At 62.2% G+C, this 57,671-nt stretch carries 50 protein-coding genes, 4 pseudogenes and 1 riboswitch (1 of these 55 running past the window's edge); of the genes and pseudogenes, 39 read left to right on the forward strand and 15 right to left on the reverse strand.

Going from position 1 to position 57,671, the window contains the following annotated elements:
- Nucleotides 1-956: pseudogene (locus CO667_RS14370) on the forward strand (hypothetical protein); the annotation flags it as partial.
- 251 nt (nt 957-1,207) lie between these two features.
- Here the strand turns inward: CO667_RS14370 and CO667_RS35385 are convergent.
- Entirely contained in the window at nt 1,208-1,381 is a 174-nt protein-coding gene (locus tag CO667_RS35385; RefSeq protein ID WP_097619204.1) for a hypothetical protein, read from the reverse strand.
- 156 nt (nt 1,382-1,537) lie between these two features.
- Between CO667_RS35385 and CO667_RS14380 the strand changes: the two genes are divergently transcribed.
- Nucleotides 1,538-1,738, forward strand: a complete 201-nt coding sequence (locus CO667_RS14380; protein WP_097619011.1) for a hypothetical protein — start codon at nt 1,538-1,540, stop codon at nt 1,736-1,738.
- A gap of 1 nt (nt 1,739) precedes the next feature.
- Nucleotides 1,740-1,943 carry a hypothetical protein gene (locus CO667_RS14385; protein WP_097619012.1) on the forward strand — a complete coding sequence of 68 codons (204 nt, stop codon included), beginning with the start codon at nt 1,740-1,742 and terminating at the stop codon, nt 1,941-1,943.
- A gap of 100 nt (nt 1,944-2,043) precedes the next feature.
- On the opposite strand, the gene CO667_RS14390 is transcribed toward CO667_RS14385, so the two are convergent.
- A complete protein-coding gene (locus tag CO667_RS14390) occupies nt 2,044-2,931 on the reverse strand; it encodes an SDR family oxidoreductase (RefSeq protein ID WP_097619013.1) in 888 nt (295 codons plus the stop codon).
- 92 nt (nt 2,932-3,023) lie between these two features.
- Here CO667_RS14390 and CO667_RS14395 point away from each other — a divergent pair, with 92 nt between their 5' ends.
- A complete protein-coding gene (locus CO667_RS14395; protein ID WP_097619014.1) occupies nt 3,024-3,848 on the forward strand; it encodes a helix-turn-helix transcriptional regulator in 825 nt (274 codons plus the stop codon).
- 332 nt (nt 3,849-4,180) lie between these two features.
- Nucleotides 4,181-5,722 (forward strand): Ig-like domain-containing protein, encoded by a 1,542-nt coding sequence (locus tag CO667_RS14400; protein ID WP_097619015.1) that lies wholly within the window; start codon nt 4,181-4,183, stop codon nt 5,720-5,722.
- Between the two features lie 106 nt (nt 5,723-5,828).
- Here CO667_RS14400 and ftsZ read toward each other — a convergent pair whose 3' ends face one another.
- Entirely contained in the window at nt 5,829-6,851 is a 1,023-nt protein-coding gene (ftsZ, locus tag CO667_RS14405) for a cell division protein FtsZ (RefSeq protein WP_085737635.1), read from the reverse strand.
- A 234-nt stretch (nt 6,852-7,085) separates the two neighbouring features.
- Here ftsZ and CO667_RS14410 point away from each other — a divergent pair, with 234 nt between their 5' ends.
- Both CO667_RS14410 and CO667_RS14420 read left to right on the forward strand, forming a co-directional pair.
- Nucleotides 7,086-7,484 (forward strand): hypothetical protein, encoded by a 399-nt coding sequence (locus CO667_RS14410; RefSeq protein WP_097619016.1) that lies wholly within the window; start codon nt 7,086-7,088, stop codon nt 7,482-7,484.
- Nucleotides 7,485-7,853: 369 nt separating this feature from the next.
- On the forward strand, nt 7,854-9,554 hold the full coding sequence (locus tag CO667_RS14420; protein ID WP_097619205.1) for an acetolactate synthase 3 large subunit: 1,701 nt from the start codon (nt 7,854-7,856) through the stop codon (nt 9,552-9,554).
- 508 nt (nt 9,555-10,062) lie between these two features.
- Here the strand turns inward: CO667_RS14420 and CO667_RS14425 are convergent.
- Nucleotides 10,063-11,061, reverse strand: coding sequence for an AraC family transcriptional regulator (locus tag CO667_RS14425; protein WP_097619017.1), 999 nt, complete (start codon nt 11,059-11,061; stop codon nt 10,063-10,065).
- Between the two features lie 65 nt (nt 11,062-11,126).
- On the opposite strand from CO667_RS14425, the gene CO667_RS14430 reads away from it, so the two are divergent.
- Together CO667_RS14430 and blh are read left to right on the forward strand one after the other, a co-directional pair.
- Nucleotides 11,127-11,495, forward strand: a complete 369-nt coding sequence (locus CO667_RS14430; protein WP_097619018.1) for a DsrE family protein — start codon at nt 11,127-11,129, stop codon at nt 11,493-11,495.
- 126 nt (nt 11,496-11,621) lie between these two features.
- A complete protein-coding gene (gene blh, locus CO667_RS14435) occupies nt 11,622-12,902 on the forward strand; it encodes a bifunctional sulfur transferase/dioxygenase Blh (protein ID WP_097619206.1) in 1,281 nt (426 codons plus the stop codon).
- A 38-nt stretch (nt 12,903-12,940) separates the two neighbouring features.
- Here the strand turns inward: blh and CO667_RS35880 are convergent.
- Together CO667_RS35880 and CO667_RS14445 are read right to left on the reverse strand one after the other, a co-directional pair.
- Nucleotides 12,941-13,033 (reverse strand): annotated as a pseudogene (locus tag CO667_RS35880) (type II toxin-antitoxin system VapC family toxin); the annotation flags it as partial.
- A complete protein-coding gene (locus CO667_RS14445) occupies nt 13,030-13,287 on the reverse strand; it encodes a type II toxin-antitoxin system prevent-host-death family antitoxin (RefSeq protein ID WP_097619019.1) in 258 nt (85 codons plus the stop codon). The gene CO667_RS14445 and the pseudogene CO667_RS35880, both read right to left, overlap by 4 nt.
- Before the next feature lie 197 nt (nt 13,288-13,484).
- Nucleotides 13,485-13,741, forward strand: a riboswitch (cobalamin riboswitch).
- Between the two features lie 193 nt (nt 13,742-13,934).
- On the opposite strand from CO667_RS14445, the gene CO667_RS14450 reads away from it, so the two are divergent.
- The 4 genes from CO667_RS14450 (at nt 13,935) to CO667_RS14465 (ending at nt 17,430) form a co-directional block, all read left to right on the forward strand.
- Nucleotides 13,935-14,951: an ABC transporter substrate-binding protein gene (locus tag CO667_RS14450; RefSeq protein WP_097619020.1), complete on the forward strand. Its 1,017-nt coding sequence runs from the start codon at nt 13,935-13,937 to the stop codon at nt 14,949-14,951.
- A 5-nt stretch (nt 14,952-14,956) separates the two neighbouring features.
- The gene (locus CO667_RS14455) at nt 14,957-15,988 is read left to right on the forward strand and encodes an iron ABC transporter permease (RefSeq protein ID WP_179874142.1); all 1,032 of its coding nucleotides are present in this window, start codon (nt 14,957-14,959) and stop codon (nt 15,986-15,988) included.
- On the forward strand, nt 15,985-16,749 hold the full coding sequence (locus tag CO667_RS14460) for an ABC transporter ATP-binding protein (RefSeq protein ID WP_097619022.1): 765 nt from the start codon (nt 15,985-15,987) through the stop codon (nt 16,747-16,749). Before CO667_RS14455 ends, CO667_RS14460 begins: the two co-directional genes overlap by 4 nt.
- 111 nt (nt 16,750-16,860) lie before the next feature.
- Complete coding sequence (locus CO667_RS14465; protein WP_097619023.1) at nt 16,861-17,430, forward strand: hypothetical protein; 570 nt, start codon at nt 16,861-16,863, stop codon at nt 17,428-17,430.
- Here CO667_RS14465 and CO667_RS14470 read toward each other — a convergent pair.
- Nucleotides 17,421-17,909 carry an HIT family protein gene (locus CO667_RS14470; protein ID WP_097619207.1) on the reverse strand — a complete coding sequence of 163 codons (489 nt, stop codon included), beginning with the start codon at nt 17,907-17,909 and terminating at the stop codon, nt 17,421-17,423. The two genes, CO667_RS14465 and CO667_RS14470, sit on opposite strands and share 10 nt — an antisense overlap.
- Nucleotides 17,910-18,117: 208 nt before the next feature.
- Here CO667_RS14470 and CO667_RS14475 point away from each other — a divergent pair, with 208 nt between their 5' ends.
- The 18 genes from CO667_RS14475 to CO667_RS14560 all read left to right on the forward strand — a co-directional run bounded on the left by CO667_RS14475 (nt 18,118) and on the right by CO667_RS14560 (nt 36,670).
- Nucleotides 18,118-19,041 (forward strand): MYG1 family protein, encoded by a 924-nt coding sequence (locus tag CO667_RS14475; RefSeq protein WP_097619024.1) that lies wholly within the window; start codon nt 18,118-18,120, stop codon nt 19,039-19,041.
- Between the two features lie 199 nt (nt 19,042-19,240).
- A complete protein-coding gene (locus tag CO667_RS14480; protein WP_179874143.1) occupies nt 19,241-19,630 on the forward strand; it encodes a cytochrome c family protein in 390 nt (129 codons plus the stop codon).
- Between the two features lie 147 nt (nt 19,631-19,777).
- Complete coding sequence (locus CO667_RS14485) at nt 19,778-20,596, forward strand: cytochrome c oxidase subunit II (RefSeq protein WP_097619026.1); 819 nt, start codon at nt 19,778-19,780, stop codon at nt 20,594-20,596.
- Between the two features lie 93 nt (nt 20,597-20,689).
- Nucleotides 20,690-22,459: a cytochrome c oxidase subunit I gene (gene ctaD, locus CO667_RS14490; protein ID WP_097619027.1), complete on the forward strand. Its 1,770-nt coding sequence runs from the start codon at nt 20,690-20,692 to the stop codon at nt 22,457-22,459.
- A complete protein-coding gene (locus CO667_RS14495) occupies nt 22,456-23,169 on the forward strand; it encodes a cytochrome c oxidase subunit 3 (RefSeq protein ID WP_097619028.1) in 714 nt (237 codons plus the stop codon). Before ctaD ends, CO667_RS14495 begins: the two co-directional genes overlap by 4 nt.
- Nucleotides 23,170-23,178: 9 nt before the next feature.
- Nucleotides 23,179-23,898, forward strand: a complete 720-nt coding sequence (locus CO667_RS14500; RefSeq protein WP_097619029.1) for a heme-copper oxidase subunit III family protein — start codon at nt 23,179-23,181, stop codon at nt 23,896-23,898.
- A 7-nt stretch (nt 23,899-23,905) separates the two neighbouring features.
- Entirely contained in the window at nt 23,906-24,271 is a 366-nt protein-coding gene (locus CO667_RS14505; protein ID WP_097619030.1) for a cytochrome C oxidase subunit IV family protein, read from the forward strand.
- A gap of 27 nt (nt 24,272-24,298) precedes the next feature.
- Nucleotides 24,299-24,895 carry a dienelactone hydrolase family protein gene (locus CO667_RS14510; RefSeq protein WP_097619031.1) on the forward strand — a complete coding sequence of 199 codons (597 nt, stop codon included), beginning with the start codon at nt 24,299-24,301 and terminating at the stop codon, nt 24,893-24,895.
- 266 nt (nt 24,896-25,161) lie between these two features.
- Complete coding sequence (locus CO667_RS14515) at nt 25,162-25,899, forward strand: SDR family oxidoreductase (protein WP_097619032.1); 738 nt, start codon at nt 25,162-25,164, stop codon at nt 25,897-25,899.
- Between the two features lie 147 nt (nt 25,900-26,046).
- Nucleotides 26,047-27,120 (forward strand): AraC family transcriptional regulator, encoded by a 1,074-nt coding sequence (locus CO667_RS14520; protein ID WP_097619033.1) that lies wholly within the window; start codon nt 26,047-26,049, stop codon nt 27,118-27,120.
- Nucleotides 27,121-27,256: 136 nt separating this feature from the next.
- On the forward strand, nt 27,257-28,531 hold the full coding sequence (locus CO667_RS14525) for an efflux RND transporter periplasmic adaptor subunit (RefSeq protein WP_097619034.1): 1,275 nt from the start codon (nt 27,257-27,259) through the stop codon (nt 28,529-28,531).
- A 175-nt stretch (nt 28,532-28,706) separates the two neighbouring features.
- Nucleotides 28,707-29,411: an ABC transporter ATP-binding protein gene (locus tag CO667_RS14530; RefSeq protein WP_097619035.1), complete on the forward strand. Its 705-nt coding sequence runs from the start codon at nt 28,707-28,709 to the stop codon at nt 29,409-29,411.
- Entirely contained in the window at nt 29,408-30,547 is a 1,140-nt protein-coding gene (locus CO667_RS14535; protein WP_097619036.1) for an FtsX-like permease family protein, read from the forward strand. The genes CO667_RS14530 and CO667_RS14535 overlap by 4 nt, the downstream gene beginning before the upstream one ends.
- Nucleotides 30,548-30,551: 4 nt before the next feature.
- Complete coding sequence (locus CO667_RS14540) at nt 30,552-31,766, forward strand: ABC transporter permease (RefSeq protein WP_097619037.1); 1,215 nt, start codon at nt 30,552-30,554, stop codon at nt 31,764-31,766.
- A gap of 548 nt (nt 31,767-32,314) precedes the next feature.
- On the forward strand, nt 32,315-33,802 hold the full coding sequence (locus tag CO667_RS14545; protein WP_097619038.1) for a right-handed parallel beta-helix repeat-containing protein: 1,488 nt from the start codon (nt 32,315-32,317) through the stop codon (nt 33,800-33,802).
- A gap of 227 nt (nt 33,803-34,029) precedes the next feature.
- Entirely contained in the window at nt 34,030-34,455 is a 426-nt protein-coding gene (locus tag CO667_RS14550) for an enolase C-terminal domain-like protein (RefSeq protein WP_280953219.1), read from the forward strand.
- Between the two features lie 11 nt (nt 34,456-34,466).
- Nucleotides 34,467-34,805 carry a hypothetical protein gene (locus tag CO667_RS14555; protein WP_097619039.1) on the forward strand — a complete coding sequence of 113 codons (339 nt, stop codon included), beginning with the start codon at nt 34,467-34,469 and terminating at the stop codon, nt 34,803-34,805.
- A 380-nt stretch (nt 34,806-35,185) separates the two neighbouring features.
- Nucleotides 35,186-36,670 carry a right-handed parallel beta-helix repeat-containing protein gene (locus CO667_RS14560; RefSeq protein ID WP_097619040.1) on the forward strand — a complete coding sequence of 495 codons (1,485 nt, stop codon included), beginning with the start codon at nt 35,186-35,188 and terminating at the stop codon, nt 36,668-36,670.
- Nucleotides 36,671-36,735: 65 nt separating this feature from the next.
- Here CO667_RS14560 and CO667_RS14565 read toward each other — a convergent pair whose 3' ends face one another.
- Both CO667_RS14565 and CO667_RS14570 read right to left on the reverse strand, forming a co-directional pair.
- Complete coding sequence (locus tag CO667_RS14565; RefSeq protein WP_097619041.1) at nt 36,736-37,017, reverse strand: nodulation protein; 282 nt, start codon at nt 37,015-37,017, stop codon at nt 36,736-36,738.
- Nucleotides 37,018-37,194: 177 nt separating this feature from the next.
- Nucleotides 37,195-37,971 (reverse strand): protocatechuate 3,4-dioxygenase, encoded by a 777-nt coding sequence (locus tag CO667_RS14570; protein WP_097619042.1) that lies wholly within the window; start codon nt 37,969-37,971, stop codon nt 37,195-37,197.
- Between the two features lie 315 nt (nt 37,972-38,286).
- On the opposite strand from CO667_RS14570, the gene CO667_RS14575 reads away from it, so the two are divergent.
- Nucleotides 38,287-39,867: a Na+/H+ antiporter gene (locus CO667_RS14575; protein ID WP_097619043.1), complete on the forward strand. Its 1,581-nt coding sequence runs from the start codon at nt 38,287-38,289 to the stop codon at nt 39,865-39,867.
- A 19-nt stretch (nt 39,868-39,886) separates the two neighbouring features.
- Here the strand turns inward: CO667_RS14575 and CO667_RS14580 are convergent, their stop codons facing one another.
- The gene (locus CO667_RS14580; RefSeq protein WP_097619044.1) at nt 39,887-41,788 is read right to left on the reverse strand and encodes a potassium transporter Kup; all 1,902 of its coding nucleotides are present in this window, start codon (nt 41,786-41,788) and stop codon (nt 39,887-39,889) included.
- A gap of 120 nt (nt 41,789-41,908) precedes the next feature.
- Here CO667_RS14580 and CO667_RS14585 point away from each other — a divergent pair.
- The 3 genes and pseudogenes from CO667_RS14585 to CO667_RS14595 all read left to right on the forward strand — a co-directional run.
- Nucleotides 41,909-42,067: pseudogene (locus CO667_RS14585) on the forward strand (tyrosine--tRNA ligase); the annotation flags it as partial.
- 136 nt (nt 42,068-42,203) lie between these two features.
- Nucleotides 42,204-43,379 (forward strand): MFS transporter, encoded by a 1,176-nt coding sequence (locus tag CO667_RS14590; protein WP_097619045.1) that lies wholly within the window; start codon nt 42,204-42,206, stop codon nt 43,377-43,379.
- A gap of 494 nt (nt 43,380-43,873) precedes the next feature.
- A complete protein-coding gene (locus tag CO667_RS14595; RefSeq protein WP_097619046.1) occupies nt 43,874-44,296 on the forward strand; it encodes a TIGR02594 family protein in 423 nt (140 codons plus the stop codon).
- Nucleotides 44,297-44,333: 37 nt separating this feature from the next.
- Here the strand turns inward: CO667_RS14595 and CO667_RS14600 are convergent.
- The 4 genes and pseudogenes from CO667_RS14600 to CO667_RS14620 all read right to left on the reverse strand — a co-directional run bounded on the left by CO667_RS14600 (nt 44,334) and on the right by CO667_RS14620 (nt 47,387).
- Nucleotides 44,334-45,120, reverse strand: a pseudogene (locus tag CO667_RS14600) (class I SAM-dependent methyltransferase).
- A gap of 120 nt (nt 45,121-45,240) precedes the next feature.
- Nucleotides 45,241-45,813, reverse strand: a complete 573-nt coding sequence (locus CO667_RS14605; RefSeq protein WP_245433133.1) for a hypothetical protein — start codon at nt 45,811-45,813, stop codon at nt 45,241-45,243.
- 351 nt (nt 45,814-46,164) lie between these two features.
- On the reverse strand, nt 46,165-46,725 hold the full coding sequence (locus CO667_RS14615) for a hypothetical protein (RefSeq protein ID WP_097619048.1): 561 nt from the start codon (nt 46,723-46,725) through the stop codon (nt 46,165-46,167).
- Between the two features lie 71 nt (nt 46,726-46,796).
- Entirely contained in the window at nt 46,797-47,387 is a 591-nt protein-coding gene (locus tag CO667_RS14620) for a hypothetical protein (protein WP_097619049.1), read from the reverse strand.
- 852 nt (nt 47,388-48,239) lie between these two features.
- Here CO667_RS14620 and CO667_RS14625 point away from each other — a divergent pair.
- The 4 genes from CO667_RS14625 to CO667_RS14640 all read left to right on the forward strand — a co-directional run bounded on the left by CO667_RS14625 (nt 48,240) and on the right by CO667_RS14640 (nt 56,322).
- Nucleotides 48,240-51,842: a S8 family serine peptidase gene (locus CO667_RS14625; protein WP_097619050.1), complete on the forward strand. Its 3,603-nt coding sequence runs from the start codon at nt 48,240-48,242 to the stop codon at nt 51,840-51,842.
- Between the two features lie 13 nt (nt 51,843-51,855).
- Nucleotides 51,856-53,487 (forward strand): hypothetical protein, encoded by a 1,632-nt coding sequence (locus CO667_RS14630; protein WP_097619051.1) that lies wholly within the window; start codon nt 51,856-51,858, stop codon nt 53,485-53,487.
- A 125-nt stretch (nt 53,488-53,612) separates the two neighbouring features.
- Entirely contained in the window at nt 53,613-55,388 is a 1,776-nt protein-coding gene (locus tag CO667_RS14635) for a peptidoglycan-binding domain-containing protein (protein ID WP_097619052.1), read from the forward strand.
- Between the two features lie 166 nt (nt 55,389-55,554).
- The gene (locus CO667_RS14640) at nt 55,555-56,322 is read left to right on the forward strand and encodes a hypothetical protein (RefSeq protein ID WP_097619053.1); all 768 of its coding nucleotides are present in this window, start codon (nt 55,555-55,557) and stop codon (nt 56,320-56,322) included.
- A 63-nt stretch (nt 56,323-56,385) separates the two neighbouring features.
- On the opposite strand, the gene CO667_RS14645 is transcribed toward CO667_RS14640, so the two are convergent.
- Nucleotides 56,386-57,671, reverse strand: partial view of an aspartate aminotransferase family protein gene (locus tag CO667_RS14645; RefSeq protein ID WP_097619054.1) — the 3' portion only. It continues 118 nt past the right edge of the window; the window shows 1,286 of its 1,404 coding nt (coding positions 119-1,404); the start codon falls outside the window, past its right edge — the gene reads right to left on this strand; its stop codon occupies nt 56,386-56,388.

Below are 57,671 nucleotides of genomic sequence, written 5' to 3' on the forward strand. Positions count from 1 at the left end.
TCGTCGTCGCCATCACCGGCGCAGATGATGGTCCAGCTAGACAGGCGCCGACCGACATTAAGCTGACGCCAGTCGTTCCGGCGGATAGCGTCAACTTCAATAGTTTTGAGTTCAGTGGGCTGCTGACGGCGACTGATCCCGACGCAGGTGGATTCAGCTTCAGCATTGCCTCGCAGTCGAATCCGGGCTTATTTTCGATTACCGGCAATACGCTTCATTCGGATGCGCTATCGACGAACGGTACATTTTCAGTGACGGTAACGGCAACGCAGACCGGTGATCCTATAGGCCCGGCCTTCGAAAAGACCGAGACGTTCACGATTATCACCGGTGGCAATGGCAACTCAGTGGACAATCCGACCGGTGGAACGGGCGACGATATGCTCTACGGCGGTGGCGGTAACGATATGATGTTCGGGCTCGGAGGTGACGACACTCTTTTCGGCCAAGACGGCAACGACACCCTAAACGGTGGTGCTGGCAACAACACCCTGACCGGCGGCGTGGGAAATGATACCTTCTTTTTGCAAAAGTTCGCCACCACCACGAACCATATGACTGACTTCAACGCTGGGACGAATAGCACAACCGTGGACAGGTTCCAGTTGGACGTCGGAGGCGGCACGTTCGAGTTTGCCGTCGGCAACAACAATACAAGCGTGGACAATGTGAAGGTGGGAAACAACGGCACGATCAATGTTGCCGGAACGGAGGTTGCCGTCAAAACGGACGTGAGCGTCACGAACGCAACCGTCCAGAGCACCATCAATGGTTACAGCAACATAACCACAGGGGCATTGTTCGTGTTCCACAATACGGATCTCGGCCATGCGGCGGTCTACTACGATCAGAACCCAAGTTCAGCCGGCGGCGCGGTGCTGGTTGCTGAATTCGACAACATCACCACCCTCGGCGGGCTTTCAAACTTCAACTCGGGCGACTTCTTGTTTGGCTGAGGCGGTCTGTGATCACGACCAGCATTCACCGCAAACGCAGCCCAATGGAGACCTCGCCTGCGGCGTCAATGACAGGATCCATAGGCGGCGCAGGCAGGTGTCTTCCGACAGCAGCGAGATTCTGTGCCCATTCCCGTACTCGGGCCTGACGGGGAGGTTCCGGACGTTTGTGCGCCCAGCGCGCTGGGCGCGACGGATTCATCGGGTGGTGGATAGCATCAGGTCACACGCGTTGCGGCAGCCTGCCGACCTCAATTGCTGCCGTTGTTGGGCCGTGCCTTGGCGCTGTCATTGCTGCTGTCCGAGGCGGTTTTTCCGTCTGGCTGTTGGCCGAAATAGGTGCCACCAAGGTGGCCGCCGGCGCTGGTATTTCTGACCTGTTGCTCGGCGCGTTTCTGAAGGTCACGAACGTTGGTCTTGCTCATCTTCGGCTCCATGTTTCCGGTTGCGACCTCACACCAACCGATGGGCGGCGACACTGTTCCATATTTTCTGTGCCAACTGCCCGCCGTGATCTCGCAAAAGCGTGGAACAGTTCCGGCTCTTTGCGGTTTTCCTTACTCAAACCAAGGAGAACGAAGATGGGCATGACGACACCGAGGGATGGCGCTCCCGGCACCACCGACCAGTCCCCCCGCTGGGAGGGTCCGAAGGGCAATAGGCCGCGCGGCTACCTGAAAGCCAAGGATGATCCGGATCGCGATCGCGACGCGAAGGGCGAAAACAACCGCGATCCCGAGACCAAAAATCTCGGCGACGCGATGAAGCAGAAGGGCGATTGAGATGGCCAATCCCGAGAAGGACGCAGCCGGCCAGTTCGCAAAATCCCGTGCCGACCGGAAAAGCAGCGGCGTTGCCAGCGCCAAGCCGACCGTCATCACCGGCTCGGAAGATGCCACGGTGCACAAGAACCCGCCCGGCAAGACGAAGCCCGAGAAGGATTGGGATATCAACTACGATCCGGCCGACAGGAACGAGAGCCGTTAGCACTAGCTCCACTGTCGCCTCCTCGCGAGCCAAGCCGCGAGGCATTTCCGTTTTTTCCAGTCACGGAAATTGCTCCAATTTCATATCTGGACACCCTTTCTTACCCACCGAAATAGGTGGGATGGTCGATATCGGCGAGGAGGCCGGACTGTTGCGGCTGCCAGCCGAGCAGCGCGCGGGTATGCTCGCTCGAGGTCGGGATGTCGAAGCCGGCGAACATCCCGAACCAGCCAAAATGCTCGGCCGCTTCTTCCCGTGAAAGCGAGATAGCGGGCACATCGAGCCGCCGGCCGATGACCTCGGCGATCTGCCTGAAGGGAACTTCTTCCGCGACTGCCAGGAACGGGCCGCCGATGGCGCCGCGCTCCAGCGCCAGCCGATAAACCCGGGCGGCATCGAGCCGGTGCACGGCCGGCCACCGGTTCTGCCCTTCGCCGATATAGGCCGAGACGCCCTTGCGCCGGGCCAAATCGATCAGGATCGGCACGAAGCCGTGGTCCCCATGGCCATGCACCGAGGGCGGCAGCCGGACGGTGGAGGCGCGCACGCCACGGGCGACCAGCGATACCGCGGTGATTTCGGAGGCGCGAGGGTATGTCTCCGACGTCGGCATGGGCGGATCCTTCTCGGTGCCGACGCGGCCGGGGGCAAAGCCAAGGCCGGCCGTGACCAGCAGCGGACGATCGGAGCCTTGGAGGGCTTCGCCGAGCGCCTCGATGGCGCGCCGGTCGGCGGTGCAGTTCTCGGCGAATTTCGAGAAATCATGGTTGAAGGCCGTGTGGATCACGGCGTCCGCCTCGGCGCCGCCGCTCTTCAGGCTTTCCAGGTCATCGAGCGTGCCGCGATGGACCGCAGCACCGGCGGTCGCCAGTTGATCCGCTCCCTTGTCGGAGCGGGTGAGGCCGAGCACCTGATGGCCGGCGGCGATCAATTCATTGACGACGGCCGAGCCGACCCAGCCGGTGGCTCCAGTGACGAATACGCGCATCTGATATCTCCAGGTTTTTGCCGGAGACACATATCGGCTCTGCCTGTATCATGGTAAAGTAGTGACATTATCATGGTATAAAGGCTAACAGGATGGGTGAATTCGTCACCTCGGATAACCGGCTCGGCGCCTATCTGAAGGGGCGCCGCGTCAGGCTCGATCCCGCGGCCCTCGGTTTTGCGGGGGAGCGGCGGCGCACGCCGGGTCTGCGGCGCGAGGAGGTGGCGAGCCGTGCCAATATCAGCCCGACCTGGTACACCTGGCTGGAGCAGGGGCGCGGTGGTGCGCCATCTGCCGACGTGCTCGACCGGATCTCTCGCGCGCTGATGCTGACGGATGTCGAGCGCGAGCATCTCTTCCTCATCGGCCTCGGCCGGCCGCCCGAGGTGCGCTACCACAGGCAAGAGGGCGTGACGCCGAGGTTGCAAGGCGTGCTCGATGCTCTGGACCCGAGCCCGGCGCTGATCCGCAACGCCATCTGGGACGTGATTGCCTGGAACAGGGCGGCGACTGTGCTTCTAACCGATTACGGCGCGCTGCCTCCGGAAGAGCGCAACGTGCTGCGCTTCATCTTCCTTGACCCGCGCGTGCGCGCCGCCCAGTACGACTGGGAAAGTGTCGCCCGCTTCGTCGTCGCCGCTTTCCGCGTGGATGCGGCCCGCGCGGGTGCTGCGGCCGAGGTCGAGCCCCTCGTCGACGAACTCTGCCGCAAGAGCCCCGAATTCCTGGCGATGTGGCGCGACAACGACGTGCGTAGCCACGGCGAGGGCGCCAAGCACATCAAACACCCCATCCTCGGCCCTCTCGCTTTCGAATATTCCGCCTTCCAGGTGGATGGCCGGCCGGATCTCAGCATGGTGGTGTACAACCCGGCGACGGCCGCGGATGCGGCGAAGATCAGGGGCTTGGTGGGCTGAGACGAGGGCAATTGGTTGATCGATGATATAGCGGTCATCATCGCCTCAAGCCGGACAAATCTGCCGTCATCCTGTGCATCGACGCGCGCAAGATTGATGCTGCGCGGGTTGGGGGATTTCAATGAATTCATATCGTGCCGCGGTCTTGGTCGCCGCGTCGGTCTTGATGGTGCTGTCTGCGTCGGCGGCATCCGCCTGGGGCGAACCCCCAAGGCATGACAAAGCTGTGAAAAGCTAAAATACTACTCCTGCTAGAAAATTCATTGACCGTGCCGGTGTCAGCTGCTTTCCTCCCGATAGACCAAGGCGAATGGATCTTGAAGGAGATATCCATGACAGTTCTTACAAAACCTGTGGCGGTCGATGATGTCAGCAGCGCTTCCGAGAATGACGTGATCTCGGGCAATCTGCTGCATAATGATCTGGCCGGGGGCTCCGGCAACATGTTCCTCAACTTTTTCGATGGCGAGCGGGTTCTCGCCAAGGCGGCCGGGCAGATCACCGATATCGAGGGTGAATACGGCACGTTTCACGTCAAGGCCGACGGCTCTTATACCTATACGCTGAACGAGGCCGCCAAGGCGGGCTTCGTTGACGGAATGACGTTGACGGAGACGATCGGCTACAAGATCTCCGACGGCGCCGGCAACACCGATGTCGGCCATTTCACGCTCGACATTCACGGGGTCACGAGCCCGCCGGTCGCGGTCGACGACGCCTTGTCCTTCCGCGAAGGAAGCGAGATGGCCCGCAACGTGCTCGCCAATGATCACGCGGGAGAGGCGGGCACGCTCTTCCTGCGCTCGGTCGAGGGCACCAGCATTCCTGCCGGTCAGGGGCAAGGGCAGACGACCGACGTGGCGGGTGAATTCGGCACCTTCCATTTCGCAAGCGATGGAAGCTTCACCTACGATCTCGATCCGGCCGTCAAGGCGGGCCTCGATGACGGCGAGCATGTCACCGAGAAACTCCAATACTACAAGGTCTCCGACGGCGCGGGTCACGCGGACGCCGGCGTGATCACCCTGACCGTCGACGGCGCGACGGACGGGAAGTCGTTGAACACCAATCATGTCGAGGCCCAGGCTGATGTCGTGCGCCCCTTCGATGACCACTACGAACTCCAGGGGGTGGCGATCGATCCGCTGACGGGCAAGTATTACGTCAGCTCCGGCCATGGTTTCCCGGATGATTCCATGGTGAGCATTTACGACAACGCCGCCGCATTCGAGGCCGGCAAGGCCAGCGGCGCCATCTCCCTCGGCGACTATGACAAGGGCGAATATGACATCGGCGGAACCTATTTTTCGGTCCGCGGCGGCGAGATCATCGGAAGAACCAACGAGGCGAGGGGCGAGGAAGACCCTTTCCCCGATCAGACCTATCTCGCAAAGTGGGATGCCGCCGACGGATCGCTCGATCAGAAGGGGGCTTCGATTCCCGGGCTCGTCGGTCAGAACGGGGCGGGTACATTCGACTGGGGTGGATTCACGGCCGTCAATACGATGCAGGATTCGACCGGCATTTACGTCGTCGGCCGCATCAACGATTCCACCTGGCAGGTCTCCAAAATCGATCCCGACACGCTGAGCCCGATCGAATCCAAGACCTTTTCGGCCGGCGGGCTCGGATACGGCTTTGCCGTCAACGGCACGTTCTTCTTCGGCGATTCCTTCGGCAGCGAGCATATCGGCACGGCATTCGACTTTGCGACCGGGGTCAAGACAACGGTCGATGTCAACATCGCCATATCAGGAGACGACTCCACCACCAACGTGGTCTATGATTCAGCGGCGGATAATCTCTACATCACCAACAGCATGACCGACGAAATCTCCGTGGTGCACAACGTCTCGGACATACTCTTCGCCTGACGGTCTTTACTGGCCGAATAGTGACGCCGCCCGCCCATTTTCCACAGGGTGGGGCGGCGTTTATCGCTCAGTGCCATGGTGAGCAGACCAATATGACAGTGGCCGCTTACTGCAGCGTGCGCGTCTGGATCTGTTCGGCCGGGGCGTGAGAAGCGGATGCGGGCAGGGAGCTGCCTTCCAGGCCGGTCGCCACGACCGAGACGCGGAACTTGCCGTCAAGGCTGCGGTCGAAGATGGCGCCGACGACGATATCGGCGTCGTCCTGCACCTCGTCGCGAATGCGGCTTGCCGCTTCGTCCACTTCGAACAGCGTCATATCCGAGCCGCCCGATATCGAGATCAGCACGCCTTTGGCGCCTCTCATCGAGATATCGTCGAGAAGCGGGTTGGCGATTGCCGCTTCCGCCGCCTTCATCGCGCGGCTCTCGCCGGAGGCTTCGCCAGTGCCCATCATGGCGCGTCCCATGCCTTGCATGACCGACTTCACGTCGGCAAAATCGAGATTGATCAGGCCTTCCTTGACGATGAGATCGGTGATGCAGCCGACGCCGGCATAGAGCACGCGGTCGGCCGTCATGAAGGCATCGGCGAAAGTCGTTTTCGCATCGGCGATGCGGAAAAGATTCTGATTGGGAATGACGATGACGGTATCGGCTGCCTGGCGGAGTGCCTCGATGCCGACTTCCGCCGTCCGCATGCGGCGATTGCCCTCAAAGGTAAAGGGCTTGGTGACGACGCCGACCGTCAGGATGCCGGCGGCACGCGCGGCGCGCGCGATGACAGGTGCAGCACCCGTGCCCGTCCCGCCGCCCATGCCGGCGGTGACAAAGCACATGTGCGATCCTGCCAGGTGATCCATGATCTCATCGATCGACTCCTCGGCAGCCGCATGGCCGATCTCAGGCAGCGAACCGGCGCCGAGACCCTCCGTTACGTTCGCGCCGAGTTGAATGCGCCGCGTCGCCTTGGACGTGGCGAGGACCTGGGCGTCCGTATTTGCGGCGATGAATTCAACGCCTGCCAGCTTTTCCGCAATCATATTGTTGATCGCATTGCCGCCACCGCCGCCGACGCCGATGACTGTAATATGCGGCCGCAGTCCCGAAATGCCGCTCTTGGCGTCCGTCATCGCACTCTCCTTTGATGCTTCGTTCACGCCACGCCCTCGTCGTGGCCAGCGAATCGGCGCTTAGGATAGCCGCCCAAGAAGGCAGAGGCGAGGCGAAAGAAGTCTTAGGGCCGCAGCCGAAGGCCCGCTGCACAAATGCGCTGCGGATTTCGACAAAAGCCCCGAGGGCGCGTGAACCAATGCCGCGCCGGGGTGTTTACTGACATGCCTCATATCTCCGAAAGGACGGTTCCCATGCAAAGACTTCTTCTATCGGGCCTTGCCCTTGCTGCACTTGCCGGCGCTGCCTTCGCGCAGGAGCCGCCCGCCCCGCCATCCGCGGGGACACCGCCCGCCGCGGCCGAGCCAAGCTCACCGCCTCCGCCTGCATCCGGCGATGAGGGGGCGATGCGGAGCGGGCCGGATGGGCCGCCGAGAGACCGTCCCGATTACCGATGGCACGGTTCGAGAGGCGACATGGGCTTTCGTGGTTTCCGGGGCCATCGCCCGCCACCGCCGCTGTCCAAGGCAGCGCATTTCCGGATCGAGGACGGGAACACCCGGATCGATCTGCAATGCGCCGAGGACGAACCAATGAAGGCCTGCGCCGATCTGCTGCTGCAGGTAATGGACCGCTTGCAGGGCCGGGACTAACCTTGCTTCTCCGCGCATGAAGCGGGATGCCGGCGGCGACGCGACCAACCGCGCCCTGGGTCGCTTCCCGATCGGCTACCCGCCGCCCGAAGTGCAATTTCTCCGGGAGCATTGACGACGCTCCAATTTGGATTTAGCTATGCTGCCATGAAAATCGCAATGGTTCTGGCAGTGGTGATAGGGCGCATGGGCAGGGTGGTGTAACCATCCGGCGAAGGCACCCATGCGCGGTAAGCAGGCTCCTGACGGGGCCTTTTTTTATGCCCTGAATCCGGGCGTGCGCCTCGTCGGACTTTCCACACATCATCACACTGATCAAGGAACGGAACCATGAGATCCCGTCATTCCATCGACACCCCGCGCGCGCAGATGACCGGCGCGGAAATTGTTCTCCAGGCGCTGAGAGACAACGGCGTCCAGCATATTTTCGGCTATCCCGGCGCTGCCGTGCTGCCGATCTACGACGAGCTTTTCCAGCAGGAAGACATCAGGCACATTCTGGTTCGTCATGAGCAGGGCGCCGGCCATGCCGCCGAGGGCTATGCCCGCTCGACGGGCAAGGTCGGCGTCATGCTGGTCACATCGGGCCCCGGCGTCACCAACGCCATCACGCCCCTCCAGGATGCCTTGATGGATTCCGTCCCGCTCGTCTGCCTGTCCGGCCAGGTACCGACGACGCTGATCGGGTCCGATGCGTTCCAGGAATGCGATACCGTCGGCATCACCCGAGCCTGCACAAAACACAATCGGCTGGTCGGCGACGTCAATGATCTTGCGGCGACCATCCACGAGGCCTTTCGCATCGCCAGATCCGGCCGGCCCGGCCCCGTTCTGGTCGACATGCCCAAGGACGTGCTGTTTGCGAGCGGCAGCTACACGCCGCCGGAGGCCGTCGGCCGGCGAATAAGCTACCAGCCGGACCGTCGTGGCGACATCGGGAAGATCGAGGCTGCCGTCGCTCTGATGGCGACGGCGCGCCGACCGGTCATCTGCGTGGGCGGCGGCGTGATCAATTCCGGCCCTGAAGCGGTAAAGCTGTTGCGCGAGCTGGTCGATCTCTCCGGCTTTCCCGTCACGTCGACGCTGATGGGGCTCGGCGCCTATCCGGCTTCCAGCCCGAACTGGCTGAAGATGGCCGGGCTTCACGGCTCCTATGAGGCCAACATGGCGATGCACGACTGCGACCTCATGCTCTGCATCGGGGCGCGCTTCGACGGTGGGGTCACCTCCAGCATCGATAGCTTCTCGCCGAATTCCCGGAAGATTCATATCGATATCGATGCTTCCTCGCTCAACAAGACTGTGCGCGCCGATATCGGCATCCGGGGCGATGCCGCCCACGTGCTCGCCGACCTCGTTCGTCTGTGGCGGGCGCTGCCGCAGGCGCCGGACCGGGCGGGACTGACCGAGTGGTGGGGCACGATTGCGGGCTGGCGGGCGCGGCGATCGTTTTCCTACGCGATGCGCGACGACGTCATCATGCCGCAATATGCCATCGAGCGGCTCCATCAGCTGACGAAGGATCGGGATACTTACATCACGACGGAGGTCGGCCAGCATCGGATCTGGGCGGCGCAATATTACGACTTCGAGCGGCCGAACCGCTGGATGGCATCAGGCGGCCTGGGGACCATGGGATACGCGCTGCCCGCGGCCCTCGGCGTGCAGATCGCGAATCCCAACAGCCTCGTCATCGACATAGCGGGCGATGCCTGCGTGCAGCTGACGATGAAGGAAATGTCGGCTGCCGTGCAGCACGAGGCGCCGATCAAGATCTTCATTCTCAACAACGGCTATTCGGGAACGGTTCGGCAGCGGCAGCACGGAAACCCGGATTTCGTGAAACTTGCGGAAGCCTATGGCGGACACGGCATTCGCTGCGAGAAACCCGCCGAACTCGACGATGCAATCCTGGAGATGATTGAGGTCGACATGCCTGTTCTGTTTGACTGCCGCGTCGCAGAACTCGCCAATTGCCTGCCGATGATCCGCACCGGCCGGGCACACAATGACATGCTGCTGCCCGGCGGGCTCGACGGCGCGCCATTTGGCGTCAGCAGGCCTTGGTAGAAAGGGGCAGCTCTGAAACAGTGCATCACGGCGGCGACGTCAAGGGCGTGATGCTCGATGCGCCGCCGCCGCAGGGGTGAATACCGCCGGCCATCCTTTCAGGAAATGCGGCAACGCTGCTCCTTGCTTGCGTTGGACGCTGGCGCACCCGCCTCGTCCTTCGAGGCCCCTTCGGGACACCTCAGGATGAGGCTCTCTTGGGCGCTGGCGCAATAGGAGCTGGAAGCAAATCGCGGCATCCTCAAACGCTTCTGATTGGGCGGCATCCTCCGCGCTCCCTCATCTGCTGAGGCGCGCAGCCCATAGGGCGGAGCCTCGAAGGACACGCCGCAGCGCCGCTCATTGCATGCATCGGACGCCGAGGGCCCGCCTCGTCCTTCGAGGTCCCTTCGGGGTACCTTAGGATGAGGCTCTCTTGGACGTTGGCGCGGGCTGCCGCAAAGGCCAGTAAGTGGAACGTTTGCCGACCAAATAGTGCTGTCGACCCGATGTCTGACGCCCTCACGCTCTACGCCTGTGCCATCACCCGCCACGCCGCCGGCGGGGTGCCGAATGCCCGCGAAAAGGCGCGGTTGAAGGCGGCTTCCGTGGCGTAGCCGGTGTCGTCGGCGATCGCCGCGATCGGCCGGCCTGAGGTGGCGAGCGCAACACTTGCGAGGTAAAGCCGCCAGTCCCTGATATAGCGGATCGGCGAGGTCGAGAGCATTGCCTGGAAGCGGTCGGCGAGTGCGCTGCGCGACAGGCCGGAGGCTGCGGCCAGGTCCCCCAGCGACCGGTCGCGTCTGGGATCGTCGTGAATGAGGGAGAGACAGCGCGACAGCGCCGGGTCGCTGAGCGCCGCCAGCCAGCCGACCGAGCGCGGTTCGGCCATCATGATCTGGTGGCGCAGGATTTCGATGAAGATGATTTCCGTCAGCCGCGGCAGCATCGAGACGCCCCCGGCGCGCGGTCGATCGACCTCTTCGACCATCTGGCGGATGGTGGCGCGCAGCCAGTCGCCGTCATTGGCGGCCCGTGTCCTGACATGGATCAGCCTGGGCAGCGCCTGGCGCAGCGGCGCGAAGTTCAGCCCATCCCATTGCAGATAGCCGCAGAGCAGCCGAACCCCCTGCGTCGCCTCGCCATAGCGAAGCACGGGAATCTCACGCCACGGCTTCTGCGGCAGGTCGCGGGTCGGCAGCACCAGCATGCCGTCTCTTCCTGCCCCGAGTTGATGCCCGGTGCCGAAGGGAAAGATCAGCACGTCGCCGGCCTCCAGCTCGGTTTCTTCGCCTTCGGTTTTCAGCCAGCAGTTGCCGGCGACGACGATGTGAAACGGCATCGTGCCCGAGGACTTCGCCGAAAGGCTCGCCAAGGCCGGCGCGGCATCGGTCTGCCAGTCGCCGGTCGGCATGAAGCAGAACTGCAGCGATCCCGAAAGACGGATCGTCGACAGCAGCGCCGACAACACGTCGTCGCGCACGACGCCGCCCATAGCGTCTGGATTTTCGGACAAGGCTTCACGCATTCCGGCCAAATACGCGCCCCGCGCACCCTCCTATGGTGAACACGTCATTTCAACAGGAGAATACTATGCAAAGCCGAAGCGATAAACTGGTCGTGCTCATCACAAAGGGCATCGAATCCGAACTCTCCTCCGTCGCCTTCACCATTGCCAATGGCGGCATCACCGCCGGGCTGCAGGTTTCGGTGTTCCTCACCAGCACCGGGATCGATCTGGTGCGCAAGGGCGGCCAGCGCATGACGCATGTGCCGCCGCTCGATCCGCTGTCGAGCCTGATCGAGAATTTCCGGCAGCGCGGCGGCACGATCTGGGCATGCCCGCCCTGCGTGACCTCGCGCGGTTACACGCAGGAGGACATGCTCGACGGCGTCGTCATCGTCGGCGCCAGCGCCATGCATGCCGAGATCAAGGAGGGTGCTGCGACGCTGTCGTTTTGACCGGGGAGCCGGGGCCGGGCGGCGCGTGGGAGTGCCGAGCGTCTATTCTTGCGCTCGGCAATATACTTGTGAGATTGTATCGATATACATGCGATAATGCCTGATCAGGGCAGCGCGGGGGCTTCGATGATATCCGTGAGGGTCAATGAGCTGATATCGGTGGCGGGACAGCCCGATGCGGCGGGCTTTGCCGCTTTTGCGGCAGACGGCTTTGCCGGCGTCATCAATGCCCGGCCGGATGGCGAGGAGCCGGGGCAGCCCGGCAATGCGGCCGAAAAGGCTTCCGCTTCCGCTGCCGGGCTTTCCTACAGCTTCATACCGGTGAAGGGACAGGAGATCACCGAGGCCGATATCCGCGCCTTCCAGGCAGCGATGGCCGAGGCAAAGGGGCCGGTCGTTGCCCATTGCAAGAGCGGCACACGGGCGCTGACGCTCTATGCTCTGGGCGAGGTGCTGGACGGGCGGATGAAACCCGGGGATGTCGAGACTCTCGGTCAAAACCTCGGCTTCGATCTCATCGGCGCGCGCCGCTGGCTGGAGAAGCGGGCAGGGCAGGTGCCTCATGTGAAGGCCTTCTTCGAGCCCCGCACCTGCAGTGTGCAATATGTCGTTGCCGATCCGGCGACGAGGCGCTGCGCCATCATCGACCCGGTGCTCGATTTCGACGAAATGTCAGGGGCGACGGGCACAGCCAATGCCGACGCCATCCTCGCCCATATCGAACGCGAGGGGCTGATGGTCGAGTGGATACTCGACACGCATCCGCATGCCGACCATTTCTCCGCCGTGCATTACCTCAAAGGAAAGACTGGTGCACTGAGCGCAATCGGCGCCCATGTCGTCGACGTGCAGAAGCTCTGGAAGGAGATCTACAACTGGCCGGCACTCGCAACCGACGGCTCGCAATGGGACCGGCTGTTTGCCGACGGCGACATGTTCGAGATCGGCGCGCTGAAGGCCCGCGTGATGTTCTCGCCTGGCCATACGCTGGCGTCGATCACCTATGTGATCGGCGACGCCGCTTTCGTGCACGATACGGTGTTCACGCCGGATTCCGGTACGGCGCGCACGGATTTCCCAGGCGGCAGTGCCAGCGCCCTCTGGCACTCGATCCAGGCGATCCTGTCGCTGCCCGAAGAGACGCGGCTGTTTTCCGGCCACGACTACCAGCCGGGCGGCCGCCACCCACGCTGGGAAAGCACGGTGGCCGCCCAGAAACGCGCCAATCCGCATATCGCAGGCATCGACGAGGCCGGCTTCGTGGCGCTGCGCCAGGCGCGCGACCGCACGCTGCCGAAGCCGAAGCTGATGCTGCACGCGCTGCAGGTCAATATCCGCGGCGGGCGGCTGCCCGAGCCGGAGGGGAACGGCCGGCGGTATCTGAAGATTCCGCTGGATGCGTTGTGAGGGTGGATTTCCTCACGCATCCACGATCGGAAATCAGCATCGTTTTCGGCTTCAAGGACGGCCATCAGGGCATCGGCTTCCGGCTCGCCGAGCAGGATCGCCATCAGCGCAGAGGTATCGACGGCGATCATTGCGGCAGGCCGTCGTCACCATAGAGAAAATCCTGGCTGCGTGCGGCATCTGTGTCGTCTGCGGCCTTTGCGGCGGCAGACGCCTGCATCGCCTGCATCAGCGCCCGGCGTGTTTTTCCGTCTCGCGCGGCTGTGATCGGAACCAGCCTTACAGCGGCATGGCCATGGCGGGTGAGGATCACCTCGTCGCCGGCTTCGGCACGGCGCACCAGTTCGGTCAATTGCCCCTTCGCATCGGTCACGGATACCCGCATCTCACACGCCGGTCGGGACCATGCTGCGGTCCGATTTCGCTTGAAGTTTAGACCACTCGCTGGACCATATCCACGGAAAATTGGCAAACAGTCGCGGACTGGGCGTCAGCTGCGGGGTTGATGCCTTGGGGCTCAGGCCTATTTCCGGCAAAGCCGCCGCGCTTCCTGTAATAGTGATTGACGTCGTGCGGGCAGGCGACGTAACTGGGGGCGACGGTTCCCTGAAGATGACTCCAAGGGGATTAATAGGGAACACGGTGAGGACGACCCAGTAGGGACCGAGACCGTGGCTGCCCCCGCAACTGTAAGCGGATTGTCGATCATCCGAGGGTGAGCGCATTAGCGATCATCCCCAGGGGCTTTTGGCCCAGCCACTGCGCATGCCGCGCGGGAAGGTGGATGAAACGGCGCATATCCGCAAGCCAGGAGACCTGCCGTCAATCGCGATCCAATCAACCGGGCGGGGATGCCCGGACAAGGAACAGACATGATTGACCTGCTGAACCTTCGCCTGACACCGGCATGCATCCGTCTCGATTGGGCCTCCTGCGGCTAGTCCTCGCGGTCTGCCCGGGTCCGCGTCCGCGCGCCCCGGTCGCCTGCGCGGCATGACCGTATTCATATTTCCCCCCCATATCGAGGTTTTCATGCGTCAAATTCTCGCCATCATGACATTTGCCTTCGGGCTCGCCGGCCTCACGGCACCAAGCCTTGCCGCGACCCGGTATCCACTGACCATCAGCAATTGCGGCCAGCCGGTGACATTCCAGAAGGCGCCCGCCAGGATCGTTTCGATCGGCCAGGGCATGACCGAAATTCTGTTCTCGCTCGGTCTTGCCGACAAGATCACCGGGACGGCCGTCTGGGTCGGTCCCGTCCTGCCGCAATATGCGGCGGCCAACAGCAAGATCAAGCGGCTGGCCGACAACGATCCGAGCTTCGAAGCCGTCGTCGGGCAGGAGCCCGATCTGGTGGCGGCCGAGTTCGAATGGCATGTCGGCCCGCAGGGCTCCGTCGGCAAGCGCGAGCAGTTCGCCGACCTCGGGATCAATACCTACCTTGCGCCGGCCGATTGCGTCGCCAAGGTCAATACCGACGGCGGCGACGGCGTGCGTGGGGAGCTGTTCACGATGGACCTGATCTACCAGGAAATCGCCGAACTCTCCGAGATCTTCGACGTCAAGGAGCGCGGCGATGCCTTGATCGCCCAGCTGAAGAAGCGCGAGGCCGATGCGGTGGCATCGATTTCAGGCGCATCTGCCAAGAACCTGCCCGTGGTCTTCTGGTTCTCCAGCAAGCAAGTCAACGGCGACGCCTTCATCGCCGGCAAGAACAGCGCGCCAGCCTATATTCTGAAGACAATCGGTGCCAGGAACGTCGTGACGACGGAAGAGGAATGGCCGCTGGTCGGCTGGGAAACCATCGCTCAGGCAAATCCCGCCGTCATCGTTCTCGCCACCATGGATCGCCGCCGTTACCCGGCCGACGATCCCAAGGTCAAGGTCGATTTCCTCGAGAACGACCCGGTCACCAGGGAATTGGATGCCGTCAGGAACAAGCACTTCGTGATGATGGACGCGCAATCGATGAACCCGACGATCCGGACGATCGACGGCATCGAGACGCTGGCGAACGGCATCAAGTCCTTCGGTCTTTCGCAGTGAGCATAATGTCGGCGAGGAAACAGGGATGGGGGGCGCTGGCAGCGCTCACCATTTCAGCGTTTCTGCTTCTCGGGCTGATGGTCAGCCTTGCCGTTTCCATCGGTGAGATCGCCATCCCGCTTGCGACGACGGCCGAGGCGGTGTCGAACCGGCTGTTCGGAACGGATTTCGAACTCAGCCGCATCCACCAGGGCATCGTCTGGGATTATCGTCTGAGCCGGGCGTTCGTTGCCGCCAGCGCCGGTGCGTCGCTGTCGCTTTGCGGGGCGATCCTGCAGGCGCTGCTGCGCAATCCATTGGCCGAACCCTATGCGCTCGGCATCTCCGCCGGCGCCTCGACCGGCGCTGTCTGCGTGATGATCCTCGGCTTCGGCTCTGGTGTTCTTGGTCTCTCGAGCGGCGCCTTCATCGGCGCGGTCATCGCCTTCCTGCTGGTCGGTTTCCTGGCGACCGGGGTCGGGGGAAGCGGCGAGCGCATCATTCTCTGCGGCGTCGCCGGCTCGCAGCTCTTCAATGCGCTGACCTCCTACGTGGTGACGACATCGGCGAATGCCGAGCAGGCGCGCAGCATCCTGTTCTGGCTTCTCGGGTCGCTGAGCGGCGTGCGCTGGCCGGATGTCTATCTCTCCGTGCCGATCGCGCTCATCGGCTTCGTCGTCTGCATGGCCCATGTCAGGGCGCTCGATGCCTTCGCCTTCGGCACGGATGCCGCCGCCTCGCTCGGCATTTCCGTGCGCCGCGTCCAGATCGTGCTCTTCGGCACGACCGCGGCGATGACGGCAAGCGTCGTCAGCATGGTGGGCTCGATCGGTTTTGTCGGCCTTGTCATTCCCCATGCCGCCCGCTTCCTTGTCGGGCCGGCGCATGGGCGGCTGCTGCCGGCAACGGCGCTCGGCGGCGCGATCTTCATGGTCGGCGCCGATATCGTTTCGCGCATCATCATACCGCAGCAGATCCTGCCGATCGGCGTCGTCACCGCGCTGTTCGGCGCACCGGCCTTTGCCGTCATCCTCTATCGCGTCAGGAGGCAGGCATGAGCATCAGCATCGACAAGGTGAGCTTTGCCGCCGGCGACACCGTCATCGTCAACGGCGTCAGCCTGGAGGTGAAAAAGGGCAAGGTGCTTGGCCTGCTCGGGCCAAACGGTTCCGGTAAATCGAGCCTGCTCAGATTGATCTGCCGGCTGCGCAAGGTTCGCAGCGGCGTCATCCGGCTCGGAGAGGACGATATTGCCTCGCTGTCGCGCACAGCCCTTGCGCGCCGCGTCGCCTTCGTCGAGCAGCAGTCGACCACCGACACGCAATTGACCGTGCGTGATGTGGTGCGGCTCGGCCGCACGCCGCATCGCGGGCTGCTGTCGTCCTGGGGCGCCGAGGACGATGCCGCCGTCGACCAAGCCCTGTTACGGGTGGGAATGCGGGAGAGGGCGGGCCAGCTCTGGCAGACGCTGTCGGGCGGCGAGCGGCAGCGCGTCCATATCGCGCGATCCCTGGCGCAGGCACCGAGCGAACTGCTGCTCGACGAGCCGACCAACCATCTCGATATCCAGCACCAGCTCGACATTCTCTCGCTGATCTCGAAACTCGGCATCACCTCTATCGTCGCGCTGCATGATCTCAATTTGGCGGCGATGTTCTGCGACAGTCTGGCGGTGCTTGAGAAGGGCGAGGTCGTCGCCTTCGGCGCGCCTGAGGATGTGCTGACGGAGGAGATGATCGGCCGGGTCTTCGGCGTTCGCGCCCATGTCCAGAAATCGGCCGTGCATGGCCGCCATCATATCCAATACGTCATGGATTGAGGAATGGCCGGGAATTCGACCTCAAGGCGGCGGTGTCACCTCACTGGCCTTTTTCCCGGACTGGCGTATGATTTCTGAGGGCGCGCGCGCCCGGTCGAACGGAGTTTCGAGATGCTCGAACGAAATCAGTTTCCCCTGCGCCCTGTCGTCCCCGGCTTCGCTGTCGCCTGGGTCGTCGTCATTTCAGGCGCGAGCGTTGCCCTCAGCCTGCTTTTTGCCTGCGTCACGCCCTTCGTGGCCTTGGCGGCGGTATCGGCGGTCATTCTTCCCCGGCGGATGGCGGTGACGGCGGTCCTGTTGGCCTGGCTCGCCAACCAGATGGTCGGATATCTCGTGCTCGGCTATCCCCAGACCTGGGACAGCTATGCCTGGGGTCTGACGATCGGCATCGCGGCATTTGCTGCGCTCGCCGCAGCGCTTGGTGTGATTCGTCTCGCTGCCGACATTGCCGTCACCATGGCGACCGCTTTCCTCACCGGCTTCGTTGCCTATGAAGGCGTGCTCTTTGCCGCAACGGCGGTGCTTCCGTCAGGCGAGGGCGCGTTCTCGGCATCCGTCGTGGCCGATGTCCTGCTGATCAATTCTCTGGCCGCGATCGGGCTGATCTGCCTGCATGCCGGCGCCGCCGTCGCCCGGGCGTTCGTTGTACGACAGCCAGGACCGGCGCTGTCTCAAGCTTGAGGCCGTATTACACCCCGCAGCAGCTCGATGACCTCTGAGACCGATGGCCCTTTAACCGGCGGCGGCTCTGCACGTTCGCAGAATTCGCGCCAGACAAACAGTGTCAGTTCCGCGCCATCCGTTGCGGTTTCTCCCGGTCCCTCTACGAAATTCTCGAGCAGCCGATAGCGAGGATCCTTCCAGAACAACTCCTCCACCCAGTCATATATCGGGATCACATGGAAATGGATCGGATAACCGGGCGTGTGCCCATATCTGCCGATATAGATGCGCTGCGCATTCAGTTCCCGTTTCAGAGCACTCTGAGCCCTTGCGAGCAACGGACCGAGTTCGGCCAGGGCGTTTTCGGACAAATCCGACAGATCTGTCGTGTCGGTCTTTGAGCTGATCATGATGTAGCCGGGAAGGGCGGAGTTCATCCGGTGGTTCACCAGCCATCCTGATGTTTCGGCAACATGAAAGTGCGGAGGAATCTCCAAGCGCTGCCTCTTTCCGCTTTCGCAAATGTCGCTGTTCACTTCTGGTGGCCGCAGAATAGGCAGTTTTGCGAGGGCTGCAAATGCCGCATCCAAGACATAACCAAGGCCGAAGTCCAAGAGCCTCATCCCAGAGAGACTTGTCGTCATATCCGCCAACCGCTATCTGGTGCTGACCCAGGCGAACCCGCCGAAAACGATAAGGCCTTTCATGATTCCCGATTTCCTCGTCACCCATTCCGGTGGCTTCCATGCCGACGAACTGCTGTCGAGCGTCATCCTGACCCGGCTTTTCCCGCAGGCGCGTATCGTCCGCAGTCGGGCGCCGGAATGGATCACGCCGAGCGAAGACCGCATCATCTATGATGTCGGCGGAACCTATGACCCTGCTGCCGGGATATTCGACCACCATCAGCGCGGCGCGCCGCTGCGCGAAGATGGCCAGCCCTACAGCTCGTTCGGCCTGATCTGGAAGCATTACGGCCGTGACTATCTCGCAGCCTCCGGTCTTCCAGAGGCCCATGTCGTGGCGTTGCATGGCTCTTTCGACGCCAGCTTCGTGCTGCCGATCGATCTGACCGACAATGGCGCGCTCAGCCCCTCAGGGCCTTTGGCGGGCTTGACGCTGCCGGCGCTGCTGGAGACCCTGAAACCGGTTTTCGATGAAGCCGAGCCCGAGGCCGATGATCGCGCCTTCCACTCTGCCCTGGCCATCGCCCGCAGTTTCGTCGAGGCCAGGATCGCCCAAAGTGCCGCAAAATTGCGGGCCGAGGCGATCGTGCACCGGGCGATCGAGGCTGCCGGGCAGGGGCGTGTGCTGGAATTGCCGAGGGGAATGCCTTTCCGTCCGGCCATCGTCAAGGCGGGTGCCGATCATCTGCTGTTCGTCGTCCACCCGCGCGAAAAGGATTGGTGCGTGACCGGCATCCGCCGCGCCGAAGAGGGCTTCGAGCTCAGGGCCGATCTGCCGGCGGCTTGGGCCGGGCTCACCAATGGCGCGCTGGAGGCGGTGTGCGGCGTAGAGGGTGCGAGCTTCTGCCACAACGGCCGCTTCATCGCCGCCGCGACGACCCGCGAGGCGGCGCTTGCCATGGCCGAGTTGGCGGTAGAGGAGGCGCGTTCGATCGGCGTGTAGGTCAAATGGCGGCAGCTCAGGCAGGTCATCCACGCCGGATCCACCAGAGATTAGATCGCGTTCAGGTAAGCCTCCATTGTGGAACCGATTGACTTGCTGCCGCGAAGGACTAAGCTTTAGTCATAACAACCACTACCCATACGCGAGAGATCGCGGAGGGTGCGAGTGGCTGGCGACCTTCAGGAGGATGGGGTTTGCCGTGGATTACCGTGTTGTTCTGCTGATCGCCACATCCGTCATCGCCCTTTTCCCTGGTAGCGCCGGGGCGCAGGAGGGCGATGCGACCGCGGGTGCCGTCGTTTTCAAGAAATGCGCAACCTGTCATGTCGCCGATTCCGATACGAACAAGGTTGGCCCATCGCTGAACAAGTTGTTCGGCCGGAAGGCCGGGACGCATCCGAACTTCGCCTATTCGGCCGGAATGAAGGCTGCCGGCGAAGGCGGTCTCGTCTGGGACGAGACGGTACTGCGCGACTATCTGCACAATCCGAAAGCCAAGGTGAAGGGCACGAAGATGGCCTTCGTCGGCGTGAAGGACGATCAGGAGATCACCGATCTCATCGCCTACCTAAAACAATATTCTCAGTGATGGGCAATACTCCAAATGACGGGCCTTTGATCGGCGTCGCATGCCTAAATCGCCGTAATTGCCGATATTTTCTATTTGTGCGATAATAAAGACGGACTTTTTGCGGAATGCGGTTTCACGGGTCAACCTGCTCGAGGAGGAGCGGACATGGCTGTCGTGCTGATCCTCGTCCTGATTGTCGTCGGCTCCGTGCTGTTCCATGTGCTGAGCCCGTGGTGGTGGACGCCGATCGCGTCCAACTGGACCTATATCGACAGTACCCTCGTCATCACTTTCTGGATCACCGGTATCGTCTTCGTGGCGGTGGTCTTGTTCATGGCCTATTGCGTCTACCGCTTCCGGCACAAGCCGGGCAACCAAGCGCATTACGAGCCTGAAAACCGCAGGCTGGAGGTGATGCTCGCCTCGGGAACGGCGGTCGGCGTCGCCGCGATGCTGGCGCCCGGCCTTATCGTCTGGAACCAGTTCATCACGGTGCCCGCCGATGCCGCCTCGGTCGAGGTCGTTAGCCAGCAATGGCTGTGGAGCTTCCGCCTGCCGGGGGCGGACGGAAAGCTCGGCCGCGCCGAGACGCGCGACGTCACGGCGGAAAACCCGCTCGGCCTCGACAAGAACGACGCGAGCGGCCTCGACGACATTATCATCGAAGGCGGCGAGCTGCATCTGCCGATCGGCAAGCCGGTGCATATGCTGCTGCGCTCGATCGATGTCCTCCATGATTTCTACGTGCCTGAGTTTCGCGCCAAGATGGACATGATCCCCGGCATGGTCACCTATTTCTGGCTGACGCCGACGCGCACCGGCACCTTCGATATCCTCTGCGCCGAACTCTGCGGCGTCGGCCATCCGCAAATGCGCGGCACCGTCGTGGTCGACAATGAGGCGGACTACCAGACCTGGCTCGGGCAGCAGCAGACATTCACCCAGTTGACGGCGTCATCGGGAGAGCTGCCGCCGGCAAATTGAACCGGCTCGAGGCGTGCCGGTTCAGGGAACCGGAGAAGCAGTCGCAGACCGCATGCCGGCTCAGGGAACCGGCGGGGAAAGGGAAGAGAGATCATGGTCGAGATTCCATCCGGCAGCATCCCCTCCGCCGAAGTCGAGGATGTCGAGCTTTATCACCCGCACGGCTGGTGGACGAAATATGTGTTCAGCCAGGATGCCAAGATCATCGCCGTGCAATATTCGATCACGGCGATCTCTATCGGCCTGGTGGCGCTGGTGCTCTCCTGGCTGATGCGGATTCAGCTCGCCTTTCCCGGCACGTTTGCCTTCATCGATGCCGATCACTATTACCAGTTCATCACCATGCACGGCATGATCATGGTGATCTACCTTCTCACCGCGCTCTTTCTCGGCGGCTTCGGCAACTACCTCATTCCGCTGATGGTCGGCGCCCGCGACATGGTGTTTCCCTATGCCAACATGCTGAGCTACTGGATCTATCTGCTTGCGGTGCTGATCCTCGCCGCCGGCTTCTTTGCCCCCGGCGGCCCGACGGGGGCCGGCTGGACGCTTTATCCGCCGCAATCGGTTCTCTCAGGCACGCCTGGTGGTAAGGACTGGGGCATCCTGCTGATGCTCACCTCGCTGATCGTCTTCATCATCGGCTTCACCATGGGCGGGCTGAACTATGTGGTAACGGTGCTGCAGGGGCGGGCGCGCGGGATGACGCTGATGCGGATGCCGCTCACCGTCTGGGGCATCTTCACCGCGACCGTGATGGCGCTCTTGGCCTTTCCCGCACTCTTCGTCGCCTGCGTCATGATGCTGTTCGACCGCGTGCTCGGCACCAGCTTCTTCATGCCCGCCATCGTCGAGATGGGCACGCAGCTGCAGCACGGCGGCGGCAGCCCGATCCTCTTCCAGCACCTCTTCTGGTTCTTCGGCCATCCCGAAGTCTATATCGTCGCGCTGCCGGCCTTCGGCATCGTTTCGGATCTGATCAGCACGCATGCGCGCAAGAATATCTTCGGCTACCGGATGATGGTCTGGGCGATCGTCATCATCGGCGCCTTGAGCTTCGTCGTCTGGGCGCACCACATGTATGTCAGCGGCATGCACCCGGCCTTCGGCTTCTTCTTCGCCACGACGACGCTGATCATCGCCATCCCGACGGCGATCAAGGTCTATAACTGGGTGCTGACGCTCTGGCGCGGCGATATCCACCTGACGCTGCCGATGCTCTTTGCGCTCGCCTTCATCGTCACCTTCGTCAATGGCGGGCTGACGGGCCTCTTCCTCGGCAATGTCGTCGTCGACGTGCCGCTGTCGGATACGATGTTCGTCGTCGCGCATTTCCACATGGTCATGGGGGTCGCGCCGATCCTCGTCATCTTCGGGGCGATCTATCACTGGTATCCGAAGGTGACGGGACGCATGCTGGACGAGGTGCTCGGCCAGATCCATTTCTGGATCACCTTCCTCGGCACCTATGCGATCTTCTTTCCGATGCACTATCTCGGCCTGCTCGGCGTCCCACGCCGCTATTTCGAGATGGGGGAGACGGCCTTCGTTCCGCCTTCGGCCCACACGCTGAATATCTTCATTACCGTGATGGCGCTCGTCGTCGGCGCCGGGCAGATGGTCTTCCTGTTCAATCTGGTCTGGAGCCTTTTCCAGGGCCGGGAGGCCGGCGGCAATCCATGGCGGGCAACGACGCTCGAATGGCAGACGCCTGAGACGCCGCCGGCGCACGGCAACTGGGGCAAAGACCTGCCTGTCGTCTATCGCTGGGCCTATGATTACAGCGTGCCCGGCGCGGCCGAAGATTTCATTCCGCAGAATGTGCCGTCAAGTGATGGCGTCACCCGCGAGGGTCCGGCATGAGCGTCGTGCTGATCTTCCTCGCCGCCATCGCCGCCATCATGATCTGGTGGCTCTCCGGGCAGCGGCTGACTTCTAAGCCGTGGCTCGAAACCGGTTCGGTGCAACTGCCGGATCATCACGGCGTCGACCGGCCGTCGGTGCCGGCGGTGAAGATCGGCCTCTTCGTATTTCTCGGCGTCGTCGGCGCGCTCTTCAGCCTTGCGGTCAGCGCCTATTTCATGCGCGCGGCCTCGGCCGACTGGTGGGGGATGCCGGTTCCGCGGCTGCTCTGGGTGAATACGGCGGCACTGGCCTTGAGCAGTGCGGCGCTGCAATGGGCGAAACGCGAAGCGCAGCACGGCCGCATGGAAAGCCTGCGGCCGGCGCTCGTTACGGCACTTGCGCTTGCAGTGTTCTTTCTCGCCGGGCAGATCCAGGCATGGCGGGAACTGACCGCGGCCGGCTATGTGCTGGCCGATAATCCCGCCAACAGCTTTTTCTATATGCTGACCGGCCTGCACGGGCTGCATATCCTCGGCGGACTTGCCGTGCTCGCGCACACGAGTGTCAGGGCATTCGCAGCCGACGTTCAGCCGGAAAGGCTGCGGCTCAGTGTCGATCTTTCCACCATCTATTCGCATTTCATGCTCGCCGTCTGGCTGCTGCTCTTCGCGCTGTTTGCCGGCTGGGCCAATGATTTCGTCGATCTCTGCCGCACGTTGATTAGCTAGGGGGTGCAGATGGCACAGACTATCGAGACACATGGCGGGGCAGAGCTCAGACCGGCCGGTCTTCGCGGCGTCGCCGCCGATTTCAGCTCGGATCAACGCGCCTTCAAGACCGCCTCCTGGGGCAAGGCGATGATGTGGATCTTTCTCTTGAGCGACACCTTCGTCTTCGGCTGTTTCCTGATTGCCTATATGACCGCCCGCATGTCGACGCCCGTCGCCTGGCCCAATCCGAGCGAGGTCTTCGCGCTCCATATCGGCGGGCAGGACGTGCCGCTGATCCTGATCGCGATCATGACCTTCGTGCTGATCTCGAGCAGCGGCACCATGGCGATGGCGGTCAATTTCGGCTATCGCCGCGACCGCCGCACGACGGCGATCCTGATGCTGCTGACAGCGCTTCTTGGCGCATGCTTCGTCGGCATGCAGGCCTTCGAATGGACGAAGCTGATCACCGAAGGCGTGCGCCCCTGGGAAAACCCGTGGGGAGCGGCGCAATTCGGCTCGACCTTCTTCATGATCACCGGCTTTCACGGCACCCATGTCACCATCGGCGTCATCTTCCTCCTCATCGTCGCCCGCAAGGTCTGGCGCGGCGATTTCGATGTGGAACGGCGCGGCTTCTTCACCAGCCGGAAAGGCCGCTACGAGGCCGTCGAGATCATGGGTCTCTACTGGCACTTCGTCGACCTGGTCTGGGTCTTCATCTTCGCATTTTTCTATCTGTGGTGAGGTCGTCATGAGCGAGACAACGGCGCATGCACAAGTCCAAACGGCGCATGCACAGGCACATACCGGGCAGCAGCACCCGATCGGGCTCTACTTCTTCGTCTGGGGCCTGCTCTTCGTCCTCAGCGCAGCGTCCTACATGGTCGATTATCTCGGCGTCCAGAGCTATCTCCGATGGACGCTGATCCTGCTGTTCATGATGCTGAAGGCCGGCCTCATCGTCGCCGTCTTCATGCACATGGCCTGGGAACGCCTGGCGCTGGTCTACGCCATCCTGCTGCCGCCGCTGCTGGTGCTGGTGTTCGTGGCGTTGATGATCTCGGAAGCGGACTATACGATCTTCACCCGGCTCGCCTTCTTTGGTGCTACGCCGTAGACAGCGATCATCGGGAGAAGGTTTTGTATGGCTGAGGTCTTGTTGTTCCACCACGCACAAGGGCTGACCCCGGGTGTGCGTGCGTTCGCCGACGCTTTGAGGGCAGCCGGCCACATGGTGCATACACCTGATCTGTTTGACGGGCGCACATTCCCAAGCATCGAGGAGGGGCTCGCCTATATCGGTGAGATCGGGTTCGACGCCATCAGGGAGCGCGGCGTCCGCGTCGCCGACGAGTTGCCGATCGCGCTCGTCTATGCCGGGTTCTCGTTCGGTGTGCTGCCGGCGCAGAAGCTGGCGCAGACACGGCCTGGCGCCCGTGGGGCTCTGCTCTTCTATTCCTGTCTGCCGATCCGTGGCGAGTGGGCCTTCGGACTCTGGCCGGATGGAGTGCCGGTCCAGATCCACGGTATGGACAACGATCCGATTTTCGTCGGCGAGGGCGACATCGACGCCGCCCGCGAGATCGTCGAGACGGTCGAGAATGCCGAGCTTTTCCTTTACCCCGGCGATCAGCATTATTTCGCCGACAGCTCGCTCCCGTCCTATGACGCGGATGCGACCGCGCTCCTCACCAGCCGAGTGCTCGCGTTCCTGGACGCCTTGGAGGACACGTCTGAGTGAGGCTGGAGGGCAGGGATGCGGCTGAGTGCAGCAATTCGCCACAGCCATCGTCGCCACTTGCCATCGCCGCAAAATCTGCCTTATAAAAACGCCGTCGAAAGAGTGCTGGTCGGATGGTAGCCCGACCGCTGTCCGTCGGGCGGCAACTCCTCCTTTCAGGGTAACCGCGACACCGCAGCCGGCTTGCCGGTCTCGCAGGTGTGTCCGCCGGGAACTCTGACATCTTCGTCGGCGCACCTTCATGTCAACATAGAAGGACGTTCGACTTGAAACTGACAGACAACACCATTCTCATCACCGGCGGCGCAAGCGGCATCGGGCTGGCGCTCGCACAGCAACTTTCCGAACGGGGAAATCGCGTCATCATCTGCGGCAGGAGCAGGGCCGCGTTGGACAGGGCGCAGGCGGCCGTGCCTGCGCTGATCACGCGGGTCTGCGACGTCACCGATCTCGACAATCGCGACAGCCTGTCGGGCTGGCTGGAAAACAATCATCCGGACCTCAACATGCTGATCAACAATGCCGGGGTGCAGCACATCAGGCATTTCGACGGTGATCATGCCGTGGCAGATCTCGACCAGGAAATCGCCGTCAACCTTGCCGCGCCGATCCAGCTGATCGGCGAGCTGCTGCCGATGCTGAAGCGGCAGCCCAGCGCCGTCATCGTCAATGTCACCTCGGGACTGGCGTTTACGCCGAAGGCCGACATCCCGGTCTATTGCGCAACCAAGGCCGCCCTCCATTCCTTCACGCTGTCGCTGCGCCACCAGCTGAAAGCGACGGGGGTGCGGGTGGTCGAGATGGTTCCGCCGATGGTCGACACCAACCTCGGTGGCGGCGTGCGTGCCGGGGGTGCGGAGCGGCAATACATGATGTCGCCGGAGCAATTCGCCACGGAGGCGCTTGCGCAGTTGGAGAATGACCAGGACGAGTTGCTGATCGGCACCTCCGTCCACACGCGTAAGCACGGCGAGGCGATGTTCGAGCGGTTGAACGGCGGCTGACCGGCCGGATGTTGGCGATGATCCCAGATCGGCCTTGGCCGATCTCGACGGCATCCCCGGCTGATCCCGGGGACGCCAACCCAAAAATCCCAGCTTAAAACACGTCCTAAAACATGATGAAGGTCGCGCCGGGTGAGGATCTCGGCAATGATGGCCTTCCATTCGCCGTTCCGATCCCATGAGCCTATGATCTTCATTCCGCTTCCCTTTGTCGTCGCCCTTCTGCTGCTCATCCTCTTCGTCGTCGTCCTCAGACGCGACGAAGAGGATGAGCCCAATCGGCCGTTTCTGGTGCTGATCCTGCTCGCCGCGCTGCAATCCGTGCTCTCCGGCCTGCGCTGGGGCTATGAAGTGCAGGCAATAGGCGTGATCATGCCTGTGATCGCGGCGATGGTGCCACCGCTTGCCTATGCCGGGGTCTCCAGGCTGGTGAGGACGAGCCGGAGGCCGCTGCCGGTACGGATCGCGCTGCATGCCGTTCCCACCGCTCTTATCCTGGTGTTGATGGCTGTCTGGCGGGAGCCGATCGATATCGCACTGGTGCTGATCTTTGTCGGCTATGCCCTGGCGATCCTGCTTCTGATGCGCCCGGGCGCCGATGCGCTGCGGCTGGCGCCCTTCGAAGGGGCGGTGCCGGCCTATCGGGCGATCATCTTTACGGCCGCCGCCCTGTCTCTCTCGGCCGCAGTCGATATCTTCGTCTTTCTCGATTTCACCTGGGCGCATGGCGAGCATGCGCTGACGCTGATCAGTGTCAGCAACCTTGCCGCGCTGGTCATCCTCGGTATCGCGGCGGCCGCCGCCAGCCGAAGCCGGGCGCCGGCCGAGATGGTGGAGACAGGCCCACGGCCGGAAACGAGCGAGGACAAGCAGACGATCGCCACGGTCGATGCGCTGATGGAAACCCGCAAACTCTATCGCGACGCCAATCTCAATCTCGATCGGCTGGCCCGCAAGGCCGGCATCCCCGCCCGCCAGATCTCGGCGGCGATCAACCGGGCGATGGACAAGAACGTCTCGCAATATGTCAATGATTACAGGATCGGCGAGGCCTGCCGGCTGCTTGCCGCGACCCAGAAATCGGTGACCGAAGTCATGTTCGAGGTCGGCTTCCAGACGAAGTCCAACTTCAACCGCGAATTCCGCCGGGTGACCGATATGACGCCGCTGGCATGGCGGGAGAGGAAGGGCGGGGCGGAGGGCTCTCTGGCCTCGTCCTGAGGTATAGCCTACACCCACACAATCACTCGCCCTCGTGGTTCGAGACGGCTTTCGTTCGTCACTGCAATCGATTCACTGGATCGATTGCTCCGCTTTCGCGGATCGCTTCTCACCCTCACCATGAGGGCTGACCCGGGTGCATTGCCGCGCCACGTCCTCAATCGCGATCGAGGACGGCCAGAAACATGTTCGAGGTCGCGGTTTTGCGGCCGTCGGCCATTCTGTCGGCATGAACACGACATCCGAACATGACCGAAACCTCGCCGCCAAGCTGAGATCGCTTTCGATCGAACCCGCGGCCTTCAAGACAGCGCCGCCGGAGCGTCAAGCCCGGCGGCGCGTGATGCCACTGACTATGCTTGCGCTTGCCGCGACAGTGTCGCTTGCGGTGGTTCTTCTTTCTCGGTCCGAAACGCTGGAGCGCGTCGAAACCGTGCTTGCGGACTTTGCGGGCCAGCAGGGGGCGACGACATTGATGAGCGGAGCGGAGGCGCCTGCCAAGGGTGCCGCTGCCGAGCGGGCACGGGCACCTGTTGGGGATGGGCCGGTGGCTTCGGCCTCGTCGACCCGGGAAATCACCGGCTCCGGCTACGTCGTCGCACCCGATATCGCCACCGTCTTTTCGAAATATGAGGGCCGGATCGTCGCGGTCGATGTGGAGGCGGGGGACAGGGTGGCGGCGGGGCAGGTGCTGGTGCGGCTCGACGATGCCGGCGCACGCTTTGCGCTTCGGGGAGCGGAGATTGCCGGGCGGGCGGCGGCTTTGACAGTTGATGCAAGGACTATCGAGCTTGCCCAGGCGCGGTCTTCCCTGACACGCACCGAGCGGCTGGCCGGGCGCGATGCCATGTCGGCGCAGGCGCTGGAGGAGGCGAAAACGGCCGCCTGCAGGGCCGAGAATGCCGCCCTGCAGGCACGCCAGGATGTGGCCAAGGCGGATCTCGAAATCGACAAGGCGCGCGAGCAGGTGGAGGCGCTGACCGTGCGGGCGCCGATCTCCGGCACCGTCACGCGGCTCGACGCGCATATCGGTGACACGGTGCTGTCGCGCGAGGACAGCGTGCGGGAGAATGAAAGCCTGCTTGTCATCGCCGATACGGCCAACATGGTCATCGATGCCGATGTGGCCGAGGCCAATATCGCGCTGATGCGACCGGGCTTGTCAGGCGAGGCGGTGCTCGACGGCTTTCCAGGCCAGCCTTTTGCGGTCGAGGTGTCGAGGATCGCGCCGGTCATTTCCCGGGAGAAGGGGACGGTGACGCTTCGTCTGTCGATCTCCCAGCCGCCTTCGGGCATGCGGCCTGCCATGGCGGCGCGCATCCGGCTTTTTGTGGGTGAGGCTGGTGTGGGTGCTCATCACCCGCCCTCGTCCTTCGAGGCTCCGGCCTCCGGCCTGCGCACCTCAGGATGAGGGCTGATCGGGATGCCGTGTGGCCGGCGGGCTGATCGTGGGCCGTGCGGTTTGGCTTGCCGCAGACCGCGGCTTCTCTCCGACCTCAGCCTGAGGTGCCCCGTAGGGGCCTCGAAGGACGAGGGCGGCCACCGGTTGCCGGCTACAGATCAACGAACCACAAAGGAGCAGAACAATGACAGACACGCATGAACCCTATATCGCGCTTGCCGGCGTCAGGAAGGCGTTCAGGATCGGCGCGGAGACGGTCCCGATCTTTTCCGGGCTCGACCTTTCCATACCGCGCGGCGATTTCGTCGCGGTCATGGGACCGTCGGGTTCGGGGAAATCGACGCTGCTGAATATGCTCGGCGGCCTCGATAGCCCGGATGGAGGCGAGATCCGCATCGGGCGCAGCCATCTCGAGCAGATGGGCGAAGGCGCCAGAGCCGCGTGGCGGGCGCACAGCATGGGCATCGTCTTCCAATTCTACAATCTGCTGCCGATGCTGAACGCGGCGGAGAATATCGAGCTGCCGCTGCTGCTCAAGCGGCTCGGGCGCAAGGAGCGGCGGGCGCGCGTCGATACGGTGATGGATCTGGTGGGGCTCGCCGGGCGGCAGCGGCAGTTTCCGTCGAGCATGTCGGGCGGCCAGCAGCAACGCGTCGGCATTGCCCGCGCCATCGTCGCCGATCCCGATCTCATTCTCTGCGATGAGCCGACCGGTGATCTCGACCGGAAATCGGCCAATGATATTCTGGAGATGCTGGGCTTCCTCAATCGCGAGCTTGAGAAGACCGTCATCATGGTCACCCATGATCCCGAGGCCGCCGCCTTTGCCCGGCGTACGCTGCATCTCAACAAGGGCGAATTCGTCGAGCAGCAAGGGAGGGGCCAATGACCTTCTTCCAGCTTATGCGGCGCAATGCCTGGCGCAAGCGGCTGCGGGCCATTTTGCTGATGTTTTCGGTCGGCATCGCCTTCCTGATCTACGGGCTGACGGCGAGCTTTGTCAGCGGCGGCCAGGGGGCGGCCGGCGCCAGCGACGACCTGCTCGGCGTGTTCAACAAATCGGGCCGGGGGCTACCGCTGCCGCTTGCTTATCTCCATCGGATCGCCGCGGAGGGCGATGTCGCGGCCGTTGCCTATACCGCGCGCATGCGGGGCTTCGTCGAGGTCGAGAAGAATGTCGTGGCCGTCAGCGCGGTCGATCCGCGGGCGATTGCCGCCGCCAACGGTGCCGAACTCGGTCTGACGCCTGAGCTGATCGCGGCGCTGGAAGAGAGCGGCGACCGGGTGCTCGTCGGCAAAACATTGGCTGAGGCGCAGGGCTGGTCGATCGGCCAGCGCATCGGCGTCACCACCCAGATCATCAAGGCCGACGGCGACCGGAACTGGAGTTTCACCATATCAGGCATCTTCGATGGTGCCAATGCCAGCACCGACACCTATTTCATGCTTGCCCGCTACGACATGGTCAATGCAGCCCGGGCGCGGGACAAGGATACGGTCGACGCCTTCGTGGTGCGCCCGCGCGAAGGGGTATCATCCGGCGCGCTGGCGGCGCGCATCGACGCGTTGTTTGCCAATTCCGCGGCGCAGACCAGGACGCAATCGGAAAAGCAGTTCCTCGAAGCGTTTCTCCGGCAATTCGCCGATGTCGGCCTGATCGTCAGCCTCGTCGTCGGCGCCGCCTTCGTGACGATCCTGATGATATCGGTCAACACCATGCTCTTCGCCATCCGGGAGCGCCGCTTCGAGATTGGCGTCATGAAGGTGCTGGGCTTTTCCCGCGGGCGGATCGTGGCGCTCATTCTCGGCGAGACGCTGTTTATCTTTGCCGTCGGCGGCGCGGGCGGGCTCATTCTGGCAAAGCTCGCGACGCTGGTGATCGGGTCGGAATTCGGTCTCGTCTTCAGCCGTGAGGTGTTGCTGAAGTCCGCCGCGATCCTTGCGGGGCTTGGCCTGCTGACTGGCCTGCTCCCCGCCGTCAACGCCATGCGGCTGCCCATCGTCAACGCCTTCAGAACGAGATAATCCAATGTCATCAGCGCTCAAGCAGACCTTTCTCATGATCAGAGTCAACCTCGGCAGCCTGCCCAGGCGGCTGTGGATCTCGCTGTCGATGGTGCTGTCGGTCGCCCTCGTGGTGGCGGTGCTCTCGGGCTTTCTGGCGATGGCGCGCGGCTTCGAGGCCGCCCTTGCCGGGGCCGGTTCGCCCGATATCGCCGTCATCCTCGGCGGCGGCACCAACCAGGAAACAGGCTCGGATGTGCCGGCCGATGCGATCCGCAGCCTTGCCGCCATGAGCGGCGATATAGGGATTGCTCGCAACCCCGGGATTGCCCGCAACGGTGCGGGCCTTTCGCTGTCGCGCGAGACGGTCGTTCCGATCGATATCAGGGGAAGCGACGGCGGCGAGCAGACGCTGTCGCTCAGGGGCATGGATGCGACTGGGCCTGGTCTGCGCGAGCGCGCCCGGCTTTCTCAAGGCCGGCTATTTTCGCCGGGCGCGAGTGAGATCGTCGTCGGCGCCCGCATCGCCGAGATGTTTCCCGGCTTTGTCGTCGGTAAGACGGTGCGGCTCGGCGCGGTCGACTGGACGGTCGCCGGCCACTTCACCTCAGGCGGCAGTGCCTTCGAATCCGAGATCTGGGCCGATCTGGAAGCGGTGCAATCTGCCTTCGACCGGCAGGGGCAAGTGCAGAGCCTGCGGGTGCAGCTCGACGGCGCCAGCGGGATGGCGGCGTTGCGCGTGGGGCTTTCGGGTCTTTCCGGTCCGCCGCTCACTGCCGTTTCCGAGGCCGATCTTTATGCGGCGCAGGCCGAGCGCACCGAGAGCCTGATCCGCCTGTTCGGCTGGCCGATTGCGCTGCTGATGGCCATCGGCGCGATTGCGGGCGCGCTGAATACGATGATGAGCTCGGTCTCCGACCGTGCCGTCGAAATCGCCACGCTGCGGCTGTTGGGCTTTGCCCGCCTGCCGGCCTTTGCTGCGACCTGGGTGGAGGCGGTGCTCTTGTCGGCGGCGGGCGCGGTTGTCGGCGTGGTGGGCTCGCGGCTGGCTTTCGATGGGTGGCAGGCGAGCACGATGGGGGCCAACAATACGAAGATGGCCTTTCAGCTCGAGGTGACGCCTGATGTGATCCTGACCGCCGGGCTGCTGGGGCTGGCGGTCGGGGTGCTCGGCGGCGCTTTGCCGGCGCTGACGGCTGCGCGGTTGCCGCTGAGGGCGGCGTTGCGGGCGAGGGGGTAAGGAGTGCCGCCTTTGCGAAGGGCAACTGCCTTGGAGGACGTGCCGCGTGGCCCCCTCATCTGCCTGCCGGCATCTCTCCCCGCTGGGGAGAAGGGGAATCGCGGCACCGCCTCACTTCCTCTGATCCTCTAACATTTTAGCTGTGGGAATGATGGCCTTGCGGCTTGGTCCCTTCTCCCCTCGGGAAGTTACAAAGATGCCGGCAGGCAGATGAGGGGGCTACACGGTACATCTTTCATTGCTTGGCTTCGGTAAGCGCAAGCAAAGGGCCGAATCACTTGCCGCACAGCCTGAAGATGAGGTACGTTCCCAGCCCTGATTCCTTGATTTATTCGCCTGGAAGTCGCTGCTTTCTCCGCCCAAGTTGCAGCTTTCTGGCGCCACGGCCACTGACTGTGGAATAACACCCGCAAACCGGCCGCTGCCCCATTGACAACATCTTATCGCCTTCTTGCCGTGGACGGTTGCCCCCGCCGCATCCGGTCGGCCGATCCCGGTCGATCTTCGTGGCGACATAGCGATCCGACGAACAGGGCAACATTGGCGATATGACAATCTACTATGTGAACTCAGCGACTGGCTCCGACCGCAACACCGGAACGGGCCAGAACTCGGCTTTTGCGACTTTGTCCAAAGTGGAATCCCTTAAGTTGAAACCGGGCGACAGCGTGCTTCTTGCCAAGGGAAGCGTATTCAACGAGCAGTTTGATATCAAATATTCCGGCACTGAAAGCGCGCCGATCAAGATCGGCAGTTACGGGACGGGGGCAGCGCCCGTCATCCACAGCGGCGGCGACGGCATCCATAGTCTTTATGCCTCGAACATCGTCATCGAGAACCTCAAAATATCGAATACCGGGACCGCCGGCATTTATGGCGGCAGCGTCACGAACTGGACGGTCCGCAATGTCGAGATTGCCAAGACGGGAATGTCGGAAAATGCCGGCGCCGTCACTTTCCGCAACAGCAAAAACATCACGGTCGAAGACAGCAAGGTATCCGGCGTCAAGGGCGACGGCTTCTGGATCGAGAAGGTCGCCGGCATCAAGCTGCTCGACAACACCGTGACCAGCGCGAGCGGCTCGACCGCTGATGCCGTGCAGATGAATGACAGCAGCAATATTCTGATCAAGGGCAATCATCTCGACCAGACGAACGCCGATAGTCCCAAGGGCGTGATCGTGCTGGCGCGAGCCGCCGATGCCGTGGTCGAGGATAATGTGCTCACCGGCGGCGGCTTCGGCATCAGCGCGCCGGCGGGCAAGAACGTCGCCATCCGCGACAACGACATATCCGGATTTCACGGCTACGACTGGTCCTTCGGCGTCGGCCTCGGCGATCAGGGCAATGCGCGGGATTATGATATTTCAGGCAACCACATTCATGACGGCGCATGGGGCGTTGCCATCAGCGACGCCAGCGGCACCAGCTATAGCCGCACGAATATCAAGGTTCACGACAATGTCTTCGACGACCTCTCGCAGGCGGCGCTGAAGGTCGACAGGCCGGCCTCCGGCTCCTTCACCAACAATACGATCGAGACCGGCACCAAGGCCACCGCCATATCGCCTTCCATCGTCGACGCGCACACCTTCACCGTCAGCAACAACCACACGGTCGCCAATGTCGAGACGGCGCTGGCGAGCCCGGTTGCCAAGACTGCCGCAGTCACGGAGGCGTCCGCGGATCCGGCTGTTGTCGCCGTCCATGACAATTTGAAGATCTTCACCGATACGGGCGAGGCCCATCGCGGCAATCTTCTCGAAAATGATAGCTCCGATAATGGGACCCTGGCGCTGCGCCGCTTCGGGGATGAAAGCGTCGGCAAGCACGGCCTGACGTTCGCCGGAGAGTACGGTGACATCCACGTGGACCGGGAAGGCAACTATGCCTACACGCTCGATGAAACGAAGCTCCCCGACCATGGCGGACATGTGAGCGAGACCTTCAGCTACGGGGTCAACGATGGAAACTCGCAGCATAGTGACGGGGATACGCTGACCGTCTACATCCATCTGGATGGCCTGCTGAGCTGAGAGTGCGGGTTGGAATAACAAACAAATCCCGGAAATTTTCCGGGATTTCCAGACTGCTGACAAAGCCGACCAACCCTTCTTTCGTCATGCTCGGGCTTGTCCCGAGCATCTGCCCACGTCCATGCGCAGCAGATCCTCGGCACAAGGCCGAGGATGACGGGGGCGGCAATCGCGGCCTGACCGGGCGGGACACCATCTTCCTCTCGCAACGCTGCCGGGACATTCCGTTGATCCTGGAGCAACCCTGCAGCACGCTGGATGAAATCGCCAACATCAAGGGGCAACTCTGCCACCCGGTCTATCTCGATGAGGTGACCGAGGATGTGAACATCGTCGTCCGCGCGATCGCGGATCGGCTTGCCGATGGTTTCGGCATGAAGGTGACGCGCGTCGGAGGCATCTCCGCGATGCGGACCGTCCGGGATATCTGCGAAGCCCGCAACCTGCCGCACACGGTCGACGACAACTGGGGCGGCGACATCATCGCGGCAGCCTGCGTCCATGTGGGAGCGACGGTCGCTCCGCGTCTGTTCGAAGGCAGCTGGATCGCTTCACCCTATATCGAGCAGGTAACGACGAGGTTTGTTAACATGCGGCGAAATCGCGGAAAATTTCTCAGCCGTAAGTCGCGACCGGAGCGCCGAAACGCGTGAGATCGGGGGTAATGTCGATGCAGGCGGCCGCCGCCGATCAAGGCGTGGCGCTCGCCTGGCATCGCATGATCACGCCGATGCTGGCGCGCGGGGCGAGCTGGATCACGGACATGATCTTTCCCGCGCCCGGCAGCTATTATCTAACCTGGAACCGTCATCACTACGACAGGGAAAACGGCCCTCGGATGGAAAACGGCCAGATCAAGGTACCGACTGGGCCAGGCCTTGGCAGCAACCGCAAGCTTTCGCCGGCCGCTTCGTTGCTGCGCGATTGGATTCACGATCAGGCAGCGACCGAACGAGCACAACCTTCACCGCAGCTGCAACCCCGTCGTGCATCCACGGAGTGACGCGTTCAAGGGTGCGCACCTTGTCCTTGCCCAGGGAATGTTGCTGTGTCTCAAGATGAACCGCAGCTGCATTTCAAAATGCACCGGAAAGCCTGCAAAAGCGTGTTCACTGCCATCGCAAGTGACCATTGGTCGCGGGGTGCGATACGGTTCGTTCACCTTTCGGTCGTTGTCCTGTAGATTGTTTTCGTATAAGTTGTATCCTCTAATATACCGCCACCGCCAGGCGTTTCTCGGGACCAAGGCAGGCCCATAGGGTCTGCCAACCGCCGTGAAGGCAATATCGAAGGCCCTCTTGATGGCCTTTAACCCCGACCGCATCCGATCCACGCGTTGCAGCCGATGCAGACGGCTGCGCGGCAATTCGAGAACAAGGCGATATGGCAATCTATTATGTGAATCCTGCGATAGGCTCCAACGGCAACAATGGAACGAGCGAAGACACGCCGTTTGCATCCTTTTGGGCGGTGGAAAACTTGAAGCTGCAGCCCGGCGACAGCGTGCTGCTTGCCGCCGGAAGCGTGTTCAACGACCAGCTCGACCTGAAATATTCCGGCACTGCCAGCGCCCCGATCACCATCGGCAGCTATGGGGTCGGCGATGCGCCTGTTATCCATAGCCCCGGCGACGGCATTCACAGCCTTTATGCATCGAACATCGTCATCGAGAACCTCAAGATCTCGGACACAGCAGGCGCGGCGATCTATGGCGGCTATGTTTCGAACTGGACCGTCCGCAATGTCGAGGTGGAAAATACCGGAAGTTCCACCAAGTCGGGCTCCGTCACCTTCAGGACCGGTTCGAACATTACCATCGAAAACAGCACGATCACCGGCGTCAACGGCGACGGCGTCTGGATCGAAAAGGTCAACGGCGTCAATTTTCTCAACAACACCGTCACCAACGCCCACGGCACCGCGGCAGATGCCGTGCAGATGAACGACAGCAGCAATATCGTCATCAGCGGCAATTACCTCGACCAGACGGGCGCCGCGACGCCGAAGGGCGTCATCACGCTCGTGCGGCCGGTGAATGCCGTGGTCGAGGATAATACGCTGATTGGTGGCGGCTTCGGGGTCAGCGCCCAAGCGGGTACGAATATCGCCATCCACGACAATGACATTTCAGGTTATGGCGGCTACAGCTGGTCTTACGCCATCGGTCTCGGCGACCAGGGCAACACTCGCGACTACGACATATCAGGCAACTATATCCATGACGGCGTATGGGGCGTAGCGGTCAGCGCCGCCGGCACCACCAGTTACGTTCGCGAGGGTATCGAGATCTACGGCAACGTCTTCGACGACCTGTCGCAGGCGGCGCTAAAGGTCGACAGACCGGCATCGGGCTCTTTTCATGACAATGTCATCGCCAGCGATGTCACGCCCTACAGCATATCCCCGGCCATCATCGCCGCGAACACCTTTCCCGTCAGCAACAATACGACGCTTGATGAGGCCCAGCTTGCGATCCTTGATAGCCATGTTGCGGGAGATACAACACATGCGGACGCAGTCCCGACGATCGTCGCAACGCATGACAGCCTGAAAATCTCAGCCGACACGGACGGCGCTCATCATGGCAATCTCCTCGAAAACGACAGCTCGGCCAATGGGATCCTGCTGCTTCGCCGCTTCGACGGCGAATTGATCAACAAGAACGGCCTGACGCTGACCGGCCAATACGGCACCATCCATGTCGACGATCACGGCGACTATAGCTACACGATCGACGCGACGAAGCTCGCCGGGCTTAGCGGTGAGGTGAGCGAGACCTTCCAGTATAAGATCTCCGATGGGGCCGCGCATCATTTCGACACGGATACGCTGAGCATCTCCATCCATGTGGACGGCGTGCTGACCTGAACAGGGATGCCGGCAGCAAACGGCGCCTCGCCCGGTTCGAGGCGCGGCGGTGGAGAGCACATGTCTCACCGGTCGTCGAACAGGATCCTGGTGACGTCGATTTCGACTTCGGCGCAGATGATCTCGTATTCGGTGATGATCGCCGGATCGGCCGACCTATCCCTGCGCATGCGATCAAGGGCGGCGCAGGCCTCGCCATAGGCTGCGCACAGTTCGTAAAGATGGGGCCGGCTCTCTGCGGTCGCCCGGATCGTTGCCCGCGTCGCGGGCAGCCGCATCATCAGCCTGGCCAGCCCCTGTTCGGCGGCCTGCCGGGGAATGTGTGCTACGCCTTCTTTCCGGACCATGCCATCAACCCTCGCTGCCTTCGTTCTCCTGTCCTGAGGGTTAGTACGCAGGAATGCTGCATTTGGTTTCATGGCGGATGCAGGATTGGTGTGCTGCCGCGCGTCTTCCGCTGAGTTCGGCATTGCGACACCCAAGGCCCGCCGCCCGCGATTGTCGGCTTCTCAGCCGCTATCTGTTCAGGAAGAGAGGCCGATGGTGATGGTGGCGGAAAGCACGCCGTCATCGAGTTTCTCGAAATCGAATATGTGATCGGCGGCGTCCTCAGGGATGAGGCCGTCCTCCTCATTGCGTGTATCGCGGCCAGGGCGTCCAAGATAGTCCGGATGCTCGCCATAGATGATGTCGCTCAGCGCATCATCGAAATAGATCTGGCTGACGAGAAGCTCCTTGCCGTCGACCAGGATGCGGCAATGAACATGCGGCGTGCGGCCTTGGTACCATCCGGGATAGACCGTCAGGAAGCTTGCCTGTCCCTCTGCATCCGTCAACTGGCGGCCGCGAAAGGCAAGCCCGCTGGTGGCCTCGGCATCGCCGAGTGTACACATCTCCGCAGCCTCGCGGCCGGAATAGATGCCACGGTGATCGGTATGCCAGATTTCGATATCGGCGTTGTCGGCCGGCCGGCAATCGGCTGCATGAACGATCCGAACCGCCAGCCGCAACGGCAGCCCGGCCTTTCCTTCCGAGACGTCCCGACGGACGGGAATATTGTTGACGTGGCAGGGGCCAAGGGTCTGGGCGAGGGTGACGACGCAATTCGGACGGGTGCGGAAAAGCGGCGCCGGCAGTTTTTCCAAGGCGACCGACTTTGTGCCGCCGCTCAGGAAATCCGTTCCCTTCCAGTCGAATGCCCTGGCTGCGACAGTGATGTGCCGCCGTGGCCAGATCGCCACCGCAGCCACGGACGATGCAACAATGGCCGCACCTCCGAGCACAAGGGTCCGCCTCTTCATATGTCTTCCTTTGCGTTAAAACGCCGGTGTAAGGAGCATGCCCAGGAAATTCCAATTAAATCCAGGCAATGATCGACGGCAACGCGGTCATTGACATCAGATGTACGCTGCGGCCTAAGCGCCATTCTGTCCGGCGCATTGACGAGAAAGCGTATACTACCGATGCTATTACAGGGACGGTTTCTAAAGGTGTCCACCGAGTTCGTCGCAAAATATACGGCAACGCTTTGATTCCTGTATAATTCTTTGAATCGACTTCAGATTTGAATTATCCAGCAGGCATCCGACATTCGTTGCTGAGCCAGGGCAGGGCACATGGAACCAACCCATTTATTCGAGCTTGTCATCGCGATGTTTCTCGCGATCATCGCGCTGCAGTATGCCGCCCACAGGCTTGGATTGCCGCCGTCCGTCGCGCTGCTGACCGGCGGCGCTTTGCTGGCCTTTGTGCCGGGGCTGCCGGCGATATCGGTCGATCCCGAGCTGGTGCTGGTCATCTTCCTGCCGCCGCTGTTGATGGACGGCGCCTGGTCCATCGCGCTGGCGCGGCTGCGGCGCCATATGATTGGCATCGCCTCGCTTGCCGTCGGCGCGGTGCTCTTCACCTGCGCTGTTGTCGCGGTTGTGGCCCATCTCCTCTTTCCATCACTTCCGTGGGCTGCCTGCGCGGCACTCGGCGCCATCGTCGCGCCGCCGGACGCGGTTTCGGCCCGCGCGGTGCTGGAGCGCGTCAGGCTGCCGCGGCGGCTGCAGATTTTGCTGGAAGGCGAGAGCCTGCTCAACGATGCGAGCGGCCTGGTTCTCTTCCGTTTTGCCGTTGCCGCCGCCGCAACGGGAGCGTTCAGCGCGGGGGAGGCGGTCGGCAGCTTCTTCGTGCTGGCGCTCGGCGGCGCCATCGTCGGTATCGTGGTCGGAGCGGCATGGGTCAAACTCATCCGGCATCTCGGCGACGACTATCTCATCATCGCAGCCACCGTACTGCTCGGTTGGGTTTCCTATCTGCTGGGGGAACAGCTGCATGTTTCCGGCGTCATCGCCACCGTCACCACGGGCCTGATTGCGAGCTGGCACCAGCACACGGTATTTTCAGCAGCAACGCGCATGCGCGGCACGTCGTTCTGGGCGGTGATGATCTTCCTGATGGAGGCTGCGGTTTTTACCTTGATCGGCCTCTCGCTGCGGGACGTCGTCGAACGCGGCGGCGGCCTGACTATCGTGATCGCGAAAATGGGACTGCCGATGCTGGCGATCCTCGTCACGCTGGTGGTCGCGCGTTTTGCCTGGGTCTTCGCCTCCGATCTCGTCATCAGGTTCTGTGCTGCCCTGGGGCTCACCCGCGCCCAACCGCTCGGCGTGGGCGGTGCGACGGTTCTCAGCTGGGCAGGCGTGCGCGGCGTGGTCACACTCGCCCTGGCGCTGAGCCTGCCCGAGGGATTTGCGGGCCGTGACTTCATCCTCGCCACCGCATTTGCCGTCATTCTCGGAACCGTGCTCGTGCAGGGCACGACATTGGGGCGAATGATTGCCTGGGCGCGGCTGGCGCCGGAGACGGAAAGAGCGCGCCTGACCATGAGCCAGGCCGAAGCCGCCATGGCGCAGGCGCAGTTCGGGACCGTCCAAAACCTGGCATATGACGCGGAGGGGAAACTCATCCATCCGCAATTGCTGGAGCGTTACCAGCGCCGGGCGACAGCGATCGTCGACTATGCCGAGAGAACCGAGCACTACATACCGGTGCTGCATGCGCATTTCGACGTCGTTCTCGAAGCGGTTGCAACGGGACGCCGGGAACTCATCCGCCTCCACCGCGCCGGCGAGATCGATGACGAGACGTTGCGGGAGCTGGAACGGGATCTCGATCTCGAGGAACTGAGCGCGATCTCGGCCAAGGCCTGAGGGGCAGCGTCATCATGCTCTAAATGGCGATCTGTTCGCCGAGTTCGACGACGCGGTTGGACGGCAGGTTGAAATAGTCGGAGGGATCGATGGCCAAGCCCTCCAGCGCCATAAATATGCGCTCCTGCCAGGCGGGCAGCCCGGTGTTCGGCGTCCTGACGAGGTTCCGGCGGCCGAGATAGAAGGAGGTCCTCATGATCTCGAACTTGAAGCCGCTCTCCCGGCAGAGAGCCAGCGCCCGGGTGACGTCGGGGTCGTCCATGAAGCCGAAGGTGATGTCCAGACGGACGAAACGCGGCGACAGCTGGCTGATCTTGATGCGGCGGCTGTCGGGAACATAAGGTTCGTCCTCGGTCCACACGGTCAGGATGACGTTCTGTTCGTGGAGCACATGGTTGTGCTTGAGATTGTGGAGCAGAACATTCGGCGTGCGATCCGGGACGCTGGTCAGGAAGACTGCCGTTCCCGGAACGGTGACCGGGGAATGGTCCGACTTTCGCTCGATCGACCTGATGAAGGAATCGAGAGGGATCTCGTTGTTGGCCCGCAGTCTCTTCAGATAGGCTTGGCCTCGGGTCCATGTCCACATCAGGATCATGATCGCCAGCGCAAGAGCGACCGGGACCCAGCCGCCATCGTAGATCTTCAGCAGATTGGCCGCCAGGAACATGACTTCGATGGTGAAGAGCGGCAGTAGCCAGGCGGCGGCGAGCACGAGGGAGTAGCCCCAGACGACCCGAAGGAACTGGAAGACCAGCATGGTCGAGATGACCATGGTTCCCGTCACCGAGATGCCGTAGGCCGTCGCCAGCGACTCGGAGTCGCCGAAGGAAAAGATCAGCATCAAGACGCCGACCAGCAGGAGAAGATTGACGGCCGGCACGTAGATCTGGCCGGTGTTGGTCTCCGACGTGAACTTGATCCTGAGCCTCGGCAGGAAGCCGAGGTGAACCGCCGAGCGGGACAGCGAAAATGCGCCTGTTATCACCGCCTGGCTGGCGATGATCGTTGCCATCGTCGCCAGAAGAACCATTGGCGGCAAGGCCCAGTCGGGATACATCAGGAAGAACGGGTTGCCGGCCGTTTCGGGATGAGCGAGAACGAGCGCGCCCTGGCCGAGATAGTTCAGGAGCAATGCCGGAAAGACGAGCACGAACCATGCCATCTGGATCGGGCGGCGGCCGAAATGCCCGAGGTCGGCATAGAGCGCTTCGGCGCCCGTCACCGTCAGAAAGACGGCGCCGAGCACGATGAGGCCGACGCTGCCGGCATGGGTTAGGAACAGGAATGCATTGACCGGATTGAGCGCGGCCAGAATTCTCCAGTCGTCGCCGATATGGATCAGGCCTCCCGCTGCCATGGCCAGAAACCACAACACCGTGATCGGACCGAAAAACGTCGAAACAGCAGCAGTTCCCCTCGACTGGACTGCAAAGAGAACGATCATGATCCCCGCCGACGCAAGCGGGACGTATTCGGCAAAGGCGGGTGTGATCAATTTCAAGCCTTCGAGGGCCGACATGACGGACAAGGCAGGCGTAATCATCGCATCGCCGATGAAGAGGGCTGCGCCGATCAGGCCGGCGAAGAAGAGCACCGGCACATTTCGCCCCATCTTCTTCATCAGGAGGGCGAGGAGTGAAAGCGCGCCGCCTTCGCCGTCATTGTCTGCCCGCAGCAGGAACAGCACATATTTGAAGGTCACGATGATCGTCAGAGTCCAGACCATCAGCGAAATGAGACCGATGACCTCGGCCTCGTGTACGCCATCGGCGGCAAAGGGCCTCAGCGCCTCGCGAAAGGCATAGAGCGGGCTGGTGCCGATATCGCCATAGACGACGCCGACCGCGCCGACGACCAGTCCGATAAAGCCCTTTCGGCCGGCATCTTCACCCGTATTGTCTATATGCGTCGACGCCATAGTTCCCCGCTTATGCCCCTTGGCTATGAACACAAACATATGCCGTATTGCAGAACGGCAAGTAAATTGATGCGGGTGTGAATTTTTTGTGGGGGACGGAGCGGCGTGGGGAGGGTGGTGCGATTGATCGTCGGCGGCGGTGTGCGGGTGAACGGAGGCAGCGTAAACGATGAGGCGTTGCGGCTTGGTGACGCCGACTTCCAGGATCGCGTCATTAAGCTGTCAATCGGCAAGAAGCGATACGTTCTCCTTCAATCGGCGGTGGCGCCACCCTACTGACAGGGGCTGTCAGCATGATGGTCGACAATGCGGGAAACGTGGGTTTCCGAGCCAGTCGCCATTTCGTCGAAGTGTCCAGCTATCCCCCGGGGGATAGTTGGGCTTAATCCCTCCAATCGGAGCAGCGTCCCCTAAGATGAAGCCGCACCATCGCATTTTCTTCATTCAGTTTGCTGTAGCCCTTTCCGTGGGGGCGTGTCTTTCGCGGTTGCCCGACCTTCAGCTCAAGTTTCGCCTGACCGAAGGAGAGCTCGGCCTTTTGCTCGCGATCATGTCCCTCGGGGTTCTCTGCGGGTTGACGTTCGCAGCGCGGTTCATCGAGAGGCTCGGTGCGCGCATAACGGCCTTCGTCACCGTCTTCGGTGCGGCGTTGTTTTATGCACTGATCCCCTGGATGCCTTCAGTTCCCTTGGCGATGCCATTGTTCTTTATCTCAGGCGTTTTCGCCGGCGCATTCGAGATCAACGCCAATATCGAAACCGATCGCCATGAGGCGCTGCTCGGCTACCGCATCATGAGCCGGGCTCACGGCATGTGGAGCCTCGGCTTCTGCATCACCGCCCTCGTTGCCGCCGGCATGCGGCAGGCCGCCGTCTCCATCGAACTGCATACCTTCATCGTCCTCGTGGCGGTCTTGATTGCGGGGTCGATCGTCTTCTCCGGGATCGAGAATGCGCCCCGGCGGCATGATGCTCACGCCGGCGATGCTCCGCTCGTCGCTTTTCCGACGATCGGGCTGCTACCCCTTTGCCTCATCGGCGCAGCTCCGCTTCTCGCCGAAGGCGCGAGCGTCGATTGGTCGGCGATCTATATGCGCGACGTATTCGCGGTCGAACCATTCGTCGGCGGGCTCAGCGTGGCGATTTTCTCCGCGTTCATCGCCATCGGACGGCTGGCTATGGACCCTGTCATCGACCGCTTCAATCCGCGCCGGGTCGCAATAGGTCTCCTCGGGATCGCGGCCATCGGTCTTGTCATGGTTGCGACGGCGGCACACCCGGTTGTCGCGCTCGCAGGCTTTGGCCTGACAGGTATCGGCTGCTCCTCGGTCTATCCGCTTGCCATCTCGGCTGCGGCCCGGCGCACGGATCGACCCGCATCGGTCAGCGTTGCAGCGCTCGGGCAGACGACGTTCCTCGTGTTTTTTGCCGGGCCGCCGCTGCTCGGTTTCGTTGCCGAACACTTCGGCATCCGCTTTTCCTACTGGGTTGTCGTCCCGGTCATCGCCGCTGCACTCCTCGTCACCAGGGCGCTTGCCGCAGCTTCTGCTGCGCTTACAGGCCAGCCCGAACCGGTGCAACCACACGGTTGACGCGCCGCCCGCCGTCCTAAAGTCCTTCATGTCTGCAACCGGCAAGGGTGACCACCGGCCTTCGCTGGTGAATGGAGCGAGCAATGTATTTCCCGCCGGATCGAAGTATTACGAACAGCCGTTGTAACTATAGCTCATATAGGTGAGGGCCTGGGGTCACGCATTGTCGTCAATTTTCGGCGAACGGTCTTGCCGCTCAAGCACTTGCGGGCGTGGCTCATCATTCTCTGAATGAACCTGGCTTGGTTAGCACACCCAAACCCTTCGGCCCGGAAAGCATGGGGTTTATGGGGTTTCGACGGTCTCGTTCGGCTGCAAAAAAAAGAGGCTTGTCAGCTACCCCAAGCGCCTCGGTCTAGACAGATTCTCGCCACCAAAATGCCAGTATTAGTTGTTTCTAAATCACGCCATAATTCGCATTTACGTTGCCGCGCCTGTTTTATTCTTCGCCACATTTCGGAATTTCAACATTATACAAACAATGGTGGGTAACTATGAAGGTTATTCTCGTCATCGTCCTCACGGCGCTTGCCGTGCCCTGTGAGGCGGACATGCTGGGCACGGCATCCAAGTATAAAAGCATGCACGAACGTTCCATCTCCTTCCTCAGCATCAATCCGCGCAGAGTATCGTGGTGCGGGGCGTTCCTGGCCTTTGTCGCCAAGCGATCGTCCCGGCAGCCGCCGCCCAATCCCAACATGGCGGCGTCCTGGAGGAAGTTCGGCAAGCCGGTGTTCTTTCGCGCCGCTAGGCGTGGGGATGTCGTGGTGATCCGCACCGGCCGGCGCTTTCATGTCAGCCTGTTCGACCACATCGACCAGCGCCGGCAATATGTCTACCTGTTCGGGGGCAACCAATCCAACCGGGTTCAGCTGTCGCGTTATCGCGCCAGCTCGGTGGTCGCCGTGCGACGATGAAGCCGGTCAAACCTTGATGGCGGTGGGAAGACAGGCCCTACATCTTGCGCGCCCTGATATGCAAGAAGATCGGCGCGATGCGGGTGTCGGCGACGATTGGTTCGGCCAGCGCCACCTCGACTGAGGCCATCGGCTCGCCGAAGGCCTCGATCGTAAGCCCCGCTTCGACGATCATCCGACACCCAGGTCGACAGCGTGCGGTGAAGGCGCGGGATGGCAAACGGCGTTAGCGTCGCGCGTTCGGCCTCAGGGATGGAGGAAAAGATCCAGCGCTCGATGCGGCCGTCGCTCTCGTCGAAATAATCGGCGATCTCGACCGCGACGCGCTCGCCCGCCTCGTTGCGGATATTGCGCCGCGTCGGCGGCATGAAGCAGGGATGCAGGATCGAAAACTGCAGGAAGCCGCCGGGTTTCAGGATGCGGTGGATGCCCTTCAGCACCTCGCGCTGGTCGGCCATGTCCATCAATCGACATGAAGGCGGTGACGAAATCAAAACTCGCCTCGGGGAAATCGATACTCTGGCCGTCGCCGAGCACGTAGTCGATGCCGAGCGGCGCCTGCGTCTCGGTCTCGCGGGCATAGCGAATGAAGGTCGGGGCGATGTCGAGGCCGGTCATGCGGGCGCCGAGACGGGCGACGGCGCGGCTATTTGAGCCCTCGCCACAGCCCAGGTTGAGCCCGGCAAGGCCGGCCATCGGCGGCAGCATCTCGAGAAAGGCCGGCGTGTTCAGCGCGTCGCGATACTTGTCGTACCCGCCCTGGAATAGATCGTCCAAGTCTCGGCATTGCTCTCCCAATGGGCGGCGACATCATTGGCGTTCATGGCTCTGCTCCTTGCTCGATCGGGATGGGCGGGGAGCTATAGGCGCAACGGGTGACAAGGGGAAGACGGGCGATTAAACGGAGGCAGGGCAACGCAGCCCGCCTGTCCATTTCGGGAATGCTAATCGCCCGGGTCCAAGTCGCAAAGTACGCCATCGACCGGGATGGTCGTCAACCTTTCGTGCTGGACGTCAAATCTCCAGGCTGCGACCACGTTCTCCGATGCGTAAGAACGATCCGGCTGTTCCATCATCTCGCCCAGCGCACAGACGGAGTCGTTTGGAAACCGGCTCGAGGCGCAAAATGCCGATTCCAAAAATTCGTGACGGAGGGTTGGCTTTGAAACGGTCACTTGGTCGATCACGGTCCAGACCGTGTGGTTCCCATGATTGCCTATCTTGCGTTGAAGCACGAGGGATAGCTGCTGGCGGCATTTGGGCTCTGTGATTCCATATGTCGGGCCTGTCGATGCGTCCGCTATTTCCGCGGGAATCATTCCGCCGATTTCTTCGCAGCCGTTCGAGAAGGGACGAACGGTCTTTCCCTTCAGGTCACTGGCGCCGGCGAAGGCCGGGATCAGAGCCAGAAGAACTGCAATCGCAGGAAAATATCGTGACATCGGAAAGCGTTGGACATGGATTGAGGTGAGCACGACATAGCTATCGATAAGTGTGAACGTGTTATTGCGGTTCAATCGCCTTCCCGTTTCGACGTCGTCGGTCTGCACGAAAGATCAGCCAAACGAACACGACGCCGAGCATAACGCAAGCGAATGATACAAGGCCACCAAGCCACATCACGGTCACGGCATCCTCGCACTGGTTGGCATCGGGACAGCCGCGAGAGGAGTAATCGGCCCATGCCGCTAGACCGAAGAAGCTGAATAAGAGAGTTGCGCAAACCGAAACCAGCACTGCCATTACAATGGCGCCTGTCTTGGCCGCGGCATACCGCCTGTTTCCTTGGTGCATGCTTGTCTTTCATGCCGGTCGATTTGAAACGTCGTGATCGGGGATGACCCAGTCGAGCCGGGCGCGTTGAGATGTTACTCACGGTCAATGATCAGGCTCTCAGGCGGGATCTGCATCCTTTCGGCATCATATTCGTAGACTGATGTCGCCGTCTGGAACGGAAGATACGTCGGTTTGGAACGAAAGCGACGGATGACCTTGTGAAACCTCTTGCCATCCGGTGTCAGCCAGATTTCGGCTTGAGCCACATCTGAATCTCTTTGCCACGTCGCCTCGTAACGCAGCTCAGACGCGTTGCCGACCGGCTTGCATTCCGAAAACCTCGTTCCGGCAACTGGAGGTTTAGGCGGAGCCCTCAACCACTTCTCGGTATCGTCGTACTTTTCGTAAATGCGGCCACTCCAATAAAGGATTTTAACGTATTGCCGATCTTTCGCTGCCTCGGTATCGCCCGATACGATTTCGAGGTAGCCGGATGGTTTACGGTTCTCATAAGCCTCCGTCACGACCTTGCAGCTCGGATCGGGCGGCTGGTTGCCGCTCCGTCCCGGATTCTTTACATCGTCGGCGTCGGCGGATTGCGCCGCCAGAGCCGCGCAAAGACAAATGACCGCACGGGATAACTGAATTTTCATGCGCCTGAATTCCTCAACCCGGAAGAGAAGTCCGTAGCCATTTTTAGAAATGCTGCGGCCGACCGCATGTGTCACTGCGTCAGCGACTGGATACTGTCGTAGCGGACGGTGTATTCGTTGGCGGTGCCTTCGTCATAGACCTTCGCCAAAGTGGCCTGGAGGTCGGGCGAATAGAGTACGCTCAGGATGTCGACCTGTTCGTCGCCTCTCTTGATTACCTGCTTGACCCTCAGCACCTTGTATTTGCATTCCCCGAGACTGAAGCTTTCTTGACCGGCGACGGTCAGTTCCAGGCTCCAGCGCGTATCCGCCTGCTCGTCCGGGCCAAGCGGCAAGAAAGCGACCTTGGTTTGAGCGCCTTTTTTTAGGGGAACGATGCGGCTCAAATCGGATAGAGGGTGCATCGCATATTGTTCGCTTTTGCTGAAGCGGGCCAGATCAAACAGGCCTGCGAAGGAAAACACCGTCTGCTGCGGCGAACCGCTGAAATGATTGACTGTCTTGACGATCTGCCCTTCCGCTTTGCGGAATTCGCTCCGTGCGCCGGTATTTTCCAACACAAAGCCCTTAGCGGCGGTGTCAGCAGACGGACAATCGGCAGCGTGCACTGAAACAGGCAGGAGGGCAGCAATGAACAATGGAGCAAGACGGTTCTTAAACATGGTTTTCGTTTCCAAATAAGACTGGATCGTCAGGGTTGGACACCTTCAGATCTCGTTTGATCGTCTGGCAATACTGGAACGCGCGGGGCCTGTCATGAGCCTCATTCTTGCGACAGAAAATATTCCACATTTCCGTTAATGGCTGGGGCTTCGCGCGGACAGTTTTATTTGGGATGCGCGGCCGGGAGCAAAGCACCTGCGGATGCGCGACGGCACGCTTCGCGATACCTGCGTCTGCAGTATCATCGCGCCGGAGTGGCTAGCGGTGCGTCCCAACCTCAATTGGAAGCTGCAGCAAGCTCGCTGAAGATATTTCCGGCAAGGAAAACCGCGCACAACGGTCGTGTTGCAAATGGGGTTCGAGATCCTGAAGAGGGCCGTAGCCTTGCTCGGAGACCTGTCGGTCGTCGAGACGCTGCTGTGTCAATGCGCCGTTCTCTAGCATGTCTCCTCAAATCGCACTTTTGATTCTGTCTCCACCATTCAGACACAGGTCGCAAACATCAACCCGGCTGATCTCAAATCATACAATGCCGATGTCTGTGCATCGTTAAGCAACAGACGTTGCTTGCTTTGGACGGCAGTCCTTCTGTGGCATTGCATTATTTTTGTTCAGGATATCGTCAAATATTATATTTTAATAAGTTACTTAAAATTAAATAGATTTTCCTATCGGTGAACGGAATTTTGAAATCACCAGTTTCTGTGTTCGGGAATATTTTTAACAACAATTGACAATGCGATATTAAGTTGTATTTTGGACGTGGGGATATTCAAGTTTTATTTATATTACTACACGGCACTCCATGACGGTTGCCGCGTTTCTTTGGTCTGTTGTCGCAAAGGTGCGCTATGGCCGATAACGAAGTTCAACAGGACAGTCGATTTCTCGTTAAGGGTGCAGGTGACGTGTTTGGTCTGCAGCCGGCGGTGATCAGCCTGCGGGGACGGACGGTAACGCTTTCTCCCCTCGATCCGGTCGGCCCGGCGCCGCTCGGTCTTGCTCCCGTCTCGCCGTCGGAAGGGTGGAGCATAGCGACCGTCGCCCGGAGCGCGCCTTTCGCGATGGAGGGCGTCAACAGATGGGAACTGGCGCATGAGCTCCATCGGACGCTTGGCGCCCAGGGGGGCGCCACGGGCCTGGTCGTCGAGCCGGACCTGCGGCAGAACATGCCGATCTGGCGGAAACCAGAAGAAGCCCCGGCGCTCGCTCCGCCAATCGTCGAGGCCTGGCATCTCGGTTCCGACTTCAGCCAGCTGCAGAATGCGAGGACGGCCGTGCCGGACGCCGCCCAGCGGCGGGTGATCGTGGCGCATCTCGACACGGGATACGATCCCGCCCACGCGCTCGCGCCGCACAATATCCAGAAGGCCCTGGAGCGGAACTTCGAGGACGAAGATCCAAACCTGCGCAACTCCGCGGTCGAGCCCGCGCATGCCGGCGCGCTCGTCCGCAATTTCGGCCATGGGACGGGGACATTGGGCATTCTTGCCGGTGGGATGGTTCCGACGGTCCACAGTCCCAATCCGGGGCATGGCGTAGCCTTGGGCGGCGCTCCATCCGTTACGGTCGTGCCGATCCGTGTCGCGAACTTCGTCGCGCAATTCTGGTCGTCGTCGATAGCGGCAGGTCTCAATCACGCGCGCAGGATCGGCGCGCATGTGGTGACGATGAGCCTCGGCGGTCTTCCCTCCAGCGCCTGGGCCGATGCGGTCAATGCCTGCTACGAGGCCGGCATCGTCGTGGTCGCCGCCGCGGGCAACAATTTCAGCGGCCTTCCCGTTCGGGACATGGTCTGGCCGGCCCGCTTCCGCCGGGTCATCGGCGTTTGCGGCATCATGAAGAACCAGAAGCCCTATGTGGATCTCGGCGGCAAGATGGAGGGGAATTTTGGCCCGCCGAGCGCCATGGATACTGCAATGGCCGCCTATACGCCGGAGATTCCCTGGGCAATGATCGGAACGGGAAACCAGGTCGACCAGGACGGCGCCGGGACCTCTTCCGCCACGCCGCAAGTGGCGGCGGCCGCCGCCTTGTGGATCGCGCAGAATTTCGACGACTGGATGAGGCTCGGCGAGGGGTGGCAGCGCGTGGAGGCCGTTCGGGCAGCGCTTTACGGCAGCGCTCATCCCGGCGCCAGAACCTTTCTCGGCAGAGGCGTGCTGCAGGCCGCGGCAGCGCTCGATGTCGGGCTTGCGCAGGCCGATCAATTGCGGATGGAGGAGCGCGATACGGCATCCTTCGCTTTCCTTAGAGCGCTTACCGGCTTCGGGGCGGCCGCCGATCCGCGTGATGCCATGTACCGGACGGAAGCCACCCAGGTCGCGACCCATTCGGCGGCCCTCCGGCAGCTGATGCCGGACCCGGACGCAACCGGAACCGCCGATATCCGGAAATTCGCAGAAACCCTGCTCGACGCCGAGGAGATGTCGAAGGACCTGCGGCAATGGCTTTGGGGCCTTGCCGGCCGCCGCTTCGTCCAGGGCGGAGGCCCGAGCCCCGGCCCCGGCACGCCCGCCGTGGCGCCTGCCGTCGCAGCGCCGGCCCAACCGCCGGCCGCAGCGCCCGCGCTCCATGTGACGCCGGCCCGCGATATTCCCTCGGTACGGCGTGTGCGCGTGTTCGCCACCGATCCGGCGCAGGCGCTGGAATTGGAGAGGTTCGATCTGGCAACGGCAACGATCGCCATTCCATGGGACGAAACGATCCAGCCCGGCCCCATCGGCGAATATGTCGAAGTCGTGGATGTCGATCCGTCAAGCGGCCGCTTCTACCGCCCGGTGGATCTCAGCGACGGCAACATCATGGCCCAGGACGGTCTTGCCCCCAGCCTCGATGATCCGCGCTTTCATCAGCAGATGACCTATTCGGTCGCGATGCGCGTCGTCGACCGGTTCGAGCGTGCGCTCGGTCGCCGCGTGCTCTGGCAGGCCGAGTACGAATACTGGCGCAATCCCCTCGAAACGCCTTCGCCGCAAAGTGCCGCTAGCAGCGAAACACCGCCTGAGGTCGCGAACAAGGCCAAGCTGGAAGACCTGACATCGGTGGAGCGCGAAGGCATCGAGCGGGGCTTCGTCAGACGGCTGCGGATATACCCGCATGCCATCCGCGGGCGGAATGCATATTACAGCCCGCAGAAGGTAGCGCTTCTGTTCGGCTATTTTCGCGGATTGCGGCCAATGCCGGAGAATACGCAGCCGCAAGTCGGCGACATGGTGTTCACCTGCCTGTCCTTCGACGTCATCGCCCACGAAACCACGCATGCCGTGCTCGACGGCATCAACCGGCGGCTGAGGGAGGCGACCAATCCCGACGTTCTCGCGTTTCACGAGGCGCTGGCGGATATTGTTGCACTGTTTGAACGCTTCAGCCTGATGGATCTGCTGCGGCGGGAGATCACCAAGGCCAAGGGGAGGCTCGGCGCGACGCGGCTCGGAGAACTGGCGCGCGAATTCGGCCAGGCGATGGGATATGGCCGCGCGCTCCGCGATGCGATCAATCAGGACCCGAAGAAATTCAATTACATAACCGCGACCGAAGCCCATGATCGCGGCGCCGTGCTCGTTGCCGCCGTCTTCGACGCCTTCATTCACATCTATGAACGCCGGATCGGACCGCTGACGGCGCTGCTTCCCTTGCCGCAGGGAAGCCGGCCGATCCATCCGACGGCGGTCGAGATGCTCGCCAACGAGGCGCGCAAGGCCGCAGAACATGTGCTGACGATCTGCCTGCGGGCGATCGACTACATGCCGCCGGTGGATATCCGCTTTTCGGATTTCCTGAGGGCGTTGATCACTGCCGACATGGAAGTCGAGCCGGACGACGTCCACGGATACCGGGTCGCCTTCATCGAAGCCTTCCGCCGGCGCTACATCTTTGCCGACAATATCAAGGCGACCTCCGTCGACAGCCTTCGCTGGCGCGCGCCCGACGAGCAGATCGAGGGCTTCTCCAGCATCATACGCAGCCTCGACCTTCGATGGGACCGCAGCGCCGATCGGCTGGACGTCTATGCCTCTTCGAGGCTGGCTGCGTCCAAGCTGCATGACTGGATCAACAAGCTCGATCCGGAAAAGGCGCGCATCCTCGGCGTCGAGCGGGCGAAGGGAGAGAAATTCGAGGTGAGCTCTGTCCGGACCATTCAGCGCGTGACGCCGGCAGGCCGGATTCACAGGGATGTCATCCTGATGATCACGCAGAGAAGGACGATCCCCAATGCGGAAGGGGATGGAAACATCCTTTTCCGCTCGGGCTCGACGATCATCGTCAGCGCCGACGACGCCAGCCGCGCACCCATCCGCTACATCGTTAGAAAATCGGCCAATTCGGAAGCACGCCAGGCGCGAACCCGCGCCTTTCTGGCGAGGGTCGATGACGGCCGGGATCTTTATTTCCACGAAAGCGACCGGAGCGGCGATCGAGAGCCCTTCGCAATGCTGCACGCGCACGGGTGAACGGGAGGCGGCCATGGCGAAACAGAGACGCAGGACGGAGCCATCCCCGGCAAAGGCTGCCCCGGCGGAGGTCGGGATCAAGGCGGAAATGGGCGAAGCCTTGATCCGTATGTATCGTCAGGGCCTGGGGGACTGCTTTCTGCTGAGATTGCCGCGACGCGACGGCGGATATTTCTCTATCATGATCGATTGCGGCGTCATTCTCGGCACCAAGGAACCGGAGCCGAGAATGACGGCTGTTGTCGCCGACATTATCAAGACCACCGGCGGCAAGGTCGACATGCTCGTGGTGACCCACGAACATTGGGATCACGTCTCCGGCTTCGATCAGGCAACCGGCCTGTTTGCCCGCAAGGACGAAGCCGCGGCCGGAAAGCTTCGGGTCGACAAGGTCTGGTGCGCCTGGACGGAGAACGAGAAGGACCCGCTCGGGATCGAACTGCGGAGCGGGTTGCAGGCCCTCTTCGGGCGCGTCGCACTGCAGGCGCAGCAGCTCCATCAATTCGCGGCAGCGGCGCCTGCGGACAAAAAGGCGGCGGCCGAAGACAAGGCCGATGCCGTCGCCAACCTGCTGTCCTTCTTCGGCATGGAACCTGACGACGCTATGCTGGGCCTCGGGGCGGCGGGAAAAGTATCGAAGACGAAAGCGGCGCTCGACATTGCCAAGCAGCTGGGACCGGTCAGCTATCACAGCCCTGGGGAACCGCCGACCCAGATCAAGGAATGCGACGCCCACATCTATGTGCTCGGTCCTCCTCGCGACATTAAGATGCTGAGGATGACCGAACCCGGTCAGGCCGGCTACCATCTGGCGGACATCGGGGTGAACGGAACGTCGCTCAGTTCTTCCCCCGACGATGACGATCTGCCCTTCGAAGAGCGGTTTTCGCTGCCTCTGCCGACTGGTCCGATGGATTCGCCGATGCAGGCGCCGGAAGATCCCTATCAGTTTCTCTGGGACCATTATCTGGCCGACAAGGTGAAGGAAGCCCGCACATTGCGCCGCACCGAAGCGGCCGGCGCCATCCCCGGCGGATCGGAAAGCGACGCCGGGCGACCGAGCGACAGGGTGTCCCGCGACGTCATGGTGAACCAGAAGTGGAGACGCATCGAAGCCGATGACCTGGAGAACGGCGCCGATCTTGCGCTTCAGCTCGACGGCGCGACCAACAATACCAGCCTCGTTCTCGCCGTCGAACTCGGCGACGGAGGGCCGGTGCTGCTCTTCGTCGGCGATGCGCAGGCGGGCAACTGGTTGAGCTGGGATGCGATCACCCCCTGGAAAGTGAATGGCAGGACCGTCACCGTCGACGACCTTCTCGCGCGCACGGTGTTCTACAAGGTCGGTCATCACGGCAGCCATAATGCGACGCTCAAGGACCGGGGCCTCGAAAAGATGACGCACGACAATCTGGTCGCCCTTGTGCCCGTCGACCGGTCGATGGCGCGCCGCAAACGGTGGAACCGGATGCCGCTGCCTTCGATCATCGACACCTTGAAGAAGATGACCGGCAACCGGGTCGCGCTGAACGAGATCGATGTGCCTGAGGGCGAGGAGGCGGTGGCGTTCGATTTCGGCGCAGGGTTCTCCAGGGATGCGGGCGGCAAGCTCTGGTACGAGATCGTCGTCCCCGCAACGAAATGAGCACGCATGACGAAAGGAGGCCGCGTTCCCGTGAAGGGGCGCGGCGAGTGCAACAGCTTGAACGCCGTGTGCGATTTTCCGAGGGAAGAAAATTGGCCGGCAGGCAACCATGAGGGGGAAGTTCCATGGCATTCAGCGGTCAGGATATCGTCGATGTCGGCTCGACGCGCGTCGGGCAGAAATATGTTCTCGGGGCGCAGGTTCCCCTCAACAATCCGGACTGGAAGGGTCCCTGGGATTGCGCGGAATTTACGTCCTGGTGCACCTACCAGGCCTATGGCCTCATCTTCGGCGCAGGCGGTGTGCACGACGTGAAGAAAGCCGAGCCCTATTCGGGCTTCTGGTACAGCGAGGCCAAGAAGAACGGCAAGGTCATCCGCTGGCAGGATGCGCTTAACATTCCCGGCGCCTTCCTCATCAAGGCGCCGCCCGGCCAAGGCAAGATCGGCCATGTGGCGATCTCGATGGGGGACGGCAAGAGAACCCTCGAGGCGAGGGGCCAGGCCTTCGGTGTCAACATATTCGACAAGGCCGGGCAGCGGCCGTGGTCAATCGGCTGCCTGCTGCCGGGCGTGGAATATGCCTCCGAGCCGGCGACCATCGACGTTGCAACGATCAAATCGGCGCTGAGCCTGCCGGCAGAGTTCCTTGCCCTGCACCAACCGCATCTGAAGGGCGCCCACATCATCACGCTGCAAAAGGCCATTGCCGCGAAAGGCATCGATCCCGGCCCGATCGATGGCGATTTCGGCCCGATGACGCATGCGGCCGTCGTCTCGTTTCAGGTGACCAAGGGGCTGGAAATCGATGGCATCGTCGGCCCCGCGACCGGCGCGGCACTTGGGCTTCCATCGCCGATCGTGCCGAGCGCCGCCGACGAGGCCGCCTGGGAGGAGCTGAGGAAGCCCGCAACCGCAGGCCCGATAACATTGGCCGCGATACCGTTGGCCGCAACAGGCGCCACGGCATTGGCGGCGGCAGGTGCGACGGAACTGGTCGACGCCATCGCGCTGAAAAACGGCGCCTACCGGGCGACGACCACCAATGGACTTGCCTTCATCGTCGGTTCCTCGACCAATTTCAGCGACGACATGCACCGCACAGGCTTGTTTCAGGGATCGAGATCGATCGCCGACAGCGTCGCGAACTTCGGCATTTACAAGGCCGGGGACTATGAGCCGGTCGACAGGCAGTGGGCCCACTTTCTCGTGCCGACGTTCAAGGCGGAAGGGGGACGGTATGCCACGCTGAACACTTATGACCGCGCAGCATTCACCTTCGGCGCCCCGCAGCTCGCGGCGCATACGCCGGATATGAACTTCATCATCTACCTCAGATCCCTGCTGACGCTTGCCGACGCCGACAAGCATTTTCCGGAGCTGACGCTCGCCAACGACAACAAGGGCGTGAAGAGGGTTCATCTCAAGAAAGCCGGTGGGCTCATCAATCTCGAAGAGGCGGTATTGGTGACGCGGCCGAACGGCATCAAGGAAAAGCAGCTCGCCAAGCTGATGGCCTACCTCAATCCGTCACCGACGCGGATCGACGATGCGGAGCTTTCGGCCGCCGCGCGCCTGATGAACTGGCTGCGGCAAGACCCGCGCGCCAAGCAATTGCAGATCACCGTCTTCGTGGACCATGCCAAGTCCAATCTCGCGCGCGCCAAGACCAAGGTACCCGCATTTAACGGAAGCAAATGGAAGGAGGCCCTCTGGATCATGGATATCATGCACCAGGGGCGCGGAACATTCGCAGATATCAAGGCAGCCTTCAATTCCGGCAATCCGGTCGGTAGCCTCTCCGGCATCGGCGCCTCCAAATATCGCGAACGCATCAGCACGATCCGGGACGGAGTGGCGGCTCTCGAGGCCAGCGGCGTCCTCAACGGCTTCACGGTGTAGACAGATGACCCGCGCACCCATTCCAAACCTTTCCTCGACACCAACGCGATCATTCCTTCCGGCAGTTCACGGCGGTTGCTTTATTCTCCTGATGTCAGCGAGCGTGCTGGGATCGGCCTGTCCCTCGTTGGCACAACAGGCAGACAACGCGTCGCAGCAAGGTGTCATGGGCTTCGCAAGGGCAGGCGATCTGCTTGCCATCCTTCTCGGATTGTTCGCCGTTGCGGTCGTCATGGAGCAGGCGATGACCGCGCTTTTCCAGTGGCGCGTCTATCGGCGATATTTCGACACCCAGGCGCTGAAGACGCCGCTGATGTTCCTCGTCGGCCTCGGCGTGGTCCTGTCCTTCAAATACGATGTCTTCAAGGACGTGTTGACGCTGGTGTCACCAGAACAGGGGGCGCCGAACGAAACCATATCCAGGTTGCTTTCGGCTCTCGTTCTCGCGGGCGGAAGCGCGGGCGTCTACAACCTACTTGTACGCCTCGGCTTTCGTTCCCCACCGGCGCCTCTTGCCTCGATCCCGGCCCTCGACGAGACCGAGGCCTGGATATCCGTGACGGTCAATACGACCGAACCGGTCGCCGCGGTCTGCATTGCCGAGAAGATCGACGATGCCTCGTATCAGCCGGCAAAGCTTCTCGGCGTCCTGAAACAGAGCAAGCTCCGGGGCGTCGCGGGATTCAACATGATATTGGGCGTCTTTCTCGCCAACCCGATGCGCTATCCGAATTATGGCGGCCGCAAGGTAAAGGCCAATATCGACTACAGGATCACCGTCAGGACGGCGACCTCGGAGGTGACGGTCTTCGAGGGACGGCTTGCAAGCCGCGCTATTATCGATTTCGTCGTCACGGTGCCAGAACCAAGTGAAGCGCTGAAATCAGGGGAAGCGCCGGCATCAGACGAGGTTTTGCCGGCTGCCGGTCAGTGAGCGGCTTGGCAGCTCGACCCCGACACGGCGAGCATCCAACGAAATCACTCGTTGCATCCAGCCTCAGCCGCCATTGACGCGCCGGTAGGCGGCAATGATGCTTTTCGCTGCCGTCTCCGCCTGATCTGCCGTCGTCTGCCAATTGGTGACGGAGAGGCGCAGGATGTCGCGGCCGCGCCATTTGGCGCCGCCGGCAAAGAGGATGGCGTCGGCCTGGATCTTTTCGATCGTCCTCCGGGTCAGCGCATCGCCTTCGCTATCCGGCCGGTCGCTGCCGAAGCGGATGATGAGCTGATTCAGCGTCACCTCGTTCAGAATGGCGATGCCGGGTTCGCGCGACAGGTGGTCGGCCATCACCAGGGCCGAGGCGCAGCATTGGTCGATGAGGGCGGTGATGCCGTCGCGGCCGAGATGTTTCAGCATCGCCCAGGTGGCAAAGCCGCGCGCCCTTCTCGAAAGCTCCGGCACGTAATGGGACGGATCGCGCTCGCCTTCGCCGGCGAGCGGCAGATAGCTTGCGGCGATCGTCATGGCGCGGCGATGGGCGAGTTCGTCGCGGACGATCGCATAGCCGCAATCATAGGGCGTCTGCAGCCATTTGTGGCCGTCGGTCGCCCAGCTGTCGGCCGCTTCGATGCCGCGGCTGAGATGGCTGGTCTTCACCGATGCCTGCGCCCAGAGGCCGAAGGCACTGTCGACATGCACCCAGGCACGCTTCGCCTTCAACAGCGGGATGATGGCGGCGAAATCGTCGAAGGCGCCGGTATTGATCTGCCCCGCCTGGAGAATGGCGATGACGGGACCAGAGACCGTATCGAGCGTGCCCGCCAGCGCGGCCGGGTCTATCCGCCCCACCGGATCGGTGCGCAGACGCAGCACGCGATCATGCCCGAGGCCCAGGAATTGCAGCGCGGAGAATACCGTCGTATGGGCGTCGTCGCCGATCAGCACGGTGATCTCGGGCGCGCCGAACAGGCCGTTGGCATCGGCATCCCAGCCCACCTGGCGCAGCACCTCGCCACGCGCGGCGGCAAGGCAGGTGAAGTTCGCCACCGTCGCGCCCGTCACGAAGCCGACCGAGCTTTCGGCTGGCAGCTTCAGGAGATCAAGCAGCCATCTCGCAGCGACGGTCTCGACGGCGGCCGCGGCCGGAGCGGCGGTATGGTTTCCGGCATTCTGGCCCCAGGCGCTGGTAAGGAAATCGGCCGCGACGCCGACCGGATGGGAGCCACCGATGACCCAGCCGAAGAAGCGCGGGCCGGTGGTTGCATGCAGCCCCGGTTCGGCGTCATTCGCCAACTGCCGGATGACGTCAAGCATATCGGAACCGGCCGCCGGCAGCGGCTCGT

It is taken from the genome of Rhizobium sp. L43 (assembly GCF_002531725.1).
GTDB lineage: Bacteria > Pseudomonadota > Alphaproteobacteria > Rhizobiales > Rhizobiaceae > Rhizobium.

Coding starts and splice junctions, on each gene's coding strand:
- CO667_RS14595 (WP_097619046.1), top strand. CDS start 43,874: ATGAAGGTTATTCTCGTCATCGTCCTCACGGCGCTTGCCGTGCCCTGT.
- blh (WP_097619206.1), top strand. CDS start 11,622: ATGATATCCGTGAGGGTCAATGAGCTGATATCGGTGGCGGGACAGCCC.
- CO667_RS14520 (WP_097619033.1), top strand. CDS start 26,047: ATGATGGCCTTCCATTCGCCGTTCCGATCCCATGAGCCTATGATCTTC.
- ftsZ (WP_085737635.1), bottom strand. CDS start 6,851: ATGACGGACGCCAAGAGCGGCATTTCGGGACTGCGGCCGCATATTACA.
- CO667_RS14545 (WP_097619038.1), top strand. CDS start 32,315: ATGACAATCTACTATGTGAACTCAGCGACTGGCTCCGACCGCAACACC.
- CO667_RS14540 (WP_097619037.1), top strand. CDS start 30,552: ATGTCATCAGCGCTCAAGCAGACCTTTCTCATGATCAGAGTCAACCTC.
- CO667_RS14495 (WP_097619028.1), top strand. CDS start 22,456: ATGAGCGTCGTGCTGATCTTCCTCGCCGCCATCGCCGCCATCATGATC.
- CO667_RS14635 (WP_097619052.1), top strand. CDS start 53,613: ATGGCATTCAGCGGTCAGGATATCGTCGATGTCGGCTCGACGCGCGTC.
- CO667_RS14445 (WP_097619019.1), bottom strand. CDS start 13,287: ATGCGGGTATCCGTGACCGATGCGAAGGGGCAATTGACCGAACTGGTG.
- CO667_RS14620 (WP_097619049.1), bottom strand. CDS start 47,387: ATGTTTAAGAACCGTCTTGCTCCATTGTTCATTGCTGCCCTCCTGCCT.
- CO667_RS14425 (WP_097619017.1), bottom strand. CDS start 11,061: ATGCGTGAAGCCTTGTCCGAAAATCCAGACGCTATGGGCGGCGTCGTG.
- CO667_RS14465 (WP_097619023.1), top strand. CDS start 16,861: ATGCTCGAACGAAATCAGTTTCCCCTGCGCCCTGTCGTCCCCGGCTTC.
- CO667_RS35385 (WP_097619204.1), bottom strand. CDS start 1,381: ATGAGCAAGACCAACGTTCGTGACCTTCAGAAACGCGCCGAGCAACAG.
- CO667_RS14590 (WP_097619045.1), top strand. CDS start 42,204: ATGAAGCCGCACCATCGCATTTTCTTCATTCAGTTTGCTGTAGCCCTT.
- CO667_RS14575 (WP_097619043.1), top strand. CDS start 38,287: ATGGAACCAACCCATTTATTCGAGCTTGTCATCGCGATGTTTCTCGCG.
- CO667_RS14390 (WP_097619013.1), bottom strand. CDS start 2,931: ATGCGCGTATTCGTCACTGGAGCCACCGGCTGGGTCGGCTCGGCCGTC.
- CO667_RS14385 (WP_097619012.1), top strand. CDS start 1,740: ATGGCCAATCCCGAGAAGGACGCAGCCGGCCAGTTCGCAAAATCCCGT.
- CO667_RS14475 (WP_097619024.1), top strand. CDS start 18,118: ATGATTCCCGATTTCCTCGTCACCCATTCCGGTGGCTTCCATGCCGAC.
- CO667_RS14430 (WP_097619018.1), top strand. CDS start 11,127: ATGCAAAGCCGAAGCGATAAACTGGTCGTGCTCATCACAAAGGGCATC.
- CO667_RS14505 (WP_097619030.1), top strand. CDS start 23,906: ATGAGCGAGACAACGGCGCATGCACAAGTCCAAACGGCGCATGCACAG.
- CO667_RS14530 (WP_097619035.1), top strand. CDS start 28,707: ATGACAGACACGCATGAACCCTATATCGCGCTTGCCGGCGTCAGGAAG.
- CO667_RS14560 (WP_097619040.1), top strand. CDS start 35,186: ATGGCAATCTATTATGTGAATCCTGCGATAGGCTCCAACGGCAACAAT.
- CO667_RS14615 (WP_097619048.1), bottom strand. CDS start 46,725: ATGAAAATTCAGTTATCCCGTGCGGTCATTTGTCTTTGCGCGGCTCTG.
- CO667_RS14450 (WP_097619020.1), top strand. CDS start 13,935: ATGCGTCAAATTCTCGCCATCATGACATTTGCCTTCGGGCTCGCCGGC.
- CO667_RS14625 (WP_097619050.1), top strand. CDS start 48,240: ATGGCCGATAACGAAGTTCAACAGGACAGTCGATTTCTCGTTAAGGGT.
- CO667_RS14455 (WP_179874142.1), top strand. CDS start 14,957: ATGTCGGCGAGGAAACAGGGATGGGGGGCGCTGGCAGCGCTCACCATT.
- CO667_RS14640 (WP_097619053.1), top strand. CDS start 55,555: ATGGGCTTCGCAAGGGCAGGCGATCTGCTTGCCATCCTTCTCGGATTG.
- CO667_RS14555 (WP_097619039.1), top strand. CDS start 34,467: ATGTCGATGCAGGCGGCCGCCGCCGATCAAGGCGTGGCGCTCGCCTGG.
- CO667_RS14400 (WP_097619015.1), top strand. CDS start 4,181: ATGACAGTTCTTACAAAACCTGTGGCGGTCGATGATGTCAGCAGCGCT.
- CO667_RS14500 (WP_097619029.1), top strand. CDS start 23,179: ATGGCACAGACTATCGAGACACATGGCGGGGCAGAGCTCAGACCGGCC.
- CO667_RS14395 (WP_097619014.1), top strand. CDS start 3,024: ATGGGTGAATTCGTCACCTCGGATAACCGGCTCGGCGCCTATCTGAAG.
- CO667_RS14630 (WP_097619051.1), top strand. CDS start 51,856: ATGGCGAAACAGAGACGCAGGACGGAGCCATCCCCGGCAAAGGCTGCC.
- CO667_RS14460 (WP_097619022.1), top strand. CDS start 15,985: ATGAGCATCAGCATCGACAAGGTGAGCTTTGCCGCCGGCGACACCGTC.
- CO667_RS14510 (WP_097619031.1), top strand. CDS start 24,299: ATGGCTGAGGTCTTGTTGTTCCACCACGCACAAGGGCTGACCCCGGGT.
- CO667_RS14570 (WP_097619042.1), bottom strand. CDS start 37,971: ATGAAGAGGCGGACCCTTGTGCTCGGAGGTGCGGCCATTGTTGCATCG.
- CO667_RS14380 (WP_097619011.1), top strand. CDS start 1,538: ATGGGCATGACGACACCGAGGGATGGCGCTCCCGGCACCACCGACCAG.
- CO667_RS14410 (WP_097619016.1), top strand. CDS start 7,086: ATGCAAAGACTTCTTCTATCGGGCCTTGCCCTTGCTGCACTTGCCGGC.
- CO667_RS14485 (WP_097619026.1), top strand. CDS start 19,778: ATGGCTGTCGTGCTGATCCTCGTCCTGATTGTCGTCGGCTCCGTGCTG.
- CO667_RS14535 (WP_097619036.1), top strand. CDS start 29,408: ATGACCTTCTTCCAGCTTATGCGGCGCAATGCCTGGCGCAAGCGGCTG.
- CO667_RS14565 (WP_097619041.1), bottom strand. CDS start 37,017: ATGGTCCGGAAAGAAGGCGTAGCACACATTCCCCGGCAGGCCGCCGAA.
- CO667_RS14420 (WP_097619205.1), top strand. CDS start 7,854: ATGACCGGCGCGGAAATTGTTCTCCAGGCGCTGAGAGACAACGGCGTC.
- CO667_RS14580 (WP_097619044.1), bottom strand. CDS start 41,788: ATGGCGTCGACGCATATAGACAATACGGGTGAAGATGCCGGCCGAAAG.
- ctaD (WP_097619027.1), top strand. CDS start 20,690: ATGGTCGAGATTCCATCCGGCAGCATCCCCTCCGCCGAAGTCGAGGAT.